The organism is Stenotrophomonas sp. ATCM1_4 (assembly GCF_004348115.1).
GTDB classification, from domain to species: Bacteria; Pseudomonadota; Gammaproteobacteria; order Xanthomonadales; family Xanthomonadaceae; genus Stenotrophomonas; species Stenotrophomonas capsici.
In genome coordinates, this window is record NZ_QPFB01000001.1 from 411,678 (window position 1) to 469,348 (window position 57,671).

38 protein-coding genes (2 of these 38 cut by a window edge) are annotated in these 57,671 nt (G+C 68.0%); 19 read left to right on the forward strand and 19 right to left on the reverse strand.

Annotated elements, in window-relative coordinates; translation table 11 throughout:
• The 10 genes from ATCM_RS01975 to ATCM_RS02020 all read left to right on the forward strand — a co-directional run.
• Positions 1-20 carry the end of a hypothetical protein gene (locus tag ATCM_RS01975; RefSeq protein ID WP_132862588.1) on the forward strand. The gene continues 286 nt to the left of window position 1, outside the view, so the window shows 20 of its 306 coding nt (coding positions 287-306); its start codon lies beyond the left edge, outside the window; its stop codon occupies positions 18-20.
• A gap of 1,066 nt (positions 21-1,086) precedes the next feature.
• Positions 1,087-1,602: an RNA polymerase sigma factor gene (locus ATCM_RS01980; protein WP_132862589.1), complete on the forward strand. Its 516-nt coding sequence runs from the start codon at positions 1,087-1,089 to the stop codon at positions 1,600-1,602.
• Positions 1,599-2,606 carry a FecR domain-containing protein gene (locus tag ATCM_RS01985; RefSeq protein WP_132862590.1) on the forward strand — a complete coding sequence of 336 codons (1,008 nt, stop codon included), beginning with the start codon at positions 1,599-1,601 and terminating at the stop codon, positions 2,604-2,606. Before ATCM_RS01980 ends, ATCM_RS01985 begins: the two co-directional genes overlap by 4 nt.
• 128 nt (positions 2,607-2,734) lie before the next feature.
• Complete coding sequence (locus ATCM_RS01990; protein ID WP_132862591.1) at positions 2,735-5,668, forward strand: TonB-dependent receptor; 2,934 nt, start codon at positions 2,735-2,737, stop codon at positions 5,666-5,668.
• 11 nt (positions 5,669-5,679) lie between these two features.
• On the forward strand, positions 5,680-7,275 hold the full coding sequence (locus ATCM_RS01995) for an alkaline phosphatase D family protein (protein WP_132862592.1): 1,596 nt from the start codon (positions 5,680-5,682) through the stop codon (positions 7,273-7,275).
• A gap of 95 nt (positions 7,276-7,370) precedes the next feature.
• Positions 7,371-7,934: a flavin reductase family protein gene (locus ATCM_RS02000; protein WP_132862593.1), complete on the forward strand. Its 564-nt coding sequence runs from the start codon at positions 7,371-7,373 to the stop codon at positions 7,932-7,934.
• A 647-nt stretch (positions 7,935-8,581) separates the two neighbouring features.
• Positions 8,582-14,878 carry an Ig-like domain-containing protein gene (locus tag ATCM_RS02005; RefSeq protein WP_165931100.1) on the forward strand — a complete coding sequence of 2,099 codons (6,297 nt, stop codon included), beginning with the start codon at positions 8,582-8,584 and terminating at the stop codon, positions 14,876-14,878.
• A complete protein-coding gene (locus ATCM_RS02010; protein ID WP_207911766.1) occupies positions 14,875-18,600 on the forward strand; it encodes a hypothetical protein in 3,726 nt (1,241 codons plus the stop codon). The genes ATCM_RS02005 and ATCM_RS02010 overlap by 4 nt, the downstream gene beginning before the upstream one ends.
• Before the next feature lie 143 nt (positions 18,601-18,743).
• Positions 18,744-21,491 carry a DUF11 domain-containing protein gene (locus ATCM_RS02015; protein WP_132862595.1) on the forward strand — a complete coding sequence of 916 codons (2,748 nt, stop codon included), beginning with the start codon at positions 18,744-18,746 and terminating at the stop codon, positions 21,489-21,491.
• A gap of 549 nt (positions 21,492-22,040) precedes the next feature.
• The gene (locus tag ATCM_RS02020; protein WP_132862596.1) at positions 22,041-23,504 is read left to right on the forward strand and encodes a PLP-dependent aminotransferase family protein; all 1,464 of its coding nucleotides are present in this window, start codon (positions 22,041-22,043) and stop codon (positions 23,502-23,504) included.
• A 9-nt stretch (positions 23,505-23,513) separates the two neighbouring features.
• Here ATCM_RS02020 and ATCM_RS02025 read toward each other — a convergent pair whose 3' ends face one another.
• From ATCM_RS02025 to ATCM_RS02035, 3 genes are all read right to left on the reverse strand, one after another.
• Positions 23,514-25,040: a hypothetical protein gene (locus ATCM_RS02025; protein WP_132862597.1), complete on the reverse strand. Its 1,527-nt coding sequence runs from the start codon at positions 25,038-25,040 to the stop codon at positions 23,514-23,516.
• Positions 25,041-25,261: 221 nt separating this feature from the next.
• On the reverse strand, positions 25,262-26,779 hold the full coding sequence (locus ATCM_RS02030; RefSeq protein ID WP_132862598.1) for a YifB family Mg chelatase-like AAA ATPase: 1,518 nt from the start codon (positions 26,777-26,779) through the stop codon (positions 25,262-25,264).
• A gap of 10 nt (positions 26,780-26,789) precedes the next feature.
• Entirely contained in the window at positions 26,790-27,047 is a 258-nt protein-coding gene (locus ATCM_RS02035; protein WP_132862599.1) for an accessory factor UbiK family protein, read from the reverse strand.
• A gap of 179 nt (positions 27,048-27,226) precedes the next feature.
• Here ATCM_RS02035 and ATCM_RS02040 point away from each other — a divergent pair, with 179 nt between their 5' ends.
• Positions 27,227-27,565 carry a P-II family nitrogen regulator gene (locus ATCM_RS02040; protein WP_057635941.1) on the forward strand — a complete coding sequence of 113 codons (339 nt, stop codon included), beginning with the start codon at positions 27,227-27,229 and terminating at the stop codon, positions 27,563-27,565.
• A 123-nt stretch (positions 27,566-27,688) separates the two neighbouring features.
• On the opposite strand, the gene ATCM_RS02045 is transcribed toward ATCM_RS02040, so the two are convergent.
• Both ATCM_RS02045 and speE read right to left on the reverse strand, forming a co-directional pair.
• Entirely contained in the window at positions 27,689-28,351 is a 663-nt protein-coding gene (locus tag ATCM_RS02045; RefSeq protein ID WP_132862600.1) for an RIO1 family regulatory kinase/ATPase, read from the reverse strand.
• 266 nt (positions 28,352-28,617) lie between these two features.
• The gene (gene speE, locus ATCM_RS02050; RefSeq protein ID WP_132862601.1) at positions 28,618-29,475 is read right to left on the reverse strand and encodes a polyamine aminopropyltransferase; all 858 of its coding nucleotides are present in this window, start codon (positions 29,473-29,475) and stop codon (positions 28,618-28,620) included.
• A 234-nt stretch (positions 29,476-29,709) separates the two neighbouring features.
• On the opposite strand from speE, the gene speA reads away from it, so the two are divergent.
• Positions 29,710-31,599: an arginine decarboxylase gene (speA, locus tag ATCM_RS02055; RefSeq protein WP_132862602.1), complete on the forward strand. Its 1,890-nt coding sequence runs from the start codon at positions 29,710-29,712 to the stop codon at positions 31,597-31,599.
• 128 nt (positions 31,600-31,727) lie between these two features.
• Here the strand turns inward: speA and ATCM_RS02060 are convergent, their stop codons facing one another.
• Positions 31,728-32,888, reverse strand: a complete 1,161-nt coding sequence (locus ATCM_RS02060) for an OsmC family protein (protein ID WP_132862603.1) — start codon at positions 32,886-32,888, stop codon at positions 31,728-31,730.
• Positions 32,889-33,109: 221 nt separating this feature from the next.
• Here ATCM_RS02060 and ATCM_RS02065 point away from each other — a divergent pair, with 221 nt between their 5' ends.
• Positions 33,110-35,956 carry a TonB-dependent receptor gene (locus ATCM_RS02065; RefSeq protein ID WP_132862604.1) on the forward strand — a complete coding sequence of 949 codons (2,847 nt, stop codon included), beginning with the start codon at positions 33,110-33,112 and terminating at the stop codon, positions 35,954-35,956.
• Positions 35,957-35,998: 42 nt separating this feature from the next.
• On the opposite strand, the gene ATCM_RS02070 is transcribed toward ATCM_RS02065, so the two are convergent.
• From ATCM_RS02070 to radC, 5 genes are all read right to left on the reverse strand, one after another.
• Positions 35,999-36,460 carry a hypothetical protein gene (locus ATCM_RS02070; protein ID WP_132862605.1) on the reverse strand — a complete coding sequence of 154 codons (462 nt, stop codon included), beginning with the start codon at positions 36,458-36,460 and terminating at the stop codon, positions 35,999-36,001.
• Between the two features lie 56 nt (positions 36,461-36,516).
• A complete protein-coding gene (locus ATCM_RS02075) occupies positions 36,517-37,269 on the reverse strand; it encodes an SDR family NAD(P)-dependent oxidoreductase (protein ID WP_132862606.1) in 753 nt (250 codons plus the stop codon).
• 509 nt (positions 37,270-37,778) lie between these two features.
• Positions 37,779-38,645 (reverse strand): SPOR domain-containing protein, encoded by an 867-nt coding sequence (locus ATCM_RS02080; RefSeq protein ID WP_132862607.1) that lies wholly within the window; start codon positions 38,643-38,645, stop codon positions 37,779-37,781.
• Between the two features lie 20 nt (positions 38,646-38,665).
• A complete protein-coding gene (argS, locus tag ATCM_RS02085; protein WP_132862608.1) occupies positions 38,666-40,354 on the reverse strand; it encodes an arginine--tRNA ligase in 1,689 nt (562 codons plus the stop codon).
• Positions 40,355-40,466: 112 nt separating this feature from the next.
• Complete coding sequence (gene radC, locus ATCM_RS02090; protein ID WP_132862609.1) at positions 40,467-41,141, reverse strand: DNA repair protein RadC; 675 nt, start codon at positions 41,139-41,141, stop codon at positions 40,467-40,469.
• A gap of 96 nt (positions 41,142-41,237) precedes the next feature.
• On the opposite strand from radC, the gene coaBC reads away from it, so the two are divergent.
• Genes coaBC through ATCM_RS02105 form a run of 3 tightly spaced genes read left to right on the forward strand, consistent with a single transcriptional unit; the run spans position 41,238 to position 45,324 of the window.
• Positions 41,238-42,491, forward strand: coding sequence for a bifunctional phosphopantothenoylcysteine decarboxylase/phosphopantothenate--cysteine ligase CoaBC (gene coaBC / locus ATCM_RS02095; RefSeq protein WP_132862610.1), 1,254 nt, complete (start codon positions 41,238-41,240; stop codon positions 42,489-42,491).
• On the forward strand, positions 42,488-42,961 hold the full coding sequence (gene dut / locus ATCM_RS02100) for a dUTP diphosphatase (RefSeq protein ID WP_132862611.1): 474 nt from the start codon (positions 42,488-42,490) through the stop codon (positions 42,959-42,961). The genes coaBC and dut overlap by 4 nt, the downstream gene beginning before the upstream one ends.
• Positions 42,962-42,975: 14 nt before the next feature.
• Complete coding sequence (locus ATCM_RS02105; RefSeq protein ID WP_132862612.1) at positions 42,976-45,324, forward strand: phosphomannomutase/phosphoglucomutase; 2,349 nt, start codon at positions 42,976-42,978, stop codon at positions 45,322-45,324.
• Between the two features lie 95 nt (positions 45,325-45,419).
• On the opposite strand, the gene ATCM_RS02110 is transcribed toward ATCM_RS02105, so the two are convergent.
• From ATCM_RS02110 to pyrE, 8 genes are all read right to left on the reverse strand, one after another.
• Positions 45,420-46,127 carry a response regulator transcription factor gene (locus ATCM_RS02110; protein ID WP_132862613.1) on the reverse strand — a complete coding sequence of 236 codons (708 nt, stop codon included), beginning with the start codon at positions 46,125-46,127 and terminating at the stop codon, positions 45,420-45,422.
• Positions 46,120-48,780: a sensor histidine kinase KdpD gene (locus tag ATCM_RS02115; protein WP_132862614.1), complete on the reverse strand. Its 2,661-nt coding sequence runs from the start codon at positions 48,778-48,780 to the stop codon at positions 46,120-46,122. Before ATCM_RS02115 ends, ATCM_RS02110 begins: the two co-directional genes overlap by 8 nt.
• A gap of 36 nt (positions 48,781-48,816) precedes the next feature.
• A complete protein-coding gene (kdpC, locus tag ATCM_RS02120) occupies positions 48,817-49,407 on the reverse strand; it encodes a potassium-transporting ATPase subunit KdpC (protein WP_132862615.1) in 591 nt (196 codons plus the stop codon).
• Positions 49,404-51,452, reverse strand: a complete 2,049-nt coding sequence (gene kdpB / locus ATCM_RS02125) for a potassium-transporting ATPase subunit KdpB (protein WP_132862616.1) — start codon at positions 51,450-51,452, stop codon at positions 49,404-49,406. Before kdpB ends, kdpC begins: the two co-directional genes overlap by 4 nt.
• 5 nt (positions 51,453-51,457) lie before the next feature.
• Positions 51,458-53,170 carry a potassium-transporting ATPase subunit KdpA gene (gene kdpA / locus ATCM_RS02130; protein ID WP_132862617.1) on the reverse strand — a complete coding sequence of 571 codons (1,713 nt, stop codon included), beginning with the start codon at positions 53,168-53,170 and terminating at the stop codon, positions 51,458-51,460.
• 10 nt (positions 53,171-53,180) lie between these two features.
• Positions 53,181-53,273: a potassium-transporting ATPase subunit F gene (locus ATCM_RS02135; protein ID WP_057635969.1), complete on the reverse strand. Its 93-nt coding sequence runs from the start codon at positions 53,271-53,273 to the stop codon at positions 53,181-53,183.
• A gap of 329 nt (positions 53,274-53,602) precedes the next feature.
• Positions 53,603-54,307: a hypothetical protein gene (locus ATCM_RS02140; RefSeq protein ID WP_132862618.1), complete on the reverse strand. Its 705-nt coding sequence runs from the start codon at positions 54,305-54,307 to the stop codon at positions 53,603-53,605.
• 15 nt (positions 54,308-54,322) lie between these two features.
• Positions 54,323-54,982 (reverse strand): orotate phosphoribosyltransferase, encoded by a 660-nt coding sequence (gene pyrE, locus ATCM_RS02145; protein ID WP_132862619.1) that lies wholly within the window; start codon positions 54,980-54,982, stop codon positions 54,323-54,325.
• Between the two features lie 112 nt (positions 54,983-55,094).
• Between pyrE and ATCM_RS02150 the strand changes: the two genes are divergently transcribed.
• The 3 genes from ATCM_RS02150 to ATCM_RS02160 form a co-directional block, all read left to right on the forward strand.
• Positions 55,095-55,895 (forward strand): exodeoxyribonuclease III, encoded by an 801-nt coding sequence (locus ATCM_RS02150; protein ID WP_132862620.1) that lies wholly within the window; start codon positions 55,095-55,097, stop codon positions 55,893-55,895.
• The gene (locus ATCM_RS02155; protein ID WP_132862621.1) at positions 55,892-57,421 is read left to right on the forward strand and encodes an MFS transporter; all 1,530 of its coding nucleotides are present in this window, start codon (positions 55,892-55,894) and stop codon (positions 57,419-57,421) included. The genes ATCM_RS02150 and ATCM_RS02155 overlap by 4 nt, the downstream gene beginning before the upstream one ends.
• 85 nt (positions 57,422-57,506) lie before the next feature.
• On the forward strand, positions 57,507-57,671 hold the 5' portion of the coding sequence (locus ATCM_RS02160; RefSeq protein WP_132862622.1) for a hypothetical protein. It continues 63 nt past the right edge of the window; the window shows 165 of its 228 coding nt (coding positions 1-165); its start codon is at positions 57,507-57,509; its stop codon lies off the right edge, out of view.

Sequence of the window (57,671 nt, forward strand, 5' to 3'; positions counted from 1 at the left end):
ACCTTGCCTGGAGCAGTTGATGGAATTTCCCGGGTCAACACCTAACAGTTCATTCAAGCCGACGCAGCTTCGCGGGTCGGCTTAATTCCGGAGTTAGGCTTTAGAGAACGCACATGGCAGGCCAAGTCACGCAGCTACGCGAACTGATCGAAACCCGCCTTCTAGAGGCACCAAGTGTGTCTCTTGTTGATGTCCTTGCAGCTTTCGATCACCAAATCCATTGCCTGCCCACCACGTGGCGCTGGAATCAAGCGATCGCGGAGGTAGCAGAGCCTTTGGTCTTGTCCGCTGACAGGACCCATGTGGAGCTCTCTACCGGGCCCAAGCTTGCCAAACTATCGGACTCAGACGTTTCCCGTGTTGTTGCACTGTACCTGAGGGCTATTCGGCATAAACAGCCAGGGTACGAGGCCTAACAGTTCATTCAAGCCGGCGCCGCTCCGCGGCGCGGTTTAACTCGAGCATTGCGAACGTCCGCTCCTGGCCGGTCGTTGCCGGTCAGGTTAGGCACAGCACGGTGGTTGGCTTCGATGATGGTCCGGGTGCAGATTCTTTCGGCAACAGGGTTTCGAGCTACACGAAAGTCTGCGCATTCTCCTAGGTTGGGTCGCCCGAGTTGGTGCGGACACGTAGAAGGAGCTACCAGGGTGACGCGCAAGTCAAAGAGGCGCGCAAATCGGCGCTGCGCGTTGCATTGATCGGCTAACTGAATCTAGGGAATGGGGGTTGCTTATGATCAGTTCAGCGAAAATTATGCGTTGCGGATTGCAATCCTTGTCACGAGATCGATTGGGGGCATGTGCGGGGGCATTAAGGTTGTTCTAATTTTTGAAAATTGATGTTAATCAGATAGATGTAGAACTTATTCGAATCCCTCCGGGGCGCCAGATTCACTTCCGGAAACCTCCCGGAATGCCCAGGAACCCGGGAGCGATCCGGGGTTTCTGCTTTTCCGCGCCGTGCCGGTGCAGCCGGTCCGGCCGATGCAGGCCAGCGATGGGCAGGGCAGGCGCGCCCGATGGCGTGCAATGCCGCTGTCATCATCGGCCGCGATGATGCGCCGCCTCTGTGCCTCGGTGGGCGGTCGTGAGCAGCGTACGGATCTGGGAGAAGAGCTATGCGCTGCGCCGCAGGCTGCTGCGTGGCTTCTTCCTCCGCCGGGGCTCGCACGCCGCCGATGCCGAGGACCTGGCCCAGGAGGTCTACCTGCGGCTGCTGCGCAGCACCGGCGACAACGCCGAGGCCATCGCCAACCCCGAAGCCTACCTGTACACCGTCGCGGCCAACCTGGCGCGCGAGCAGGCGCGTTCGCGCAGCCTGCAGCCGGCCCTGGAGGACGTGGACCTGTTGGCCGAGGTACTGAAGAGCGAAGAGGACCTGGAAGGCGACTTCGAGCGTATGCAGCGCTGGAGCGACGTACGCAGCACCATCGCGCAGTTGCCCGAGGTCACCCGCCAGGTCATGGAGCTGCATTACCGCGAAGGCCTGGAATGTAGCCGGATCGGCACCGAGCTGGGCGTGTCCGTGCACATGGTGCGCAAACACATCGGCAAGGGCCTGGAGGCCTGCAGGAAAGCCTTGTGCATCACGGAGGAAGCATGAGCCAGGCGTCATCGCGGGCCGATGCCGAAGATCCCGGCCAGCAGGCGCTGGACTGGTTCCTGCGCCATCGCCAGGGGGAGCTGGATGCCGCCCAGGAAGCCGCCTTCCTGGCCTGGCTGCAGCATTCGCCCGAACACGTGCGCGCCTACCTGCGCGCGCTGAACCTGCACCGCCAGGTGGGCGCGGCGATGGCGCCGACACCGGCACGTGCGGGAACTGGCCGCGCGCAGGGCAATGTCGTGCCCTTCTTCACCGTCGCGCCGCGGCATCGCCAGCCGCAGCGCGCACCGTGGCGTTGGCGCGCGCTGGCCGTCGCGGCCTGCCTGCTGCTGGCAGTGGGCGGGCTGGCCCCGCACCTCTGGCCGCAGCCGACGCGCTTCAGTGCCGGGCACGGCCAGTTGCGCGACATCGTGCTGGCCGATGGCAGCAAGCTGCGGCTCAACGCGGACAGCACCGTGCAGGTGCGCATGGGTTGGTTCGGGCGGCAGGTCGAACTGCTGCACGGCGAAGCCAGTTTCGATGTCGCCGCCGACCGCCGGCCGTTCGAGGTGAACGTGGCGGGGCTGCGCATCCGCGACATCGGCACGGTGTTCGACGTGGCGCGCCGCCTGCAGGGCACCCGTGTCGGCGTGGTGTCGGGTGAAGTGGAGATATGGAGCGGGCGCGGGGACACACGGCGGCTGGCGCAGCTGGATGCCGGGCGCGTGGTGCTGATCGAGCACGCCAGCCAGGCGGTGCAGCCGCTCGACATGCCGGCGTCGATGCTGCTGGATTGGCAGCAGCGCAAGGTCTCCTTCCTGGACGAGCGCCTGGACGAGGTGGCCGCCGCCTTCAACCGGCACAACCAGGTGCAGGTGCAGGTCATCGACGCGCGCGCCGCGGCGATGCGCCTGTCCGGCAGCCTGGAAGCCCACCGCATCGATGCGCTGCAGGCGTTCCTGGCGCGTGACCCGCGCTTCGTGGTCGAACGTGACGGTGACACGGTGCGCGTATCCAGCCGCTGAGCGATGGCTGTCAAAAAAATTTCATCGAATCCGCGTTCTCCATTCCCGCGCTTTCCCGCTCATTCCTGGAATAGGCCGTCTTCGCTTTCGACGGCGGCGCAACTGCCTACCTCCTCCCAGGAATCGTGATGCGCAACAAGCTCTACCTCTCGGTTGTCCTCGCACTCTCCCCCTGCTTTGCCGGCCATGCCGCCGCGCCCGCTGCACAGGGGCTGGAGGCGCGCCTGGCCGCACCGATCGCGGCACAGCCACTGAACCGCGCGCTGGAGCAGCTCTCGCGCAGCTCCGGGGTGCAGTTCCTGTACGCGGCCGCCGGCACGCCACGCATGGCCGGTGCGGTGGCACCGGGCGCGACGGTCAGGCAGGCGCTGGACACGCTGCTGCAGGGCACCGGACTGGGCTACACGGTGATGGAAGGCAACGTCATCGCCATCGACCCGGCACCGGCACCGCGCGCGCCGGCCGCGCCGCCGCCCAGGCCGCGCGAGAGCGTCCCGGCCGCCGCCGCGACGCTGGGCACGGTCAAGGTGATCGCCGCCCACGAGGTCATCGACCAGAAGAAGCACTCACCGGTGATCAAGGACTCGGTGATCTACGACGAGATGGACAGCTACGGCGACGAGACGCTCGCCGAAAGCCTGATGGCGGCGCCGGGGCTGAGTGCGGTGGAGGACGCCGGCGAGCCGCGCTACGTCACCGTGCGCGGCGTGCAGGCCAACCTCAACTACACCACCATCGACGGCATCGCCATTGCCAGCGTCGGCGGCAGCGGCTCGGGCGAGCGCATGAACAACCTGCAGCTGATCCCCAGCGACATCGGCACCCGCACCGACATCTACAAGAGCTTCAGCGCCGAGCAGGCGCCGGACGCGATTGGCGGCGTCATCGACATCATCAGCCGCAGTGCGTTCGATCGCTCCGGCAAGTATGTGTTCGCCGACGTTGCCGGCATCTACTCCACCGCCCAGACCAATGTCGACCGCAGTGCCGGCGGTGACCACAAGACGCTCGGCCACTTCGGCAAGAGCGCCAAGCTGGTGTTCTCCGACCAGTTCGGCGCCGATGACCAGTTCGGCATCGTCGCGGTGGCACGCTACGAGCAGCGCTCGCGCAACAGCACCAAGCGCTGGGTGGAGTCGAACTACTACTTCAACGACGCGGGCAAGTACCTGACCGACGGCAGCACCGACCCGACCGAACTCAAGGGCTGGAACGGGCTGCGCGCGCCCGGCAACTTCAGCACCGGCACCTACACCAACTTCATCACCAACTTCGGTGGCTCGGCCAAGCTGGAGTGGAAGCCCTCGCAGGACCCGTTCTACGGCTCGTTGCTGCTGTACTCGTACCGGTTCTACGAGAACTCGACGATGAACAAGACCGACCTGTACTCCAACGCCAAGTTCCCGATCCGGGACCAGACCGCCGAGGGCGGCACCACGCAGATCAACAGCATCTACATCAAGAACCGGCACGACCGCTGGGACCGCAGCAACCGTGGTGCGATCGCCAACTTCAGCTGGGACCTGGGCCAGGACACCCGGCTGACCCTGCGCGGCGGCCACACCGAGGAAACCTTCAACAACACCCAGACCTACTGGGGCGTGCGTGCCTATCCCAGCAACCTGTTCGTGGACTATGCCAACGACAAGCATGGCTTCCCCAATGCAGTGGGCGTGTCCGACCCCAGCCTGCTGACCAGCTCGGCGCTCAAGCTCAACCCGGCACAGGCGTACATCTCGCCGCGCGATGCCAAGGAGACGATCGACAACCTGCGCGTCGACTTCACCCACAACATCGGTGCCGATGCGCGTGGCTTCGGGCTGGCCGCCGGCGCCGAGTACCGGCACCTGAACATCTGGCAGGACATCGACTTCGATTACTACAAGACCGGCGCCACGCTCAACGACTACCTGTACCCGGGCGCGACGCTGCTGGGCACGGTGCCGGGCTTCCCGTTGATCGACAACCCCAAGTGGACCGAGGAACTGCTGCCGACGCTGGGCAACAACGACGCGGCCTACCCGAACGCCGATTTCACCAGTGACTACAAGTACGTGGAGGACATCGCCAATGCCTATGTCTCGGCGCATTACGCCTGGGACCGGCTGCTGCTGATCGGCGGCCTGCGCTACGACGACACCTTGTTCGACGCCTACAGCCCGTACAGCGCCAACGGCGGCACCACGTACACCGCGGATTTCCGCAGGAGCAGCGGCGGCTACAGCAACCTGCTGCCGTCGCTCAACGCCACCTTCAGCCTGGGCGAGGACCAGCGGCTGCGATTCTCGGCCAGCCAGACGCTGGGCCGGCCGACGCCGAGCAACATCGCCCAGGCCACCAGCAGCAGCTGCAGCGACGACCAGGACGGGCGTGGCTTCTGCACCATCAAGCAGGGCAATGCCGGCCTGGACCCACGCCGGGCCACCAACATCGACCTGGCCTGGGACATGTACTTCAACGGCAACAACGGCATCGTCTCGGTGGCGTTGTTCGACAAGGTGATCAAGGACGACATCTACACCCTGACCACCTTCCAGGACATCGGTGACACCACCTACCGGGTGACCCAGCCGATGAACACCGACGAATCGAAGCTGCGCGGCGTGGAGTTCGCCGTGGCCAACCGCAACCTGCGCTGGGGCCGCCAGCGCTTGGACATGTTCTTCAATGCCACCCGCCTGGACGGGCAGACCGACTACAAGATCAGCGACGGCACCGAACGCCGCCTGGACCGCCTGCTGTACCAGCCGGACTGGTCGCTCAATGGTTCGGTGATCTGGCGCATGCCCTGGCAGAAGGCGCAGCTGCGCGTCTCCGGCACCTACCGCACGCGCATGCTGGTGGACTTCGGTGACACGCAGTGGCTGGACTCGTACTACGACCCGTACATGACCTTCAACCTGGCCTTCAGCCACAAGGTCAGCAAGCACTTCACGCTCAAGTACGAAGCCAAGAACCTGTTCAACACGCAGCCGACCTACAGCACTGGGCCGGACGGGCGCTTCCGTACCGAGATCGACGACTACGGCCGCTTCTACTACTTCCACATCATCTACAACTGAGCAGGTGCGCCATGGACAAGATCAACCGCAGGCGCTTCCTGGTGCTGTCCGGGCTGGCCACGGCCGGCGCATGGATGGGTACCGCCGCCGCCCTGGCCGCCGAGCTGGATGCCAAGGCCTTGAACCCGCGCAACCTGCTGGCCACGCCACGCTTTGCCGGCACGCCGTTCACCCTGGGCGTGGCTTCGGGCGACCCCGCGCCGGATGGCATGGTGCTGTGGACGCGGCTGGCCACCGAGCCGCTGCAATACGGCGGGGGCATGCCGGCGCGGCCGTTGATCGTGGACTGGCAGCTGGCCGATGACGCGGGCATGCGCCGGGTGCTGCGCAGCGGGTCGGCGCTGGCGCATCCGGAACTGGGCCACTCGGTGCACGTGGAGCTGGAAGGGCTCGCGCCGGGACGGCCGTACTGGTACCGCTTCAGTATTGCGGGCCACGCCAGTGCGACCGGCTGCACCCGCACGCTGCCGTCACCCACGGCCGAGGTGGACCGGGTCCGCTTCGCGGTGGCCGGTTGCCAGCACTACGAAGAGGGCCACTACACCGCCTGGCGCTGCATCGCCGAGGAGCCGCTGGACTTCGTCTTCCACTACGGCGACTACATCTACGAAGGCGAGAGCCAGCCCGGCGTGCGCCGCATGAACGGGCAGCCATTCACCAACCTGCGCAACCACGTGGGCCCGCAGACCTACACGCTGGATGATTACCGGCGCCGCTACGCGCAATACCACAGCGATGCCGACCTGCAGGCGGCGCATGCGGCCGCGCCGTGGTTCGTCACCTTCGATGACCACGAGGTGGACAACAACTGGGCCGGCGCGGAGGATCAGGACGGGACGCCAGGCGAACTGTTCCTGCTGCGCCGTGCACAGGCCTTCCAGGCCTATTACGAGAACATGCCGCTGCGACGCAGTGCCTTCCCGCGGGATGGCCACATGCAGATGTACCGGCGCGCACGCTACGGCACGCTGATGGACCTGCACCTGCTCGATACCCGCCAGTACCGCAGCCGCCAGGTCGACATGACGCAGCGTGCCCTGGTGGAATCATCGGAACGCAGCATCGTGGGCGCGGCGCAGGAACGCTGGCTGTTCGATGGCCTGTCCGACGCCACGCCGCGTTGGCACACGATTGCCCACCAGGTGTCGCTGGGCAACTACCTGCGCGAGAAGGACGGGGTGCTGGTGTCTTCCGACGACCAGTGGTCCGGCTACCTGGACAGCCGCCGGCGCCTGCTTGATCACATCCAGCGGGTGGGGTTCGGCAATGTCGTCACCGCCTGTGGCGATGCGCACCGCCACTACGCCAGCGACCTGGTGCAGGACAACGCCGACAGCGGGGTGATCTCTAGCGAGTTCCTGGCCACCTCGATCACCTCCGGTGGCGACGGCCAGGGCGAGGATGCACTGGCGCGCAACCTGCTGCAGCACAGCCCACACCTGAAGGCGACCACCGACAAACGCGGCTACGTGCTGTGTGATGTCACCCGTGACCATTGGATCGGCGACATGAAGACGCTGGACCAGGTGATGCAGCCCGGCGGCAAGCTGGAAAGCTGGCGACGCTATGCCATCGCCCACGGCCGTCCGGGCCTGCAGCCCGCCTGATCGTTCGCGCCCGGCCGTCGCGTGTCGACGGCGGTCGGTGCGTTGGCAGGGCGGCGTGCGTGGCGGCATGATGGGGTCACCACAGGAGCGCGCTGATGCCATCGCCTCGCCAGAAGCAGGATTTCCCGGTCCAGAACGTGCGCCGCTACCTGGAGCCCGGCCCCATCGTGCTGGTCTCCTCGCACTGGCAGGGGCGTTCCAACGTCATGACGCTGGGTTGGCATACGGTACTGGAGTTCTCGCCTTCACTGGTCGGGTTGATGATCTCCCGCGGCAACCACAGTTTCGAGATGATCCGCCGCAGCCGCGAGTGCGTGATCAATGTGCCGACCGAGGCGTTGGTGGACAGCGTGGTACGCGTGGGCAACAGCAGCGGCGCGCAGGTCGACAAGTTCGCCGCGTATGGCCTGGCGACGGCGCAGGCCAGCATCGTTCGCGCTCCGCTGGTCGCGGCATGCCACGCGCACTTCGAGTGCCGGCTGCGCGATGACGCGCTGGTGGAGCGCTACAACTTCTTCATCTTCGAAGTCGTCAAGGCGCATGTGGCGCCTTCCCCGCGCCATCCGCGGACGCTGCATTACACCGGCGACGGCGCATTCATGGTGGCCGGCAAGGTCATCAGCCGGCGCGCGATGTTCAGGCCTGACATGCTGCCGTGATGCGCGCCCGGGTAGTCCCTGTCCCGGTAACTTCATGTTTCGAATCAATGACTTGGATGGGCGGCCCGGCCGTGCTGCACAGGGTTGCTGCGCATCCGGCCGGTCCCGGGCAACCGCGGCCGGCTGCATCCAGGCGTTCGACTGTCCGCCGCGACATCCGGTGCAGCGCCGGCGCCGGGCGCCGGCTGATCACGGCGCGACCACACCGCTGACGGCAGCATGCGCCTCCGCTGGGCGCCAAGACACTCGAAACAGCGCCAGCACAAGGAAAAAGCTGCCGGTGTGGGCATCGCCACCGCAGCGCACAGGGCGCTCCAGCCCGGAAAAAGCCGCGTTCCCGCTACGTCGTGAAATTTCCTTCATCTGGCGATGAGGGGGCTTCGCTAATATTTCGTTCGAAACTGTGACGTAGGTTCGTCATAAATTGTGACGTGTAGCGTTTCAAGACATTGCATCTGATATTCGGATGTGATTGCGGCGCAAAGGCTTGCGCCGCCCCGGATCCGTGCCAGGGGAGCCGTCAGGCATGGGTCGGGCAACGCCGCGTCGGGGGAAGTGGGGCTTTTTCTGCTTTCGGATCGCCGCTCCAGCGTGCACGGGGGGAGCGCGTTTAATGCATGGGCCTGGCGGGCCCATTGGAGCTGCGTGTGTTTGCCAAGCCAGTTGTTTCCAGCATCGGTCGCGTCATGCGTCCGGGGGTGTTCGCACTCGTCGGGCTGTTGCTCGCTCCCCTGGGAGTGCACGCGCAGAACGTCCGCAATGAAGCCACGGTGGCCCCGCCCAGTGGCGTGACCAACGTCGGCACCACCTGCACCACGCTCGCCGGCCAATCGACGCCGGCCAACTCCGTGGCCTTCAGCAACGGCGTGTGCACGGCCGCCGATACCGATCCGCTCACGCGCGAGTCGGACCTGTCCATCATCAAGACCCAGAGCACCGATGGCGGTGCGACGTTCGTTTCCAGCACGGCGACGGTGAACCAGGGCGCGGTGGTCCGCTTCCGCCTGGAAATCCGCAACATCGGGCCGAGCGCGGTGACGTCGGCGAGTTTCGCCGACGTGGTGCCGGGCAACTTCACCTCGGTGAGCGTGCTGAGTGCCGTCCCGGCGGCTGCGTGTTCGGCCGGCGCATCGGCCAACACGGTCAGCGGCACCTTCACCGGTGCCAAGGATGCGACCTGCACGGTGATCCTGCAGGCCACCGCGACGACCGGGACGTCCGGCGTGGGCGTGGTCAACACCGGCACGGTCACCGCGCCGGCCGGCACCTCCGACCCGACCCCGGGCAACAACAGCAGCGCGGTGACGACGATCATCACCTCGCCGCAACTGAGCCTGCAAAAGTCCGCCAGTTCCACCACCTTCACGATTGGAACACCGGCCAGCTACACGTTGACGTTGACCAACGTCGGCAGCGGCGCGACCACGGCGCCGGCGGTCATCACCGATTCGGTGCCTGCGGGCCTCAGTATCGGCACCCTGCCGCCGGGCTGCGTTGCCAGCGGGCAGACGGTGACGTGTACGGTTGCCGCAGGCATGGCGATCGGCGCCGGCAATGCGGTGAGCTTCGTCATCCCGGTGACGCCCACCGCTGCGGCGGCCTCCCGTGTGACCAACGTGGCGAATGTGACCGGCGGCGGTGATGCGAGTTGTCCGTCGGACGAGCGTTGCCAAGGCACTGCCATCGTCGACATTCCGAATCCGAAGCTGACCTCGACCAAGAGGGTCACCTCGACCGGTCCGTATGGCGTGGGCGATGTGATCAGCTATTCGGTGGTCGCGACCAACAGCGGCAACGCCACGCTGACCAACGTGGTGGTCACCGACACCCGGCTGACGCCGTCGAGCACCTCCTGCGCGACGCTGGCACCGGGCGCGAGCTGCACCCTGACCGGTTCGTACACCGTGCTGCAGGCCGATGCCGATGCGGGCAAGGTGATCAACACCGCCGCGATCACGACCGATACGCCCGGTGCCTGCGCCGTGGCGGCGGATTGTGCGCCGACAGTAACCACGCCGATCACCCAGACCCCGAAGCTGACCTCGACCAAGACGGTGACCTCGACCGGCCCGTATGGCGTGGGCGATGCGATCAACTACTCGGTGGTGGCCACCAACAGCGGCAACATGACGCTGACCAACGTCGTGGTCACCGATACCAAGCTGTCACCGTCGAGCACCACCTGCGCAACGCTGGCACCGGGCGCGAGTTGCACCCTGACCGGCGCGTACACGGTGCTCCAGTCCGACATCAATGCCGGCCAGGTCATCAACACCGCCGCGATCACCACCGATACGCCTGGCGCCTGCGCCAACGCAGGCGACTGCGCGCCAACGGTGACCACGCCGATCACGCAGACGCCGAAGCTGACCTCGACCAAGACCGTGACCTCGACCGGCCCGTATGGCGTGGGTGATGTGATCAGCTATTCGGTGGTGGCCACCAACAGCGGCAACATGACGCTGGCCAACGTCGTGGTCACCGATACCAAGCTGTCACCGTCGAGCACCACCTGCGCGACGCTGGCACCGGGCGCGAGCTGCACCCTGACTGGTTCGTACACGGTGCTCCAGTCCGATATCAATGCCGGCCAGGTGGTCAACACCGCCGCGATCACGACCGATACCCCGGGTGCCTGCGCCACCGCCGGCGACTGTGCGCCGACGGTGACCACGCCGATCACCCAGACCCCGAAGCTGACCTCGACTAAGACGGTGACCTCGACCGGCCCGTATGGCGTGGGCGATGCGATCAGTTACTCGGTGGTCGCCACCAACAGCGGCAACACGACGCTGACCAACGTGGTGGTCACCGACACCAAGCTGTCGCCGTCGAGCACCACCTGTGCGACGCTGGCACCGGGCGCGAGCTGCACCCTGACCGGTTCGTACACCGTGCTGCAGGCCGATGCCGATGCGGGCAAGGTCATCAACACCGCCGCGATCACGACCGATACGCCCGATGCCTGCGCCGTGGCGGCGGATTGTGCGCCGACAGTAACCACGCCGATCACTCAGACCCCGAAGCTGACCTCGACCAAGACCGTGACCTCGACCGGTCCGTATGGCGTGGGCGATGCGATCAGCTATTCGGTGGTCGCCACCAATAGCGGCAACATGACGCTGGCCAACGTCGTGGTCACCGACACCAAGCTGTCGCCGTCGAGCACCACCTGCGCGACGCTGGCACCGGGCGCGAGCTGCACGTTGAGCGGTTCCTATACCGTGCTTCAGGCCGATGCCGATACAGGCAAGGTGATCAACACCGCCGCGATCACCACCGATACGCCCGGTGCCTGTGCCGTGGCGGGGGATTGTGCGCCGACGGTGACCACGCCGATCACGCAGACGCCGAAGCTGACCTCGACCAAGACCGTGACCTCGACCGGTCCGTATGGCGTGGGCGATGCGATCAGCTATTCGGTGGTGGCCACCAACAGCGGCAACATGACGCTGACCAACGTCGTGGTCACCGATACCAAGCTGTCGCCGTCGAGCACCACCTGCGCGACGCTGGCACCGGGCGCGAGCTGCACGTTGAGCGGTTCTTACATCGTGCTCCAGGCCGACGTGGACGCCGGCCAGGTGATCAACACCGCCACCATCGGCACTGACACCCCGGGCGCCTGCGCCACCGCCGGAGACTGCGCGCCGACGGTGACCACACCGATCACCCAGACCCCGAAGCTGACCTCGACCAAGACCGTCACTTCGCCGGGCCCGTATGGCGTGGGCGATGCGATCAGCTATTCGGTGGTGGCCACCAACGCCGGCAACATGACCCTGGTCAACGTGCTCGTGGCCGACAGCAAGCTCACCCCGTCCAGCATCGGCTGCACGACGCTGGCGCCGGGTGCGACCTGCACCCTGTCCGGTACGTACACCGTGACCCAGGCCGATGTGGATGCCGGCAAGGTGATCAACACCGCGCTGGTCACCACCGGTACGCGCGATGCCTGTGCCACCGCGGCGGACTGCGCGCCGACGGTGACCACGCCGGTCGTGCAGAACGCATCGCTGAGCATCGAAAAGACCGCCCAGCAGGCCACCTATGCGGTGGTGGGCGAGGTCATCACCTACCAGTACGCGGTGACCAATACCGGCAACGTGACCATCAACGGCCTGCGCGTGGCCGATGACCGGATCGCCACGGTCAGCTGCCCGGTGACGTCGCTGGCACCCGCTGCAAGTACGGTCTGCACGGCCAGCTACACCGTGACCCAGGCCGACGTGACTGCAGGCACGGTGACCAACATCGCCACCGCCAACGGCACGCCGACCGGCGGTACGTTGGTGCCGCCGACCGACACGGTGACCATCACCCTGAAGGCGCACCCGATCACCGCCAGCGACGATGCGGCGACCACGCCGCAGAACACGCCGGTGACGGTGTCGGTGCTGGGCAATGACCGCCTCGACGGCCAACCGGTGGATCCGACGACGGTCACGGTGACCCAGGTCAGCACGCCGGCCAATGGCAATGCGGTGATCAACGCCGACGGCACGGTGACCTACACGCCGGCACCGGGTTTCGCCGGGACCGATACGTTCACCTACCGGATCTGCGAGAACGGCAATCCGGCCAACTGCGCGACGGCGACGGTGACCATCACCGTGCTGCCGAACGAAATCGAGGCCAAGGACGACGCCGATACCACCGAGCCCAACACCCCGGTCACCACGCCGGTGACCGGCAACGACACCACCACCGGCATCCCGCTGGACCCGGGCAGCGTCACCGTGGTCACGCCGCCGGCCAATGGCAGCGTCGTGGTCCACCCGGACGGCTCGGTGACCTACACGCCGAACCCGAACTTCACCGGCACGGATACCTACGTCTACCGGGTGTGCGACACCTCCAGGCCGACCGCGTCCTGCGACACGGCCACCGTCGTCATCGTGGTGAAGCCCAACCGAATCGAGGCTATCGACGACACGGGCAGGACCGAGGTCGACACGCCCGTGAGCGTCAACGTGATCGGCAACGACACCACCACCCGGGTGCCGCTGGATCCGGCGTCGGTGACGGTGCTGACCCCGCCGGGCAATGGCACGGTGAGCTGCGCCGTCGGCAGCTGCGTGTACACGCCGAACCCGGGCTTCGTGGGCCAGGACAGCTTCGTGTACCGGATCTGCGACCTGTCGGTGCCAACCCCGGTCTGCGACACCGCCACGGTGAACCTGACCGTCGAAGGCAGCACCCAGGTGCGTGTCACCAAGCAGGCCAACCCGCGCGACGTGAAGGTCGGTGACCTGGTCCGCTACACCGTGACGCTGGAAAACATCGGCAGCGTCGACGTCGTGGACGGCACGCTGGTCGATACCCCGCCAGCCGGCTTCACCCTGGTGGAAGGCTCGCTGGAAGTGGCGGACCGTGACGGCGTCGGCCGCCAGGTCGGCAGCCATCCGATCCGCGTGGACCAGATCGACATCGCCAGTGGTGGCCGTGCCACGGTCAGCTACCTGCTGCGCGTGGGCGCCGGCGTGCGCGCCGGCCTGCACACCAACACGGCGGAAATGCGTGACAACGGCAGCCGCGTCTCCAACGTGGCCACCGCCACGGTGCAGATGGTGGCCGACCCGATGACCGACGAATCCACCCTGATCGGTACCGTGTTCGACGACCGCGACGGTGATGGCTGGCAGGACAGCGCCGAAATGACCGACGTGCGCGTGCAGGGCGGCTTCGCCGCCGGCGCATACATCGCCAGTTCCACCACGGTCGATCACGGCAAGGGGCCGCAACCCGAGCCCGACGCCAGTGCGCCGCTGCTGCATGGCATCGCCATCGGCCGCATCGGTGGGCGCCAGTCCGACGCCGATCCGGCGCAGGCACGCGAGGTGGTGGTCAGCCAGCTGCTGCGTGCGCCCGAGTTCACCGGCGACTTCGTGCTGACCACCGGCCAGGGCGCGACGCTGCGCATGGACGCGACCGGCACCACCGTGGTCAGCGCCGACGGCGGCGACGCCGCCCGCGGCCTGACCGCGGCCGTGCCGAGCGTGGAACGGCGCATCAGCCAGGTCGAGGGCGGCTACCGCGTGGACTACGTCATCCGCAACGAAGGCGTGGACGAGCGCGGCATCCCGGGCGTGCGCATCGCCTCGGTCGAAGGGCTGCTGGTGGAGACCGACCAGTTCGGTCGCTACAACCTGATCGGCATCGACGGCGGACGCGACGAGCGCGGTCGCAACTTCATCCTGAAGGTGGACCCGGCCACCCTGCCGCCGGGCAGCGTGTTCACCACGGCCAACCCGCTGGTACGCCGCATCACCCCGGGGCTGCCGGTGCGCTTCGACTTCGGCGTGAAGCTGCCGCCGGGCCTGGTCAAGGGGCAGGGTATGCAGCAGGTGGAGATGGAGCTGGGCCAGGTGATGTTCGCTCCGGCCAGCGCGCAGATCCGCAGCCAGTACCAGCCGATGATCGGCCGCATGGCCGAGCAGGTCCGCGCCCACGACGGTGGGGAGGTGGTGATCGGTGCGCAGGGCGAGGACGAGCTGCTGGCCTTCGAGCGCGCCGTGGCGGTGCGCAAGGCGCTGGTGGCCGAACTGCCCGCCGAGGTCGCCGCGCGTACCCGGGTCAGCCTGCGCACGGTGACCACCGATGCGGTCAGCACGGTGGTGGGGCTGTCGTCCTGGCCGGTGCTGGGCAACGTGCTGTTCGACACCGACACGGCCAACATCAAGCCGGAGTACGGCGCGCTGCTGCGTCGCATCGGTGCGTACCTGGTGGAGATGGACGGCCGGGTGGTGAAGATCACCGGCCATGCCGACCGCCGGGCTTCCGATGCCCACAACGACGCACTGGGGATGCGTCGTGCGAGGGCGGTGCTGGATGCCATCACCGCCGCCATGCCCGAAGCGCAGCGGAAGGATGTTCGAGTCGAAATCGTCCCTGGCGAGCTCAACGCCCCATCTGAGCGTGCTGTCCAGGAGGCCAAGCCATGAAGATGAAACTGTTGGATTACGCACTGCTGTGCGCGCTGTCGGGCATGGCCCCGGCGGTCTACGCCCAGGCCGCGCAGGCGCCGGCCATTGCCCGTGGCCCGGCAACCGATGCGGTCGAGCCAGCCTGTGATGCCGCAGGCTGCAATGGGCAGGAAGGCATGCTGTTCCGCATCAACAGCCGCGGCAAGCGCGAGACCGTGGTGCCGCAGGCAGCCAGCGGCTCGGCTGCACTGGCCCCGGACCGCCGCGTGTCGGTGGAAGCGGAGAAGCCGGGCAATGAGGCGGCGATGCCGTTGCAGCCGGGCCAGGCCGTGGCCATTGGCAAGTGGTCGCTGCAGCTGCCCAATGGCGGCGTGATCTGGGCCACGGAAGACCCCAACCTGGGCAAGCCGTCCTTCAGCCTGTCGGCACCGTCGCTGGTGCCGTTCGATGGCAGCCGCATCACCAAGCCTGTGCAGTTCTACGCCTTCAACAACTATTCGGCCTTCATCCAGCGTGCCGAGGTGCGGGTGTTCCGTGCCTCCGACACCGACCTGGTCGATCCGGTCGCCACCGTCGCCTTGCCGGTGGCCGCTTCGACCACGCTGGAATGGGATGGCGGCCTGCCGTCCGGTTACCGGCCCAAGGTGGGTGACGAACTGGTCTACATCGTGCGTGCCTACGGCGCCGATGGCAGCGTCGACGAAACCTACCCGAGCCGGCTGCAGCTGGTGCGCCCGGAAGAAGCCGAGCGCGGCACGCAGATGCTGCGCAACGCGGTGGAGCGCAGCAAGGGTGCTGCGTTCAGCACCGACGATGCGCAGCTGCAGAGCCTGGTCGACCAGAGCTTCGGCCGCGACAGCCTGCGCCAGCAGAACATCCCGATCTACGGCTCGCGCATCCGCATCCAGGGCCGCAACCTGCCCGAGCAGGCCAGCGTCCGCATCAACGGCCAGATGCAGCCGGTGGACATGGAGAGCAAGCTGGTCGCCGAGTACCTGGTGCCGGTGGGCCAGCACCGCTTCGACATCGACATCAGTGCCGGCACCCACGGCATGACGGTGCGCGACCAGCTGGACATCGACGTCACCGGCCGCTACATGTTCGCCGTGGCACTGGCCGACTTCACCCTGTCTGGCAACAGCGTGTCCGGCTCGCTGGAACCGCTGGGCCAGGATGATCGCTACGAGAAGGACCTGGTGGTCGACGGCCGCCTGGCGTTCTATCTGAAGGGAAAGGTCAAGGGCAAGTACCTGGTCACCGCGCAGGCCGATACCCAGGAGCGCGAAGTCAACGAGATGTTCCGTGGCTTCTGGGATGCCGATCCGCAGGACGTGTTCCGCCGCCTGGACCCAGACCAGTACTACCCGGTTTATGGCGACGACTCCACCACCTACCGCGACGTGGACACGCAGGGGCGGCTGTACGTCCGGGTGGACTGGGACAAGAGCCAGGCCCTGTGGGGCAACTTCAACACCGGCTTCACCGGCACCGAGTACGGCCAGTATTCGCGTTCGCTGTACGGCGGCGCGCTGAACTGGCGCAGCCGCGCGACCAACCCGTGGGGCGATGCCCGCAGCGAAGTGCGCGCGTTCGGCTCGGAGGCGCAGACCGCGCCGGGCCACAGCGAATTCCTCGGCACCGGCGGCAGCCTGTACTACCTGCGCCACAACGACATCCTGCCGGGCTCGGAGAAGGTCGCCATCGAGATCCGCGATGCCACCACCGGCCGCGTGGAGAAGCGCATCGACCTGCAGCCCGGTGCCGACTACCAGGTCGACAACTTCCAGGGCCGGTTGATCCTGTCCGACGCGCTGTCCATCGTCACACGGGATGGGCTGCCGCGCCTGTCGCGCGACACCCCGCTGGACGGCTACACCCAGGTGCTGCTGGTCGACTACGAATACCTGCCGACCGGCTTCAACCCCGATGAGGTCACCGCGGGCGTGCGCGCCAAGCACTGGTTCGGCGACCACGTTGGCGTGGGGGCTACCTACGTCGATGAGAACCGGGCCGGCGACGACTACACGCTGGCGTCGGCCGACCTCACCCTGCAGGCCGGGCGCGGCACCTACGTGAAGGTGGAACGTGCCCGCACCGAGGCCACCAGCGCCCCGGTGTTCTATTCGGAAAACGGTGGCCTGACCTTCGCCGAGCTCAACTCCGGCCTGGGCGCACGCCGCCAGGGCGATGCCACCTCGGTGGAGGCGCGCGTCAATTTCAAGGAAATGGGCTGGACCGCGCTGGACTGGTCGGCCGGCGCGTGGATGCGCCGTGTCGACGCCGGCTACTCGATCGCCCGCTACGACACCGGCGAGGAGGTGCGTGAGCACGGCGCCGAGTTCCGTGGCCAGCTCAGCCCGGATATCGACCTCTACGGCCGCTACAGCCGCGCCGAGCGCGGCGCGGAGTACCTGGAGCAGAGCCAGCTGACCGGCGAATGGCGCATCACCGACGTCGACACCCTGAGTGCCGAGCTGCGCCGCGTCGACGAGAACCGCTACACCGGGCAGGGCATCGGCACGCTGGGCGCACTGCAGTACAAGCGTCGCTTCGGCAACATGCTCGACCTGTACGGCACCGCGCAGGTCACCTTGGACGATGATGGTGGCAAGTACGAAAGCAATGATGCGGTCACGCTGGGCGGCAACTACCAGTTCGGCAACCTCTCCAGCGTCGGTGCGGAAGTCACCCAGGGTGATCGCGGCGATGCGGCGCAGGTCAATGCCGAGTACCGGCTGACCCCGGACCATTCGATCTACGGCAACTACACCTTCACCAACGCCACCAGCAGCAGCTACGACTCGTTGTTCAGCCCGACCCAGCGTGATGGCTGGACGCTGGGCCAGCGTTGGCGCCTGTCCAACCAGGTCAACGTGTTCAACGAGAGCCAGTACCTGAAGGCACCGAACGAAACCGGGCTGGCCCACACCTTCGGCATGGACTTCTATCCCGGCGTGGGCTGGAACCTGGGCTTCCAGCTGCAGGATGCGGAACTGGACCGTGGCACCGGCAACATCAACCGGCGCGCGGTCAGCCTCAGCGGTGGCCGCACCTCGTCGGCCACGCAGTGGAGCAGCAAGCTGGAGTGGCGCAAGGACAGCGGCGCCGAGCGCCGCGTGCAGTGGGTGACCACCAATGCACTGACCCACAAGTTCAGCGAGAGCCTGCGCATCGCCGCGCGCTTCAACTACTCCGACACCGACGACGCGCTGGATCCGCTGGCCGGGGCGAAGTTTATCGAAGGCAACCTCGGCTTCGCCTACCGCCCGTTCAACAGCACCCGCTGGGGACTGCTGGGCCGCTACACGTACCTGTACGACGTCTCCACGCTGGCGCAGGATACCAGCAGCGCCTACTACGACCAGCGCAGCCAGGTGCTGTCGTTCGAGGGCGTGTACCGCCCGCTCAACCACTGGGAGTTCGCGCTCAAGGCGGCTCGCCGCGAGGGCGAAGTGCGGATGGGCCGCATGACCGGGGCCTGGGCCGATTCGGCGGCGACGTTCCTGGCCGGGCAGGTGCGCTATGGCGTCACCACCAACTGGCACGCACTGGCCGAGTACCGCTCGCTGGCGGTCAAGGACGGTGGCCGCCGGCAGGGTGCCCTGGTGGGGCTGGACCGCGACATCGGCCGTAACTTCCGTGTCGGCGTCGGCTACAACTTCACCGACTTCAGCGACAAGCTCACCGATTTCGACTACGACCACCGGGGGTGGTTCCTCAACGTGGTGGGCAGCTACTGATGCGCGGACCGCTGGCGCGGCTGGCCCGCGCCATCCCTTCGGGAAGCACCCGCGGGCTTCCCGTCATTGAACCAAACCAAGCGGCGTGCGCCTGGCCCGGTGGCCGGGTGCGACGCCAGAGAGTCATGGGGGACAGGATCTTGATGAGTTGGAAGAAAGCCATCGTGGTGGTGGCGGCCGGTGCACTGGCTGGCCACGTCGTGCAGGCCAAGGCGCAGTTTGTGGTCAATGCCAGCTTCCGGAACACCACGGCGCCAGGCTGGTCGATCCCGAAGGTGGACAACGCCGGCACCGTGGATGACAGCAACATCCTCACCGGCGGCTACGGCGCAATCTCCGATACCAACACCAACGATGCCAACGGCAGTGGCTGGCTGCGCCTGACCACCAAGCGGCAGAACCAGGCCGGCGTCAGCCTGTACACCGGCTCGGGCTTCCCGTCCTCCAGCGGCGTGCTGCTGGAGTTCGACTACGTCAGCTGGGGCGGCGTGGCATCCAATGGCGCCGATGGCATCAGTGCGTTCCTGTACGACGCCAACGGCAGCATGGCCGGCGCCAAGCCGGGCGCGAGCCTGGGCTTCTGCCACGGCAACGGCGGCTACCTCGCGGTGGCGCTGGACGAGTTCGGCAACTTCTCCAGCGACGCACGGACGGTGACCGATGCCTGCACCGGCATCACGCCGCACGGCGCCACCCGCCAGCCGCAGAGCATCGCCATCCGTGGCCCGGTCGGCAGCGGCAACCCCTACGTGGCCGGCCTGACCCTGCCCGGTGGGCAGACCCTGGACGTGACCGGCGTGACCTCGCGCCCGACGACCAACCGGCGCGTGCGCCTGGTGCTGGTCCCCAAGGGCAGCGGCACCGGCTACCGGGTGAACGTGTTCTACGGCGCAACGCCGGAGACCATGACCCAGTTGATCAGCAACCAGGACTTCGCCTACGCGGCCCCGGCCAACCTGCGGTTGGGCTTTGGCGGTTCCACCGGCGGCTACGTCAACGTGCATGAGGTGCGCGAGGTGTTCGTGCGTGCCCCGGCCGACCTGGTGGTGACCAAGCAGGTGTCCACGCCGCAGGCCGCCAAGGGCGACCGGCTCAGCTACACCGTCACCCTGACCAACAAGGACATCAACGCCGTCGACGCGGGCAACCAGGCCCCGACGATCACCCCGGCCAACGCGGCGCTGTTCAGTGACAGCCTGCCCAGCCAGCTGCGCGACGCCACCTGGGCCTGCAGCGCTTCGAGCGGCTCGACCTGCCCGGCCGCCAGCGGCACCGGCAGCATCAGCACCAGCAACTACACGCTGGCCCCGGGCGGCGTGCTGACCTTCAGCATCACCGGCTACGTCACCGACAGCGCGCAGTGCAACGCCACCGTCAGCAACACCGCCGCAGCCGTGTTCCCGGCAAGCTCCGGTTTCTCGGACATGAACCCGGACGACAACAGCGCCACCGCCAACTTCACCGTGCTGTGCCCGGCGCCGTTTGCCACGTGCCCCACCGATGCCTTCGTCACCCGTGACAGCAACCTCTACACCATGGACCTGAGCACCGGTGCCATGAGCCTGCTCGGCACCAGTGGCCCGCTGGCCAACAGCGGCGTCAACGGCATCGGCTTCCGCCAGCAGGACGGCTACCTGTGGGGCTACTACAAGGGCACCGGTGCCGGCGACGTACCGCGGCTGGTGCGCATCGGCCAGAACGGCGTGGCCGACCTGCCGTTCGCCGCAGCGCCGAGCGGGCTGGGCTTCAGCGGACAGTTCGTCGTCGCCGACGTCCAGCCGGGGACCGGCTACTACGCCGCCGCCAACGCCGGCAGCCTCTATTACATCAACGTGGCCACCAACGCCGTGGTCGGCTCGCCGGTGGCCACGACCGCCTTCGCGCAGTCCTCGGACATGGCCTTCCACCCGACCGATGGCAACATCTACGGCGTCAACAACACCACGGGGGTGGTGTTCCGGGTCAACTCCGCCACGGGTGCCAAGGTGGACCTGCCGCTGGCGCTGCCGCTGTCACCGGGCAGTGGTGGCTGGGGCGGCATCTTCTTCGACAGCGCGGGCACGATGTACGCCTACCGCTCGGGTGCGACCACGCCGCCGGGGCTGGTCTATCGGATCTTCAACGTCAGTGGCAGCGGCGGTGCGATGTTCTATGACGTGCTGGCACCCAATGCGCCCACCTCCAGCAACCTGGACGGCGCTCGGTGCCCGGCCGCGCCGCCGCCGGCCCTGCCGCCGGTGATCGCGCTGAGCAAGACCACCACCGGCGCGACCGGTGGGCCGTTCTCCTTCGCGCTGACCAATACCCGCACCCATGCCAGCGGCCAGGTGACCACCACCACCGCCGGCACGCCGACGCAGGTGGACGCGGACGGCAACGCCGCCAACGGCGTGCAGCCCTACACGGTGGACGTGACCGCGCAGGCGGTGACCATCAGCGAGACGGTCGCCCCGGGCTGGCGGTTGGCGTCGGCGACCTGCCGGAACAGCCAGGGCACGGTGCTGGGCGCTCTCAACGGCAGCACCTACACGCTGCCGGCCGGCACGCTGGCCACCTCGCAGGTCTACCAGTGCGAGTTCGTCAACGAGCGCAGTGATGTCGACCTGTACATCACCAAGACCAACAACGCTGCCGCGGTGGTGCCGGGCATGCCGTTCGACTACACGCTGGTGATCGGCAACAAGGGGCCGCAGCCGGCGGACGGCGCGGTCGTGCGCGACCCGGCGGTGGCTGGCCTGGCGTGCAGTGCGTTGACCTGCACCAGCACTGGCGGCGCCAGCTGCCCGACACCGCTTACCGTGGCCGCGCTGCAGTCGACCACCGGCCTGACGATTCCCGGCCTGCCGAAGGACAGCAGCGTGGAGCTGAAGCTGCGTTGCAGCGCCGACTGAGCGCCACCGGCACCTGCGCATCGTGCGCATGTGCCGACGTCCCGTTGCAAGGATGCGATGGGACGAAGCGATCCATTGCTGGATCTGTGCGCGGAAGCGCGGCTATCGCCGGCATCCGGCGTGCTTTGTTGATGCCGCTGGCGTGAAAGCCAGATGAAATCCTTATCGGGCCTTGCCGCGCTTTGTGGCAGGGCTGACACGCGACGACATCGTGCGTGGAGCGAGCGCGGTGCCGAAGGACGTTCAATGCGATGGCTGGATCGGTCCATGCAGATCCATGTCAGCACCGACATGTTCTGCAAGGTTTTCCACTGCGCCCGGCGTCGCATCTGGTACACATAAGAAGTCGCCTGTGCTGTCGCCCAACCGGGATGGAGCGTTGCGTTGCACGCTTCGCCCGGAGGTACAGTTTGCGACGACAGTAGCGGCGCGCTGCGATGCGGGCCCCGATGCTTCAGGCATCCATGGACAGTCCGCTCGCCGACGGGCACACGCATTGGGTCCGTCATCCCTGTGGCGCGATTGGACGCATCTGCCGTATGGACAACCATGACTGTCGACTACCCCCCTCTCTCCCTGGCTGAAAAAGTCGCCACCGATATCGGCCGGCAGATACTGGCCGGCGCGCTCAAGCCCGGTGACAAGCTTCCCTCCCTGCGCGAGTACGCCCGATTGAACGGCTACTCCAAGAACACCGTGATCGCCGCCTTCGATCTGCTCAGCGAGCGGGCCCTGGTCGAACCACACCATGGCAAAGGCTTCTACGTGCGCGAGATGGCCGGACTGGGCGAGCGCGATACCGACGAGGATCCACCGGCCTACAACCAGGCCATCGACACCATCTGGCTGATGCGCCAGCAGGCGGTGCGCGAACCCGGCCGCGCGCATCTGGGCGAGGGCTTCCCGCCGGTGGAGTGGCTGATGGACATGCGCGTGGACCGCTTCCACCGGCATATCGTCCGCTCCGGCGTGGCCAACCTGTTCCGCTACGGCAACCGCTACGGTCACCTGCCGCTGCGCCAGCACCTGGTCCGCCGGCTGGCCGGCTACGGCATCGAGGTCGGCCCCCGACAGGTGGTGGCCACCTTCGGTGCCAACCACGCCCTGGACATCATCATCCGCTGCCACGTGCGTCCCGGCGACACGGTGCTGGTCGAGGAGCCGGGCTACCACCCGCTGTACGGCAAGCTGCGCCTGCAGGGGGCCAACCTGGTGGCGGTGCCGCGGCGCGCCGATGGCCCGGACCTGGCCGTGCTGGAGTCCATCCTGCAGCGGAACAAGGTGCGCCTGTTCTTCATGCAGTCGGTGGCCCACAACCCCACCGGCACCGATATCTCGGCCGACGTCGCGCAGCGCCTGGCCAAGCTCGCGGCCGCGCATGACCTGCTGGTCGTCGACAACGATGCGATGGCCGACTTCAAGGCCAACGCCACGCCGCGCGTATCGGCGATGGCACAGCTGAAGAACGTCATCTACGTCGGCAGTTTCTCCAAATCGGTGTCCGCCTCGCTGCGGGTGGGCTTCATCGCCGGCGACAAGGCCCACGTCGAGGAGCTGGCCGACATCAAGCTGCTGCTGCACCTGGGAGGCAGCGAGTACGCCGAGCGGGTGCTGGAGGCGATGCTGCGCGGGGGCAACTTCCTGCGCCACGTCAAACGCCTGCAGGATCGCGCCCGCGCGGCCACCACCCGGGGCCTGGAGGTGCTGCACGGCATGGGCGCCACCGTGTTCGCCGAACCGGCGCAGAGCCTGTACCTGTGGGCGCGCTTTGCCAACATCACCGACACCCACCAGTTGACCACGCGGTTGTTGTCGCGCGGCGTGGTGCTGGCCCCGGGCGCATTGTTCCAGCTGGATCCGGAACGGGTCTCGCCGTGGACGCGGTTGAACGTGGCCTACCTCAACGAGCCGGTGTTCGTGGACAGCCTCAACCAGGAGCTGGACCGGGCCGCGGGAACCGCGTCGCCGCTGGCACGCCCGGGGCTGTTCACGCCGCCGGAATGGGGCCGCTGAGCGCGGCCCTCACTGCCAGGCCGACAGGGACAGCTTCAGCTCGGCGGCGAAGCCCTTGGCCGAGCGCAGCGGCACCGAGAACACATCCGGTGCCTGCTGCACGATGCCGATCGCCTTGGTGCGCGCGGCGTCGAGCTCGGCCTCGTTCTTCGGCCCGCCGGCCCACTGGTCGTCGCTCCAGACATAGCGCAGGCGCCAGCCGCCGCCATCGGCCGGCTTGGCGAACAGCACCAGCGTGTTGCGGAACAGGTGCTCGCCGGGGATGTGGTTCTTCAGGAACAGCGCGCCATCGACCTCGTAGCCGGCATTGCATACCGCCAGGTCGATGGAGAAGGCGATCTCGCTGCCGGCCATGATCCTGCCGCTGTCCAGGAACACCGAGAACAGCACCGGCGAGCGTGCCTCGCGGCGCACGCTGCCGTCGGCATTGAACATCTCATCGTAGCTGCGCCGGATGGCGCACTGGTTGGCCTGCGTGCGCGAGGTCAGCTCGTAGGTATACGCACCGCGCGGGGCGACCGTGGACTCGATGTAGTAGGAGGACTGGATCTTCTTGCCCTTGCGGCGCGCGGCCTCGATCTCGGGCGGGAAGGGCAGGGCGGTGATGTCCAGCTGCGCCGTGGCGCAGGTATCGCCGAACAGGAAGCGCACCAGGTTCTGGTAGCCCTCCTCGGAATTGACGATGCCGAAGTAGCCACTGTGGCTGCGGTTGACGAAGGCGCGTGGCGCGCCTTCCACGTAGGCGTTGGCGATGCGCACCAGGCCATCGCTCAGCGCGCCCACCGCGAACGAGGACAGGCCATGCGCGGCGGCGTAGTCGCGGCTGTTGGTGCCGATCAGGCAGAACATGCGTTGCGGCGGGAACTCCGCCTTGCCCAGCGTGTTGACCTTGTCCTTGGGTACCTTTAGGTACTTGCCCATATTGGTGCGGTTGAAGTTGTTCAGGTCATTGATCGACAGCAGGTTGGGCAGGTTGATCCCGCCGACCTCGATGCCGTTGTGCGGGGTGGCGTAGGTGAACACCTTGTCGACCATCGCACGGGTCTGTGCACTGGCCACCTCCGGGTTCTGCAGCAGGCAGCGGCAGATCAGCCCGCCCATCGAATGGGCGACCAGGTAGACGCGGAAGTCGCGGCGCATGGCGGCGTTGTTGCCGCAGACGCTGTCACGCAATTCCTCGATGCGACGCCCCAGGCTGGTGGCGGCATCGATGATGGACGGCGTCCGGCCATCGCCGAAGGCCGGGTCGGCCGGGTCGTAGTAGCGGTGGATGACGATGCAGCGCGGCGAGATGCGGTCGCGCCGCTCGGCCCCGAACTCGTACACGTCGCGGTAGTTGTGGTCCTTCATCAGCCGCACCAGCGGCGATTCGAACACGAACTTCACCACCGAGCCGTCCTGCGCCTGGCGCATCTTGGTCGAGCCCGCCTCGAAACCCATGAACGGCGTGGACGTGGTTTCCACGATCTCGTCGCGGGTCATCGCATAGCCGCGCACGTAGATGATCGGGTAGTAGGGGCGTTCGATGCGTTCCATGGGACGGCTCCGTCGCTGCACGCGGGAATGGTGGGCGGATTGTTGGTCAGTTGCATGAATCGGGGAAGCGTCGCGTCTCACATGATCGCGTCTTCCCTGGCCCTTCCTGCCCCGGGCCGCCGTTGCGCAGGCCATTGCCGACCGTCATCGGCCCGCTTCCGCCCCTCCCGCAAGGGGCGGGGCCGTTGATCGCCCCTGACGCCCCAACGCCACACGCAGGACTACCGCGGGTCCCCCGCCGCGCTCCCGCGATCCAGCTGCCGGTACCCGATCGCCTCGGTCAGGTGCGCCCGTTCAATCGCCGCGGCCCCCGCCAGATCAGCGATGGTCCGTGCCACCCGCAGGATGCGATGCATCGAGCGCGCCGACAGCTGCAGCCGTTCCATCGCCTGTTCGAGCAGGTCGTGGTCGGCCGCCTGCAACGTGCAATCGCGCAGGGTTTCCGATTGCCCCAGGTGCGCGTTGGCCTTGCCGGCCCGCGCCAGCTGCCGGTGACGTGCCTGCATCACCCGCGCACGCACGGTCGCGCTGTCCTCGCCCGGTGGTGCATCACCGCGCAGTTCCGCCGGCGGCAGGCGCGGCACCTGCAGGTGCAGGTCGATGCGGTCCAGCAGCGGTCCGGAGATACGCGCCCGGTAGCGGCGGATGGCTTCCAGCGGGCACCGGCAGCGGCCACTGGCATCCCCCACCCAGCCGCATGGACACGGGTTCATCGCGGCGACGAGCTGGAACCGCGCCGGAAATTCCAGGCTGCGCGCCGCCCGCGACACGGTGACCGTGCCCGACTCCAGTGGTTCGCGCAGTACCTCCAGCGCCTGGCGGTTCCATTCCGGCAATTCGTCCAGGAACAGGACGCCGTTGTGCGCGAGCGAGATCTCGCCCGGGCGCGGGTGCGACCCACCACCCACCAGCGCCACCGCGCTGGCGGTGTGGTGTGGGGCTCGAAACGGGCGCTGGCGCCAGTGCGCCGGATCGAAGCCACGCCCGCTCAACGAAGCGACCGCCGCGGTCTCCAGGGCCTCGGCTTCGCTGGAATCGGGCAGGATGCCGGGCAGGCGCGAGGCCAGCAGCGTCTTGCCGCAGCCTGGCGAACCCAGCATCAGCAGGTGGTGGCTGCCGGCGGCGGCGATCTCCAGGGCACGTCGCGCCTGCTGCTGGCCGCGCACATCGGCCAGGTCCGGCTGTGGCGAAGGCGTGGCCATCGGCACGCTTGCCTCCGGCAACGCCTTGGCGCCGCTCACGCCGGCGCAGACCTCCAGCAGGGTGCGGGCCACCTTGACCTGCGCATGCCGCGCCAGCCCCGCTTCGGCGGCATTGCCTTCGGCGACCACCAGCGTGCGCTGCGCCTGCGCGGCGGCAATGGCCGCGGGCAACGCGCCGTCGACCGCGCGCAGCTCGCCGGTCAGCGCCAACTCGCCGATGAACTCATGTCCGGCCAGCGCGTTGCGGTCGATCTGGCCGCTGGCGGCGAGGATGCCCAGGGCGATCGGCAGGTCGAAGCGGCCGCCGTCCTTGGGCAGGTCGGCCGGTGCCAGGTTGATGGTGATGCGCCGCGCGGGATACTCGAACTGCGCGCAGAGCAGGGCGGCGCGCACGCGGTCACGCGATTCGCGCACGGCGGCCTCGGGCAGGCCGACGATCTGGCTCGAAGGCAGGCCACCGGACAGGTGTACCTCCACCCGTACCGGGGGCGCGTGCACACCCGCGCGGGCGCGGCTGTGCACCAGCGCCAGGCTCATCGGGCCCGGCTCAGGCGGACGGGGTGTCGGTGCGGCTTTCCAACGCGGAGACGGCCTGTTCCAGCGCCTCGAGCTTCTCGCGGGTGCGCAGCAGCACGGCGCGCTGCACCTCGAACTCCTCGCGGGTCACCAGGTCCAGTTTGCCCAGGCCGGCCTGCAGGGCGCTCTTGAAGGTGGCCTGCAGCTCCTCGCGCGATTGACGCAGGCCCGGCGGTACCAGGTCGCTCAGGCGACGGGCGAGTTCGTCGATGTGGTTCAGGTCGATCATGGTGGGTCTCCGCAGGAATTGGCCGAGCCTAGTGGGTCGGCGGCGTGCGGCGCATCGGGGTCCGTTATGACAGGCGGTAAGGATAGTCCGTAATGCCCATGCCGGCACCTTGGCCGGGGTGGCCAAGCGCACCGGCGTAGAGGGTATCCTTCGGACAGATAACCCGAGGGAAGCGACCGATGAAGATGATCATGGCCATCGTCAAGCCGTTCAAACTGGACGATGTGCGTGAAGCGCTGGCCGAGCGTGGCGTGGCCGGCATCACCGTCACCGAGGTGAAGGGGTTTGGCCGGCAGAAGGGCCACACCGAGCTCTATCGCGGTGCCGAGTACGTGGTCGACTTCCTGCCCAAGGTGAAGATCGAGGTGGCGGTCACCGACGCCCAGGCCGACGAAGTGGTCGAAGCCATCGTCAAGGCGGCCGGTACCGGCAAGATCGGCGACGGCAAGGTGTTCGTCTACGACCTGGGCAGCGTGGTGCGCATCCGCACCGGCGAAGTGGACGCCGACGCGCTCTGAGCCGCCGCGCAGGCCGGGACGCCATCCCGGCAGCGCATCGCCGGGGAGGGGGCTCCGGCTCCCGGTTCCGCCCGGAACCAACGCATCAGGCCCCATCACGCCAGGGCTGCGCGCCCCGCGTGGTCACTCCTGGCCCTTGATCCGCCGGTACAGGCGCTTCCACGTACCGCGAATGGCCTGCACCCAGCCCGGCTCGGCCAGCAGTGCCACCTGTTCGGCGCTCGGCCGCTGGCCGGTCAGGCGCTGGCGCATCTTCACCAGGTTCTTCATGTCGCTGCGGCGCAGCTGGCGGCTGATCGGCCCGTTGCGCAACCAGCGCGGCGAGCGCCACGCCGAGGTGAAATCCAGCAGCACCGGCACGCCGGCGCTGACCACCACGTTGGTGCCATGCAGGTCGTTGTGGGTGATGCCGGCGGCATGCAGGCGGCCGAGCGCGTTCTGCAGCTGGTCGAAGACTTCCTGGGTGACGCCCTGCACGCCGGCGCTGAGGGTATCGCCGGGGATGAACTCCATGCCCAGCGCCAGGCCGCCCAGGGTGCCCAGCAGCGCCGGCGCATGTTTCCAGCCTTTCAGGCGTTCCAGCACCCGGGCCTCGCGGCGGACCAGCAGGCGCGCGACCGGCGCCAGCGGCGTGCCACGGTAGCGGCGGTAGTCCTTGACCACGGCCGGCCGGCCATCGAGCTCGGTGCGGTAGACGTCGGGCTCGAGCAGGCGTTCGCCGCGCTTGAGCAGGTTGGGGGTGGGGACGACGGCATGTTCACCGTCAAAGGCGGGCAGGGAATTCATGGCAGACCTTCCTGACGCGGCGTGGGCGCGGAAAGCGTCGTGAACTGCCGGTCTTCGGGGTGATTCGTGTTGAGTGGCCGAATTATAAAACTGAACAGTCCACGAATTGCTGAATGTAAAAAAAATGTAGGAATCGCGTGACGGAAAGGATCGTTGCGCTGGTTGGCTTGCACCACTGCCGGGCCTTTGCGCTCGCCATCACCACAAACGAAAAACCCCGCGCCTTGCGGGCGCGGGGTTGGGTCACCACGGCGGGCCTGGGTGGCTTACTCGCCCAGTGCCTTGGCCACGAACGGCGGGCTGACCAGCACGCCGGTATGCAGCGGGGCGGTGTAGTACAGCGTGTCGAACGGCTTGGCGGCCGCATCGGCCTCACGGAAGCCGAAACCGAAGCCGGCCTGCTTGCTGGCCACGGTCACCGACCACCAGCCGGTCGGGTAGCACGGCTGCGGGAACGGCAGGGTCTTGAACGACTGGAAGCCGGCCTTGCCCATCTCCGCGCGCATGTCCTTGATCAGGTCCAGCAGCGCCAGCGGCGACTCGCTCTGCTGCACCAGCAGGCCGTCGTCCTTCAGGGCGCGGAAGCAGCTCTCGAAGAACGCCTTGTTGAACAGGCCTTCGGCCGGGCCGACCGGGTCGGTGGAGTCCACGATCACCACGTCCACGCTGCCCGGGGCGCAGTTGGCCATGTAGGCCACGCCGTCGTCGAACAGCAGCTCGGCGCGCGCGTCACCGTTGGATTCGCACAGTTCCGGGAAGTACTTCTCGGCCATGCGGGTGACCTGCTCGTCGATGTCGCACTGGGTGGCGCTCTCCACGCCTGGGTGCTTGAGCACCTCGCGCAGGGTGCCGCAGTCGCCGCCGCCGATGATCACCACGCGCTTGGGTGCGGTGTGGGTGAACAGCACCGGGTGGCTGATCATCTCGTGGTAGAAGAAGTTGTCCTTGGTGGTCAGCATCATGGCGCCGTCGATGACCATCAACTTGCCCCAGTCGGTGCTGTCGTAGATCTCGATCTTCTGGAACAGCGACTGCACTTCGTCCAGCTTGCCGGTGATGCGGAAACCAATGGCCGAGCCGGTCGGCTGGAAGTGTTCGATGAACCAGTTTTCGTTGGAGGTCATGATGATTCCTGAATGCTGGGGCTGTCCTCCTCCCACCGGGAGAAGGTGCCCCGAAGGGGCGGATGAGGGTAAGGGCGAAGCCTGTCATAGTCAGGTTTCACGCTTACTCTCACCCCCGATCCCTCTCCCGGTCCGAGAGAGGAAGTGGCGCGGGCGCGGATTGTAACGGACCGGTGCCCCGCTGGCGTTAGAATGCGCGTCCTTATTTATCCACAGCCGAGAGTTGCTACGCCGATGAGCGATTGGTCCCTCGAACAGGCCCGCAAGACCTATTCGATCCCGCACTGGTCCGATGGTTATTTTGACGTCGATGCCGCAGGGCATGTCGTGGTCCGCCCCGCCGGTAGCGCGGGCGTCACCGTTTCCCTGCCGCAGATCGTCGATTCGGCCCGTGCCGCAGGCGCCAAGTTGCCGCTGCTGGTGCGCTTCCCGGACATCCTGGGAGAGCGCCTGGGCAAGCTGCAGGCGGCCTTCGCCCAGGCCCAGGCGGACTGGGACTACGCCGGCGGCTATACCGCGGTGTACCCGATCAAGGTCAACCAGCACCGTGGCGTGGCCGGCACCCTGGCCAGCCACCACGGCGAGGGCTTCGGCCTGGAAGCCGGCTCCAAGCCGGAACTGATGGCGGTGCTGGCGCTGAGCCGGCCGGGCGGGCTGATCGTCTGCAACGGCTACAAGGACCGCGAATACATCCGCCTGGCGCTGATCGGCCGCAAGCTCGGCCTGCAGACCTACATCGTCATCGAGAAGCCCTCCGAGCTGAAGCTGGTGCTGGAGGAGTCCAAGGCGCTGGACGTGAAGCCGGGCCTGGGCGTGCGCATGCGCCTGGCCTCGCTGGGCGCCGGCAAGTGGCAGAACAGCGGCGGCGACAAGGCCAAGTTCGGGCTGTCGCCGCGGCAGCTGCTGGACCTGTGGAAGTCGCTGCGTGACACCGAGTACGCCGATTGCCTGAACCTGCTGCACTTCCACATGGGCAGCCAGATCAGCAACGTGCGCGACATCGCCAACGGCATGCGCGAGGCCACCCGCTACTTCGTCGAGCTCTCGCGCCTGGGCGCGAAGATCAGCCACGTCGACGTCGGCGGCGGCCTGGGCATCGACTACGAAGGCACCCGCTCGCGCAGCTACTGCTCGATCAACTACGGCCTGAACGCCTATGCCAGCAACATCGTGCAGCCGCTGGCCGAGGCCTGCGAGGAACACGGGCTGACCCCGCCGCGCATCGTCACCGAGTGCGGCCGCGCGATGACCGCCCACCACGCGGTGCTGATCGCCAACGTGTCCGAAGTGGAGCAGGCCGCCGAAGGCCGCATCCCCGAGGCGCACGACGATGAGCCGGCCGCAGTCCGCCACCTGCGCGAGATCCACGACGAGCTGGACCAGCGTCCGGCGGTGGAGCTGTTCCAGGAGGCGCAGCACTTCCATGCCGAAGGCCTGAGCGCCTATGCGTTGGGCCAGATCGACCTGCCGCAGCGGGCGCGCATCGACGACCTGTTCTACGCGATCGCCCACGGCGTGCGTGCGCGCCTGAGCTACGACGAGAAGAGCCACCGCCCGGCGCTGGATGAGTTGAACGAGCGCCTGGTCGACAAGTATTTCGTCAACTTCAGCGTGTTCGAGTCGATCCCCGATGCGTGGGCCATCGACCAGGTGTTCCCGATCGTGCCGATCGAACGCCTGAACGAGCGCCCGGACCGCCGCGGCGTGATCGCCGACATGACCTGCGACTCCGACGGCATGGTCAAGACCTACGTCGAGAACGAGAGCCTGGACAGCTCGCTGCCGCTGCACGCGGTGCGCCACGGCGAGAGCTACCGCATCGGCTTCTTCCTGGTCGGCGCCTACCAGGAAATCCTCGGCGACATCCACAACCTGTTCGGCGACACCGACGCGGTGGAAGTGGTGGCCGACGCCGATGGTTACTCGATCACCCAGCAGCGTCGCGGTGACACCACCGACGTGATGCTGGACTACGTGGGCTACAAGCTCGACGACCTGCGCGCGGCCTACAAGCAGCGCGTGGCCGCGGCCAACCTGTCGGCCGAGCGTGCCGCCGAGCTGGATGCCGCGCTGGAAGCGGGCCTGACCGGCTACACCTACCTGTCGGACGAACCGCTGGGCTGAGCCCGGTGGTGGATGCGCCCCTCTCCCGCGTGCGGGAGGGGGGCTTTTTCGTTTGCGGCATCCGACCCAAAGAAAACGGCGGCTTGCGCCGCCGTTCGCATTGCATCGCGATGTCGGCGCGATGCAGTTCAGCTGCCCTTGTAAGCGCCGTGGACGATGCTGCCTTCCAGCGTCTGCTCATCCTTGACCAGGTTGTACAGCGGGCAGGTTTCCTCTACCGCGTCGCGCAGTGCCAGGATCTCCTGTTCCGACGCCGGCGACTCGATCCGTGCGGTGTAGCGGATGTTGTGGAAGCGCGCCGGGCCGCTCACGTTCCTGCCGAAGCGCGGGCTGAGATCGGCGTCGGCGGTGACTTCCAGCGAATCCAGCAGCACGTTGCGCGCACCGGCCTGCACTTCAAAGATATGCGTGGGGCAGGTGGTGGTGACGCCGATCAGGTGTTCCTCGGCGGTCGGCGCCAGTCCGTAGCCGAGCAGGCCGGGCGCGCTGTCATGCAGCTGCAGGTGGTAGCCGTCCTTGCCGATGAACACCTGGCGCAGGCCGGTGTGCGGCTCGACATGCGCGCGCGCGACCAGCGTTTCGGGGTTGGCCGGCGTGCCCGACGCGGCTTCGCGCTGCTTGGCGAGCACGGCCGGGCGCTTCTCCTGGGTGATGAAATCGCGCAGGCCCGGCGGCAGGTTCGGGTCACGCGTGGCCGGGGTCTGGATGTACTCCACTTCGATGCGGCTGATCGGCTGCGCCTGCGTCACCAGGTTGATCGCCGAGGATTGCTCGTGGACGCTGCGCTTGAGCGCCTGCAGCTGCGCATCGGTGGCCGGCGAGTCGATGTAGGCCACGTAGGAAAGGTTGTTCGGGTAGCTCAGGTTGGCGCTCTTGCGCTTGGGGATGCTGGTGAACACCACGTCCAGCCCATCGATCGGGATGTTCGCCGCCGCGGCCTGCACCAGGTACTCGTCGGCGATGGCGCTGGACAGCACGCCCACCAGCGAATCCCACGAGCCCGCGCCCAGGTTGTAGCCGGCGTAGTCGCGGCCACTGTCACTGAGGTACTGGAAGGTGCCGGTCGGCCCGATGCGCAGGCGGCGCACGCCCGAGCGGCTTTCGGCGGTGACCTTGGTGTGGATGGCGGTCGGCACGCCATCCTGCGCCGATTGCGCTTGGATGGCGGCCTTCTTCTCGACCAGGTAGTCGCGCAACGGCGTGCTCGACGGCGCCGCCGATGCCGGTGGCAGCAGCAACGTCGTGGACAGCACGGTGAGGGCAAGGAACAACGGACGTGCGATGGACATGACAGGCAGGACTCCGCAGCGGGCCGGATGGCCGGATGACTGCCGACTTTCCACGTTGCACTGAATACGCGGAAATAGCCGATGGCGATGCTGTTATTACCGCCGGCATCTCCTGCTGGCTGATACCGCCGAGCGCAGGATCTCATGCGATGCGGTCATTATTCAGCGTGTGAACGAGTTCCTAGCATCCGTCGCTCAGCCCGATCAGAGGAAGTGTACGGATGCAGTCCCAGCACGAGCGTCATCGCAAGACCATCAGTCCCGCTATCGCGGGGCACAGCCGTCATCTGCCTGCACGCTCCGTGCTTGCCTGCGTGATCGTCGCTGCGCTGGCCGGTATGTTGTCGCCGTCGCAGGCCCATGCGCAATCGGCCGAACAGCTGCAGCGTGAGAACGCGCAGTTGAAGGCCGAGATCGCGCGCCTGCGCCAGGCGGCCGGCCTCCCGCCGGAAGCCGGCACCGCAGCGCCGCCGAATACCGCGGCGCAGGCATCGGTCGAGCCGATACCCGCATCGGACGTCGGGGATGCAGCGCTGCTGGATGCGGTGATCGTCAAGAGCGAGCAGATCAAGCAGCAGGCCGCGTCGATCTCGGCGGTCACCGGCGAGGAGCTGGAGAAGTTCCACGTCAACAACTTCCGCGACATCGTCAATCGCATCGGCAACGTGCGCACCTCGTGGCAGAACCCGAACACCGCCTCGATCTTCGTGCGTGGCGTGGGTTGGGCCGCCGGCGCCGGCGTGCTGGAACCCAGCGTCGGCGTCAGCGTGGACGGTGTCGGCCACGGCATCAATGCGATCTCCGCGTTGAGCAACTACCTGGACATCGAGTCGGTGCAGGTGGTGCGTGGGCCCAACGGCACCGAAGGCGGTCGCGCGGCCAACGTGGGGCGCGTGGAGATCACCACCCGCAAACCGAGCTTCACCCCGGAAGCGCGCGCGGCGATCACGCTGGGCGAACGCAACACCACCATCGCCACCGCGGTGGTGGGTGGTGCCATCATCGACCAGAAGCTGGCCTACCGCCTGAGCGTGAACCGCGAGGCGGCCGATGGTCCGTTCGACAATGCCAACGACACGCACTACAGCTGGCGCAATACCGACCGCACCAACGTGCGCGCGCAACTGCTGTTCACGCCGAACGACAGGCTGGAAGCCAATCTGTCGGTGGATGTCACCCCGAAGGGCCGCGAGATCTGCGAGAACTGCTTCTGGTTCAACACCAGGACGCCGGCCACCTACGACTGGACCAATCCGGTCACCGGCCAACCGGGGCAGGTGAACTACGCCGAGGATGTGTTCGGCAAGCTGCAGCGGCGCTGGTTCGCGCAGAACCCGAACTACACCATCGATGACTACTACCGTCCGCGCGTCAACACCATCGGCGAGTACCCGAATACCTACAAGACCGCCGGCGTTACCGCCAACGTCGCCTATAAGCTCAGTGACGCCACCACGCTGACCTCGATCACCGGCTGGCGCGATTATGATTTCTCGCAGGGGGCGGGTTCGCATACCGGCTTTGAGTGGTTGCGTGCCCCGCGCGGCACCCAGACCAGTTTCGAGCAGCTCAGCCAGGAGCTGCGCCTGGACAGCCAGTTGAGCGACGGCCTGAGCCTGCGTGCCGGCGGTTTCTACTTCCACGGCAAGTTCCCCAACTACAGCCAGACCGAGCGCTACGGCACCGATGCCGGCGCCTACTACGCCAACGCCGCACAGTACGCCCTGCTCGACCCGATCAACCCGGCATTGCCCAACGCGGTGGATGCCGCCGGCCGGCTGCTGCTGTTCAACTCCACCTACGGGCTGATCACCCAGCGCAAGGAGCGTTACGACAACAAGACGCTGGCGGCGTACTCCAACATCAAGTGGGAGGTCAGCGACGATTTCAGCGTCAACGCGGGCCTGCGTGTCAGCCGCGAGACCCGCAACAACCGCGCCGGCAGCGCGATCCTGGCCGACGGCTTCGCCGGGGAACTGAACCCGGCCAAGGTCAACAACGTCGTCTACAACGGCTTTGTCAACGATGCATCCGGCAACCTCGCCGCCGGCAACAACGCCGCGCAGCTGGCACTGGCCGACCTGGTCGCACAGAAGTACTTCGGTGCGACCACCTACGGCGCGCTGAGCACCAGGCAACGCCAGCAGGTGGCCGCGGCCAAGGCGATCCGCGCCGGCCGCATCGGCAGCTCCTACCTGGAGGTTGCCGCGCCGGAGTACCAGGAGACGCTGTTCAGTGGCGTGCTCGGCGCGAACTACCGCATCAACGACGCGTTGACCATGTACGGCTCGTACCGCTACGGCGAAAAGCCGGGCATCACCCAGATCGTCGGCGCCACCGCGCTGGGCGGAAAGTCGGTGCCGGCCAAGGCCGAGTCCACCCAGGCCTGGGAGCTGGGCTTCAAGTCGCTGCTGCTCGATGACAAGCTCTCGCTGGCCGGCACCGTGTTCCTGCAGGACATCAACGACTACATCCAGAACACCTTCGTCTACGACGAAGTGCAGACCGCGTTGAACAACGACGGCAAGCCGGCCTACGTGGCCGCGCTCGGCAATGTGCCCAAGGTACGCACCCGCGGCCTGGAACTGGACGTGGCCTACTTCGGCATCCCGTACACCACGCTGCGCTTCTCCGGTGCGTACACGGACGCGACCTACCGCAAGTTCCCGCGCGCGCCGAACCCGGCCGAGCTGGGCGGCGGCAATCCGGCCGGCCCGTACTACGACGCCAGCGGCAAGACCCTGCCGGGTGCGCCGAAGGTCAGTGGCAACCTGTTCGCCGATTTCTCGTACCCGCTGGGGCAGGTGTGGGCGTTGCAGTCCAACCTGAACTACAACTACCAGAGCAGCTATTACACCGACACGCTGCTGTCGCGGTACGCCAGGACCGATCCACTGGGCACCACCGATTTCTCGATCGGCCTGGGCCGCCAGGACGGCCGCTTCGCGATCAGCCTGGTGGCCAGGAACCTGTTCGACCAGGACACCGGCGTGCCGCTGACCTGGAACTCGTACAAGCCGGGCATTCCGCGCTGGCTGGGCGTGACGGTGCAGGCGTCGCTGTACTGAGGCGCAGGAAGGCATCGCCGGCCAGGCTGGCCCGTTGAGGGGTCAGCTGGCCGGCTTGAGGTCCACGCCTTCCATCGCCTGTTCAACGCTGTCCGCGTTGCAGCGCACGGTGGCGACGTGGCGACCATTGACCTCCACGTTTACGCCGGCCTGCACTTCGTGCTCGTCGGTCATGCGGTCCACGCTCCAGAACACGTCATAGACCGTGTTGCCGTTGGGCACGTTGATCGAATAGGAGATCGCCCGCCCGATGCCTTCCCATTGCCAGGTGGAGGCCTCTTCGCGGCGCACCTTCAGCTGCATTTCCGGGGGCCGTCCAGGCTTGCCGAAGGTGTAGTGCAGCGTATCGCCCGCATCGCACAGCAGCACCTGCTTGCCGTTGGTGGTGTTGCAGGTGAACAGCTGTGTTTCGGCCGCGGCGCAGGTGTTGCTGGCCGCGGCCGGCATGGCGGTGAATGCGGCCGTCAGGGCCAGTGCCGCGATGGCATGTCCGGGGCGTTCCATCTCGCTGCGTCTCCTTGTCTGTGGATGCGTGGTCCGCACGACCGCCGCTGTGGTGGTCAGGCCTGTCGCGCGACCTGGAAGCCGGCGAAGGACTGGCTGACCGGCATCAGTTCCAGGCGGTTGATGTTCAGGTGCGGCGGCAGCGTGGCCACCCAGAAAACCTGCTCGGCGATGTCGGCAGCCGTCATCGGGTCGGCCCCCTTGTACAACTGGTCCGACGCGGCCTGGTTGCCGTGCGTGCGCACCAGGGTGAATTCGGTTTCGGCCATGCCCGGTTCGATCGCAGTCACGCGCACGCCGGTGCCGTGCAGGTCCGAGCGCAGGCCCAGCGAGAACTGGCTCACGAAGGCCTTGGTGCCGCCGTAGGCATTGCCGCCCGGGTACGGGTAGATGGCGGCGGTGGAACTGATGTTGATGATCGCGCCGCGGCGTTCGATCAGCTTCGGCAGCAGCGCATGGGTCAGCGTGACCAGCGCGGTGATGTTGGTGTCGATCATGGTGCGCCAATCGTCCAGGCTGGCGTGCTGGGCCGCGGCGGTGCCCTGGGCGAGGCCGGCGTTGTTGACCAGCAGGTCGATGTCACGGAAGCCGGCCGGCAATGCCGCCAGCGCCGCCTGCATGGCCGCGCTGTCGCGGATGTCGAACACCGCCGCATGCACGGTGCCGGAACCGAATTCGTCGACCAGCGGCTGCAGGCGCTCGGCACGGCGACCGGTGACGATCACCTTCCAGCCGGCCGATGCGAAGCGACGGGCGGTGGCGGCGCCGAAGCCGGAAGTGGCACCGGTGATCAATGCAGTCTTGGACATTGCGGAATCCTTGGGGCAGGGATTTCGATTTTCGCACTTTGCGGTGGTGCGGGTGTGGGGAGGTCGCCGCCTCAAGCAAAGGGCCAAAGCCAAAGCGCCCCCTCATCCCAACCCTTCTCCCGCAGGCGGGAGAAGGGCTAAAGCCAAGAGCCAAGAGCCAAAGCACCCCTCCTCAACCCTCCCCAGCACCTGCGGCGCTGGGGAGGGTTGAGGAGGGGTGCTCTTTGCAGGTAAATCAACGTCGCAAAAAGATTGAATTTCGAGCAGGCGCGCACTCAAAGCCCCGGGTGCGCTCCGCTTACCCGGGCTACAACGGCACAAACAAAAAGCCCCAACACCAAAGCGATGTCAGGGCCTGAATGTTCGAAGGGCTCTTCAAGTGATCTGTCAGTCGCAGCAGCCCCCTTGAGTAAAGGGGGCGCGCCGACAGGCGCGGGGATTTGGAGAAGAGGGGCACGGGGCCCAAAGTTTGTTTCACAAACTTTGGGGTGAAGCCGCCGTAGGCGACTTCACTGCGCCTTGATCGCCATCGCCTGCAGTCCGCTGCCGTCGAGCTTGGACTTGGCCTCGGCCAGTTCGCTGGCGGTGCCGTACGGCCCCATGCGCACGCGGTACACGGTGTTGCCGTTGATCTGCGCCGATTCCACGCGCGCGGCCAGGCCCATCATCGCCAGCTTGGCCTTGGTGGCTTCGGCCTCGCCGGAAGCGCCGAACGCGCCGGCCTGCAGGATGTAGCGCACGTTCTCGCTGGCTGCCGCAGGTGTGGCGGCGGCCGGTGCCGGGGTTGCCGCGGCCGGCCGGGTAGCGGGCTGGGCGGAGGCGACCTGGGCCGGGCGGGCCGGCGGGGCTTCGGCTACCGGCGTCGGCTGGCGCGGTGCTTCGCTGACCGGTGCCGGCAGGGCGGCGGTGGCCGGCAGCGGGCGACCTTCCAGCGCGGCCTGCGCACGCTGCGCCTCGGTCGGCGGGGTGGCGCTGGCCGCTGCGGCGGCACGCGCAGCCGCGGCACGGCGCTGTTCCTCGGCCTTGGCACTGGCCGCCAGCTCGGCGTCGGACATCTGCACTTCGGTGCCTGGCAGCAGGTTGTAGAACTCGTACTGCGTGGCAGGCTTGTCTTCCGGCTTGGTGGCCGCCTGCGCGGCCGGCCGTGGCACATCCACGCCCGCATCGACGTCGGCATCGACGACCGGCGCCGGCTGCGCGTCCGGGTTGGGTTGCGGGCCTACCCGCAGGAAACCGTCGCCGTCCTTCTTGAACAGGTTCGGGGCCGCCAGGAACACCACGGCAGCGATCGCCGCGCCGGCGACCAGCCACACCCACCCGGGCGTGCCGTTGCCGCTGTTGCGTCGTGCCTGTGTCTTGCCGCGTCGTGCTGCCATTTCTACTGCGTCTCCTTGACTTACATCTTTTCGGGGGCGCTCACGCCCAAGATGCCCAGGCCATTGGCCAGCACCTGACGGGCCGCGCAGGCCAGCGTCAGCTTGGCGTTGCGCGAGGCCCCGTCGTCCACCAGCACCGGCGTCCCGTGATACCACGTGTGGAAAGCGTGCGCCAATTCACGCAGGTACTGCGCGACCTGGTGCGGTTCCAGCGCGGCGCCGGCGGCTTCCACCACTTCCGGGTAACGCGAGATTTCGTTCATCAGTTCCAGCGACAGCTCGTCGCCGAGCAGCGACAGCGCGGCCAGGCCGTCGGCCTGCTTGTAGTCCAGGCCCTTCTCCTGGGCCTGGCGCAGCAGCGAGCAGACGCGGGCATGCGCGTACTGCACGTAGAACACCGGGTTGTCGTTGCTCTGCTGGCGGGCCAGGTCGATGTCGAAGGTCAGCTGCGAGTCCGGCTTGCGCGCGATCAGGAACCAGCGCACCGCGTCGCTGCCCACTTCCTCGATCAGGTCGCGCAGCGTCAGGTAGCTGCCGGCACGCTTAGACAGCTTCACTTCCTCGCCGCCGCGCATCACCGTGACCATCTGGTGCAGCACGTACTCCGGCCAGCCCTGGGGGATGCCCAGGTCCAGCGCCTGCAGGCCGGCGCGCACGCGCGCCAGCGAGCCGTGGTGGTCGGCGCCCAACTCGGTGATGGCGCGCTCGTAGCCGCGCTGCCACTTGCTCAGGTGGTAGGCCACGTCCGGCAGGAAGTAGGTGAAGGTGCCGTCGGACTTGCGCATCACGCGGTCCTTGTCGTCACCGAAATCGGTGGAGCGCAGCCACAGCGCGCCGCCTTCCTCGTAGGTGTGGCCCGAGCTGATCAGCTGGTTGACGGTCTCGGCGACCTTGCCGTCCTTGTACAGCGAGCTTTCCAGGAAGTAGATGTCGAAATCCACCCCGAACGCGGCCAGGTCCAGATTCTGCTCGTTGCGCAGGTAGGCCACGGCGAAGCGGCGGATCGCCTCGATGTCCTCGGCGTCCTTGGCACCGACCACCTGGCTGCCTTCCAGCTCGACCGTCTGGCCGAGCAGGTAGGCCTTGGCCACGTCACCGATGTAGTCGCCGTTGTAGGCGTCGGCCGGCCACTGTGCGTCGCCCGGCTTGAAGCCGCGCGCGCGCGCCTGCACCGATTTGGCGAGGTTCTCGATCTGAACGCCGGCGTCGTTGTAGTAGAACTCGCGCTTGGCGTTCCAGCCGTTGGCTTCCAGCACGCGGGCGATGCAGTCGCCGATCGCGCCGGCGCGGCCGTGGCCGACGTGCAGCGGGCCGGTCGGGTTGGCCGAGACGTATTCCACGCCGACCGAGCGGCCGTTGCCGCTCAGGTTGCGGCCGTAGTCGGCGCCTTCCTTGAGCACGCTGACCACTTCGCGCTGGTAGGCCACCGGCGCGAGCTTGAAGTTGATGAAGCCCGGGCCGGCGATCTCGACCTTGGCGATGTCATCGCTGGCGGGCATGGCCTCGACCAGCGCCTGGGCCAGTGCGCGCGGGTTGCTGCGCGCGGCCTTGGCCAGCAGCATCGCGGCATTGGTGGCGAAGTCGCCGTGTTCGCGGGTCTTGGGTCGCTCGACCACGAATTCCGGCGGCAGGGTGTCGGCAGGCAAGGTGCCGTTGGCGCGCAAGGCTTCGATGCCTTGGCCGATGAGGGCGCGGAGTTGGGGTTTCACGTGGACTATCTGCTTGAAGCGCGGAACTGACCATTTTACCCGACCTGTGGGTCAACCGCCCCCGGATCGCCGCAGGTGGGGGTCAGGATTGTCAAAACCGCGTTGACGGGCTTCACATCCAGCCACGCGCGGCCAATGACACCGGCGGGCCGTCACCGACCACGAAATGGTCCAGCAGGCGCACCTCCACCAGCGCCAGCGCCTGTCGCAGGCACCGGGTGAGGGCGCGGTCGGCCGCCGAGGGCTCGGGGTCGCCGGAGGGGTGGTTGTGGCCGACGATCACCGCCGCGGCGTTGTGGGCCAGGGCCCGCCGGACCAGCTCGCGCGGATGGACCTGGGCGCTGTCGAGGGTGCCGCTGAACAGCTCCTCGAAGGCCAGCGCCCGGTGCCGGGTGTCCAGGAACAATGCGGCAAACACCTCCTGCGTATGGTGGCGCAGGCGCTGGGCGAAGTAGCGGCCGGCCGCGTCGGGGTCGCTGAGCAGCGTGCCGCGCTCCAGCGCCGTGGCCAGGTGGCGGCGGCCCAGTTCCAGCGCGGCATTCAGCTTGCAGGCGCGGGCCGGGCCAAGCCCGCGCAGGCGTGCCAGCGCGGCCGGTTCACGGTCCAGCAGGGCCCGCAGCGAGCCCTGCGCCTGCAGCAGTTCGCGCGCGGTCTGCACCGCATCACGGCCAGGCAACCCGGAGCCCAGGAAAATGGCCAGCAGTTCGGCATCGGACAGCGCGCCGGCACCGCGTGCCAGCAGCTTCTCGCGGGGGCGTTCGGTGCGTGGCCAGTCACGAATGTGCATGCCGGCAGGTTGGGTGTTGATGAGCAAAAGGTGGATCGGCCCGGAGATACCCTTCGGTTAAGCTAATCGTTCTTGTGCAGCTAGGAATTTCCACTCGTGACCAGCGTTTCCCCGAGTACCCCGGCGTCCTTGCGGCCGCTGGAAGGACAGAAGCTGCTGTTGTGCGTCGGTGGCGGCATCGCCGCCTACAAATCATTGGAACTGGTGCGCCGCCTGCGTGACGCCGGGGCCACCGTGCAGGTGGCCATGACCGCCGGGGCGCAGCAGTTCGTCACCCCGCTGAGTTTCCAGGCGTTGTCCGGCCATCCCACCCGCACCACGCTGTGGGACAGCGCGGCCGAGCAGGCCATGGGCCATATCGAACTGGCGCGCTGGGCCGACCGCATCGTGATCGCGCCGGCCACCGCCGACCTGCTGGCGCGGCTGGCGCATGGCAACGCCGATGACCTGGTGACCACGCTGTGCCTGGCCACCACCGCGCCGCTGACGGTCTGCCCGGCGATGAACCACCGCATGTGGCTGCACCCGGCCACGCAGGCCAACATCAGCCTGCTGCGCGCGCGCGGCGTGCAGGTGATCGGTCCGGAAGACGGCCCGCTCGCCGAGGGCGAATCCGGACCGGGCCGCCTGAGCGAGGCGCAGGCCATCGTCAGCGCGCTGGCGGCCAACCTGGCCGCACCGGCGGCGGCCGTGCCCGGCCGCCTGAACGGGACCCGGGTGCTGATCAGCGCCGGCCCGACCTATGAAGACCTGGACCCGGTGCGCTATGTCGGCAACCGCTCCAGCGGCAAGATGGGCTATGCGCTGGCCGCCGCGGCCGCCCGCCAGGGCGCGCAGGTGGTGCTGGTCAGTGGCCCGGTGCAGTTGCCCACGCCGGCCGGCGTGGAGCGCATCGACGTGCGTTCGGCCGCGCAGATGCGCGAGGAGGTGCTGTCGGCGTTGCCGGCGGATATCTACATCGGCGCCGCCGCGGTGGCCGACTACACCCCGCGCCAGGTGTCGCCGCAGAAACTGAAGAAGACCGCCGGCAGCCAGACCCTGGTGCTGGAGCTGGTCCGCACCGCCGACATCCTGGCCGAAGTGGCCGCGCAGGAGCAGGCGCTGAAGCTGGTGGTCGGGTTTGCCGCCGAAACCCACGACGTGGAGAAGTACGCCCGTGGCAAGCTGGCCGACAAGCACCTGGACCTGATCATCGCCAACCAGGTCGGCGTCGCCGGCGGTGGCTTCGAGAGTGACCAGAACGCGGCCACCGCCTACTGGAACGGTGGCCAGCGCGAGTTCCCCGGCACCGCCAAGACCCAACTGGCAGAACAACTGCTGGACCTGATCGCGGAGAGACTGGACGCATGAGCAACCCCAACGCATTGCAGCCCCTGCAGGTAAAGCTGCTGGACCCCCGTTTCGGCGATGCATGGCCGTTGCCGGCCTACGCCACCGAAGCCAGCGCCGGCATGGACCTGCGCGCGGCCATCGAGGCGCCGCTGGCGCTGGCACCGGGTGACGCGGCGCTGCTGCCCAGCGGCATCGCCATCCACATCGCCGACCCGGGCCTGTGCGCGGTGGTGCTGCCGCGCTCCGGGCTGGGCCACCGCCACGGCATCGTGCTGGGCAACGGTACCGGGCTGATTGATGCCGACTACCAGGGCCCGCTGCTGATCAGCGTGTGGAACCGCGGCCGCGAAGCCTTCACCATCGAGCCCGGCGACCGCATCGCGCAGCTGGTGGTGATGCCGATTGCACGCGTGAGCCTGCAGGTAGTGGATACTTTCATCGACAGCGCACGTGGAGCGGGTGGATTCGGCCACACCGGGGTGCGCTGACAGGGGAAAACACGATGAGCCAAGGGAAAGAAGGGCGCCCGCGCATCGCGCTGGGCCGTTCAACACCGCTGCTTGCGGTGCTGGTGCTGCTGTTGGCCGGCCTGTTCGGCTGGAGCGCGGTGAACCAGTGGCTGCAATCCGATACCGGCACGGCGCTGGAGCAGTCGCGTGACCAGGCGGTGGCGGGCGTACAGAAGGCGCTGGACGGGCAGACACGGCAGTTCGCCAGCCAGCTGCAGCTGGAACCGGTGAAGGCTGCCCTGGCCGGCGGCGACGCCCAGGCCAGCGCGCTGGCCATCCGCGACAAGTGGAACGGCGTCGAAGACGCCGTGGTGCTGGATTCGACCCTGATGGAGGCCTACGCCGATCCGGCCGCCTTCGGCTATGCACGGCTGTCGCTGCTGGAACTGGCCCTGGCCGAAGGCAAGCCGGTGGCGCGCGTGGTGCGCGACGGCGGTGCGCCGCGGTTGGGCCTGGCCGCACCGGTGCGGCTGGGCGAGCGCGAGGCGGTGGTGTACATCCGCCAGCCGTTGAACCGCCTGACCTCGGTCTTCGACACGATCGACGCGCCGGGCAGTGCCTTCCTCGGCCTGCGCCAGGGCGGCTTCACCATCGTCGCCAAGGGCAACACCGGGCTGGGTGGTGGTGCCGATGCACTGGCCCGCCCGGTGGGCGAGACCGGCCTGCGCGTGGTGGCCGAACTGCCGGACATCGGTGAAGGCCCGATGGGGCTGGGCATGGTCGCCTGCGCGGTGGTGGCGGTGCTGCTGCTGGCGCTGGCCGTGCTGATGCTGGTGGGGCGCAAGCGCCTGAAGCTGCCGGCCCTGCGCCGCACCACCGAAGTGGTCGACGACAACACGATGACCCTGCAGCAGGCGCTGGAGCAGGAACCCCTGCCGGTGGCCGCAGCCACCTCCGCGCGCGCCGCCGGCGAGGACGCGCCGGCGCGTCCGGAACCGGGCGCCGAGGCGGTGGTGCCGGGCATCTTCCGTGCCTACGACATCCGTGGCGTGGTCGGCACCGAGCTGACCGGCAACGTCGCCACCCTGATCGGCCAGGCCATCGGCAGCGAGATGCAGGCCCAGGGCCTGCGTGAGGTGGTGGTGGGCCGCGATGGCCGCCTGTCCGGGCCGGAGCTGGCCGATGGCCTGATCGAGGGCCTGCGCCGCGCCGGCTGCGATGTCATCGACATCGGCATGGCACCGACGCCGGTGGTCTACTTCGCCAGCTACCACCTGCGCGCGGGCAGCTGCGTGGCGGTGACCGGCAGCCACAACCCGCCGGACTACAACGGCTTCAAGATCGTCATCGGCGGGGAAACCCTGTCCGGTGACGCGATCACCGCGCTGTACACGCGCATCCAGGAAGGCCAGCTCAAGCGTGCCGATGTGCCGGGCAACCTATCCGAGCGCGAGGTCATCAACGATTACGTGCAGCGCATCGCCGATGACGTGCAGCTGGACCGCCCGCTCAAGGTGGTGGCCGACGCCGGCAACGGCGTGGCCGGCGCGGTCGCCCCGCAGCTGCTGGAGGCCATTGGTGCCGAGGTCATCCCGTTGTACTGCGACGTGGATAGCACCTTCCCCAACCACCACCCCGATCCGAGCGACCCGCACAACCTCGAGGACCTGGTGCAGATGGTCAAGCGTTTCGACGCGGACCTCGGCGTAGCCTTCGACGGCGACGGCGACCGCCTGGGCGTGGTCACCCGCGAAGGCAAGGTGATCTTCGCCGACCGCCTGCTGATGCTGTTCGCCGCCGACGTGCTGATGCGCAACCCCGGCGCGATGGTGCTGTACGACGTCAAGTGCACCGGCAAGCTGGCCGACTGCATCCTGCGCAACGGCGGCAGCCCGATGATGTGGAAGACCGGGCATTCGCTGATGAAGGCGAAGATGCGGCAGACCGATGCCGAGCTGGCCGGCGAGATGAGCGGCCACTTCTTCTTCAAGGAGCGCTGGTACGGTTTTGATGACGGCCTGTACTCGGCCGCGCGCCTGCTGGAGATCCTGGCCCAGCGCGAGGAATCGCCGGAGGAGGTGTTCGCCGAGCTGCCGGATGCGATCTCCACCCCGGAGCTGAAGGTGCCGGTGGAAGAGGGCACCCAGCATGCGCAGGTGGCGCTGTTCGTCGCTGCCGCGCAGTTGGAGGAATCCCCGTTCGCCGGTGCGCGGTTGTCCACCATCGACGGCCTGCGTGCCGACTTCAACGATGGCTGGGGCCTGGTGCGTGCTTCCAACACCACGCCGGTGCTGGTGCTGCGCTTCGAAGGCGACAGCGAGGCGGCGCTGGAGCGGATCAAGGGCGTGTTCCGCACGCAGTTGCAGCAGATCCTGCCGGAAGGCACCGAACTGGGCTTCTGACCGGACTGGTGTGTCGCCACGAAGGCCGTCCGCGCGCTGTGCGGGCGGCCTTCGCGTTTGCAGGAGCGCCCGAGGGCGCTCCTGCCGGCGGCGGCTCACGCGCCGCCGAAGCGCAGGCCCACGCCCGGTTCGGTGAACAGGTAACGCGACTGCAACGCCGAGTCGCCCAGCTTGTGGCGCAGGCGGCCGACCAGAATGCGCAGGTAATGCGTGTCGTGCTTGTGAGTCGGGCCCCAGATTTCCTGCAGGATCTGCGGCTGCGTCACCACCCGCCCGCTGTTGCGCAACAGCAGCGCCAGCAGCGCGTACTCCTTGCGCGTCAACGCCACCGCTTCGCCGTCGATGCGCACCTCGCGGCGCGCCAGGTCGATGTGCAGGTGGCCATCGTCGAACACCGGCACCTGGCCTTCGCTGTCGGTGCTGCGGCTGCGCAGCAGGGCGCGCACGCGCGCCATCAGCTCCTGCGTGCCGAACGGCTTGGTGACGTAGTCGTTGGCACCGTTGTCCAGCGCCCGTACCTTCTCGGCCTCGCCGGCGCGCACGCTGAGCATGATCACCGGCACCTGGCTCCACTGCCGCAGTTCGGCCAGCACGTCGTGGCCCTCCATGTCGGGCAGGCCGATGTCCAGCACCACCAGGTCGGCGCCTTCGTTGGTCAGTTGCTGCAGGCCCTCGCTGCCGGTGGCGGCCTGGCTGACCGCGTAGCCCTGGGCGCGCAGCGAGATGTCGAGGAAGCGGCGGATCTGCACTTCATCGTCGATCACCAGCACGCGTGCCGGCGGAATGGCGGGAGCTTCAGCCATTGTCGGGCGCGGGGTCCGGTTGCGGGGTGAGCAGGGGCAGGGTCATGCGCACCAGCGTACCGCGTCCGTCGCGCCCCGGCAGCGCCTCGACCTGGCCGCCATGCGCGCCGATCATGCCCTGGCAGATGGTCAGGCCCAGGCCGGTGCCCTGGCGGCCGCGGTCACCGCGTTCCACGCTGTAGAACATGTCGAAGATGCGCGTGCGCTCGGCATCGGGGATGCCCGGGCCTTCGTCGATCACCTCGATGCGCAGCGTGCTGTCCTGCTGGCGTGCACGCACCTGCACGGGAACGCCGGGCGGGGAGAACTTGGCGGCGTTCTCCATCACGTTGAACACCGCCTGCTCGACCAGCGCCGGATGCACCCAGATCGGTGCAAGGTCGGCCGGGATATCCAGGCTGAGCCGCACCTCGGGCTGGTAGCGCTGCAGGCGCCGCGCCGCCGAGCCGATCAGTTCGTCCACGCCGATCCAGTCGCGGTTGAGCTTCAGCCCGTCGTGGCCGAGCCGGGTCATGTCCAGCAGGTTCTGGATGTAGCGGTCCAGGCGCTCGCCCTCGACCACGATGGTGTCGAGCAACGCACGGCGATCGACCGCATCCATGGCCTCGGCGTAGTTGGACAGGCTGTCGGCCGAACCGATCATGGCCGCCAGCGGCGAGCGCAGGTCGTGCGACACCGAGGACAGCAGCGCCGAGCGCAGGCGTTCGGTCTCGTTGTGCAGGTGGGCGGTTTCCAGCTCGGTGACCAGTTGGGTGCGCAGCGCGGCCTGGGCGATGTCGTCGGCCATGGCCTCGGCCAGCTGCCGTTGTTCCGGTGCCAGGCGTGGGTGCTGCCGGCCGAACTGCAGGCCGGCCACGCCGATGGCCCGGCCTTCGCCGTCGAGCAGCGGCAGGAACCACCAGTCGGCGCCGGCCAGCGTGTCGGTGCAGCGGCCGGCCGGCTGGCCATGCCGCAGCGCCCAGTCGGCCGCGGCCAGGTCGGTGTCGCCGGGCGCGGCGCTGCCGCTGGTGCTGGTATCGCCAGCCAACCGCACCCAGGCCGGCGCATCCAGCGCCTGTTCCAGCGCAGCGCGCCCGGCGTGCGCGACCTGCGCGTTGTCGGCGGCACCGGCCAGCTGCCGGCCCAGCGCCTGGCGCAGCGTGGCGTGGCGGTTGGCCGCGCGCAGCGCCACCACCTGCATGCGCAGCCGCGAGGCCAGGCGGCCGGCGACCAGCGCCGCGGCCAGGAACAGGAACACGGTGATCACGCCCTGGCGTGCACTGATGGCGAAGGTGAAGCGCGGGGCGATGAAGAAGAAGTTGTAGGCTAGGAAGCACAGCGTCGCGGCCAGTACCGCCGCGCTCATGCGCGTGCGTGCGGCGACCAGCACCACCGCGACGATGAACACCATCGCCAGGTCGCTCAGGCCGATCCAGCGTTCGCCCAGCCACGCCGCGATGCAGGCCACGGCAGTGGCCAGCACCGCCAGCCCGGCGTCCTTGGCCCAGCTTCCGGTATCCAGCGACAGCCCCACCCGGCGTGCGCGGGCGCGGGCCTGCGGGGTGCTGATGATGGTGATCTCGTAATGCGCGCCGCGTTGGATCAGCTGTTGGGTCAGGGTCTGGTTGAACAGCCGCGCCAGCGGTCGTTCGCGGGTGCGGCCCAGCACCAGCGAGGACACCGCGTTGTGCGCGGCGTAGTCAAGCAGCGCGTCGGCGATGCCGGGCCCGTGCAGCAGTTCGGCTTCACCGCCAAGGCGGCGCGCCAGCGCGAAGGCGGCATCGATCTCGCGGCCGGTGGCTTCGTCCTGGCGCCGGTGCTGCACGGTCACCACCGTCCACGGCGCATCGCGGCGCTCGGCGATGCGCCGCGCGACGCGCACCAGGTATTCGCTCTGGCCGCCGCCGTCGATGGCCACCAGCACCCGTCGCCGCAGCGGCAGGTTGCCTTCGCCACGCGCGGCGCGGGTCTCGCGCAGGCTGCTGTCCACGCGGTCGGCGGCCTCCTGCATCGCCAGTTCGCGCAGCGCGGTGAGGTTGGCCGGCGAGAAGAACGCCTGCAGTGCCTGCGCGGCCTGTTCGGGCACGTAGACCTTGCCCTGCTGCAGGCGCTCGATCAGCTCGCGCGGCGGCAGGTCGACCAGCACGATGTCGTGCAGGCGGTCGAACACCCCGTCGGGCACGGTTTCGCTGACGCGCACGCCGGTGATGCGCATCACCACGTCGTTGAGGCTTTCCAGGTGCTGGATGTTGAGGGTGGTCCAGACGTCGATGCCGGCGTCGAGCAGCTCCATCACATCCTGCCAGCGCCGCTCGTGGCGGCTGCCGGGGGCGTTGCGGTGGGCCAGCTCGTCGACCAGCACCAGCGCCGGGTGCCGGGCGAGCACCGCGTCCAGGTCCATCTCCTGCAACCGATGGCCGTGGTAGTCCACCTGTTGCAGCGGAATGATCGGCAGGCCGTCCAGCAGCGCGGCGGTATCGCCGCGGCCGTGCGTCTCGACCAGCCCCACGGCCACGTCGACGCCGCGCCGCAGTTGTTCCTGGGCGCGGGTGAGCATGCGGAAGGTCTTGCCGACGCCGGGGGCGGCGCCGAGGAAGACCGTCAGCTTGCCGCCGGCATCGCGTTGCAGGCCTTCCACCAGTGCGTCGGCCTGGCGGCTGCGGGTGTCGTTCATGGCCGCGATTGTGCGCCGTTGCCGGTCGCGCATGCATCACGGGGCATGCATGGCCTCGTCCAGCCTGCGGTTGAGCGCGACCACGTTGATCCGTGGTTGGCCAAACACGCCCCATTGACGGCCCTGCACCTGCGCCTCCACCACTGCCTGCACGCGTTCGACCGGCCAGCCGCGTGCCCGTGCGACGCGGGCCACCTGCACCTGCACGGCGGCCGGCGACAGCTCCGGGTCCAGGCCGCTGCCGGACTGGGTGGCCAGTTCACCCGGCACCTTCGCCGGGTCGATGTTCTCGCGGGTCGCGATGGCGGCGGTGGCATCCGCCACGCGTTTGGCCAGGTCCGGGTTGCTGCGCGCCAGGTTGCTGCCGGCAGCGGCCATCGGATCGTAGTTGGCCGCCGATGGACGTGCCTGGAAGTAGCCATCGCCCTTGAACGGCTGCGCGACCAGCAACGAAGCGCGCACCGTGCCATCGCCATCACGCAGCAGGCTGCCATCGGCCTGGGCGGGGAACAGCACGCCGGCGATGCCGGTGGCGACGATGGCATAGACCAGCCCGGTGCCGATCAGGCCGAACAGCGACAGGCCGATGGCCGGGCGCCAGAGGAGAGTGGAAGTCGTGGGTTTCATGCGCCGAACACCATGGCAAGAAGAAGGTCGATGGCCTTGATGGCCGCAAAGGGAAGCAGCACGCCGCCCAGCCCGTATACCAGCATGTTCCGGCGCAGCAGCGCGGTGGCGGTGGCCGGGCGGAAGCGCACCCCGCGCAGCGCCAGCGGGATCAACGCCGGGATCACCAGCGCGTTGAAGATCAGCGCGGCCAGCACCGCGTTGCGCGGGCTGGACAGCTGCATCACGTCCAGCGCGTGCATCGAGGGAATGGCGGCCACGAACAGCGCCGGCAGGATCGCGAAGTACTTGGACACGTCGTTGGCCAGCGAGAAGGTGGTCAGCGCGCCGCGCGTGATCAGCTGCTGCTTGCCCACTTCCACCACCGCCAGCAGCTTGGCCGGGTCCGAGTCCAGGTCGACCATGTTGCCGGCCTCCTTGGCCGCCTGCGTGCCGGAGTTCATCGCCAGGCCGATGTCGGCCTGCGCCAGTGCCGGCGCATCGTTGGTGCCGTCGCCGACCATCGCCACCAGCCGGCCGCCGGCCTGCTCGCTGCGGATGCGCGCCAGCTTGTCCTCGGGCCGGGCCTGGGCGATGTAGTCGTCCACGCCGGCCTCGGCGGCGATGGCCGCGGCGGTCAGCGGGTTGTCGCCGGTGATCATCACCGTGCGGATGCCCATCGCGCGCAGCTGCGCGAACTTCTCGCGCATGCCGTGCTTGACCACGTCGGCCAGCTCCACCACGCCGAGCACATGCCGGCCTTCGCTGACCACCAGCGGCGTGGCGCCGCCGCGCGCGACCTGGTCCACGCGCGCCTGCAGCTCGTTGGGCACGTTGCCGCCCAACGCGAGGACATGCGCGGTGATCGCGTCAGCCGCGCCCTTGCGGATGCTGCGGCCGCCGGCCAGGTCCACGCCGGACATGCGGGTCTGCGCGGAGAAGGCCAGGTAGTCGGCCGTCTCCGGTTCAGCGGTGGCGCAGCCCTGCTCGCGCGCCAACCGCACGATGGACTTGCCTTCCGGGGTCGGGTCGGCCAGCGAGGACAGCAGCGCCGCCTCGCGCAGCTGGTCGCCGTTGATGCCGGCCAGCGCGTGGAAGGCCGATGCCTGGCGGTCGCCGTAGGTGATGGTGCCGGTTTTGTCGAGCAGCAGCACGTCCACGTCGCCGGCCACCTCCACCGCCTTGCCGGACTTGGCCAGCACGTTGGCCTGCAACGCGCGGTTCATGCCGGCGATGCCGATGGCCGGCAGCAGGCCGCCGATGGTGGTCGGGATCAGGCACACCAGCAATGCAATCAGCAGCAGCGGGTCCAGCGTCACGCCAACGAAACCGGCGATGGCCGGCAACGTCGCCACCACCACCAGGAAGGTCAGCGACATCGCCGCCAGCAGCAGCGTCAGGGCGATCTCGTTGGGCGTCTTCTGGCGGTTGGCGCCTTCCACCAGCGCGATCATGCGGTCCAGGAAGCTGTGGCCGGGCTCGGCGGTGACGCGCACCACGATCTCGTCGGACAGCACCTTGGTGCCACCGATCACGCCGGAACGGTCGGTGTTGGCCTCGCGCAGCACCGGGGCCGATTCGCCGGTGACGGCGGCCTCGTTGATGGTGGCCAGGCCGCGCACGATCTCGCCATCGGCCGGCACGAACTCGCCGGCGCTGATGATCACCAGGTCACCCGGGCGCAGTTCGGCGGCAGCGACCTTGTCCTCGCCTGCACCGGCCAGCGCGGTGGCCAGGCGGCGCGCGACCAGGTCCTGGCGTGCGCGCCGCAGCGACGCGGCCTGGCCCCGGCCACGCGCCTCGGCGACGGCTTCGGCGAAATTGCCGAACAGCACCGTCACCAGCAGGATCGCGGTGACGGCCAGGCCAAAGCCCAGCGGTGCATTGCCGCTGAGGGTGAGCAGCAAGGCCAGCAGCGTGCCGGCCATGACGATGGCCATCACCGGGTTGTGCAGCAGGTGGGCCGGGGCGAGCTTGCGCACCGATTCCAGCAGTGCCCGCCGCCAGCCGGCGGCATCGAGCAGGGCGGGGCGGCGTACGCCGGCATGTGGAACAGAAGCATTCATGGGGATCAGGCTCCCTGCAGTGCCAGGCTCAGGTGGTCGGCCACCGGGCCGAGGACCAATGCCGGCATGAACTGCAGCACGGTGAGGATGACGATCACGCAGACCAGGGTCAGCGCGAAGGTCGGGGTTTCGATCTGCAGGCTGCCCGCGCTCTGCGGGGCCTGCCGCTTGGCCGCCAGTTGGCAGGCGATGACCAGCGGAATGATCAGCACGGGGAAACGGCCCAGGGCCAGCACCAGCGCGCAGCTCAGGTTCCACCACAGGGTGTTGTCGGCCAGCCCCTCAAACCCCGAGCCGTTGTTGGCATAGGCGGAGGTGAACTCATAGAACACCTGGCTGATGCCGTGGAAGCCGGGGTTGGAGGTGCCGGCCAGGCCGGGCAGGGCCAGCGTCAGTGCGGTCAGGCCGAGCAGGGTGATCGGCTGCAACAGCACAAGCACCGCCAGCAGTCGCACCTGCGGGGTTTCCAGCTTGCGGCCGAACAGTTCCGGCGTACGCCCGGTCATCAGCCCGGCCAGGAACACCGCCATCAGGATGTAGACCAGGAACTGCTGCAACCCGCAGCCAATGCCGCCCCAGATCGCGCTGACCAGCATGTTGACCAGCGATACCAGGCCGGTCAGGGGGCTCATCGAGTCCTGCATGCCGTTGACCGAGCCGTTCTGCACCTGGGTGGTGAGCGTGGCCCACAGCGCGGTGCCATCCGCGCCGAAGCGGGTTTCCTTGCCCTCCATCAGCAGTGCGCTGGCGGCGGTGGCGCTGTGGCCCTCGGACCACAGGCTGGCGAAGGTGGACAGCAGCGACATGCCGAGCATGCAGCCGAACACCAGTGCCGCGAACTTCCAGCGCCCGGTGAAACGGCCGATCATGAAGATGATCGCGATCGGGATCAGCACAATGCCGACCAGTTCCAGTGCATTGGACAGCGGCGTCGGGTTCTCCAGCGGCACGCTGCTGTTGGGGCCGTACCAGCCGCCCCCGTTGGCACCCAACTGCTTGGCCGCCACCATCGCGGCCACCGGGCCCAGCGGGATCTTCTGCGTCGCCATGCCGGCGCTGGCATCGATCGGCGTGGCCTGCGGGCCCGCGGCCAGGGTGGACGGCACGCCCTGCCAGGTCAGCAGCAGCGCCCACAGCAGGCACAGCGGCAACAGGAAGCGCAGGCACAGGCGCACCACGTCGGCGTAGTAATTGCCGACGGTGACGCGTACCGGCGTATGGGTGTCGGCGGTGGTGGCCGCCGGTGCCTTGGCGAACAACGCACGCAGCGTGGCCACCGCCAGCGCCAGGCCCATCATCGGCGTGATCACCTGCAGGCCGGTGATGCCGGTCATCTGCGACAGGTAGGACAGCTGTGCCTGGCCGCTGTAGTGCTGCTGGTTGGTGTTGGTCAGGAACGACACCATCGTGTGCAGCGCGGTGTCCCAGCGCAGGTTGGGGATGTTGTCCGGGTTGAACGGCAGCCAGGCCTGGGTCATGAACACCGCCTGGGTCAGCACGGCCAGCACCAGGTTGCTGATCAGGAAGGCGAGCACGTAGCCACGCCAGGACATGGAATGGGCCGGGTCCACGCCGAGCACGCGGTACAGCGGCTTCTCGATCCAGTGGAACAGGATGTCGATGCGCATGGGCGTGCCGCGCATCAGCCGCGCCAGGTACAGCCCCAACGGCCAGGCCAGCGCGATGCCGGCCAACAGGATGACAAGGGTTTCGGTCATGGCGCGGTCCTCAGAACGACTCGGGTCGCAGGACCGCGTACAGCAGGTAGGCGGCGGCGATCAGCACCACCACGCCGCACAACAGGGAAAGCCAGCCGGGCATGGAACACCTCGGTAGGGGCACCGGATGGCCGATGCCCGTTGATGGAAGGGCAGGGCACCGGCCTTGGATACGCCGATCACCCCGTTCAAGGCCGGCATCGTCCTCCCGCAGGGCGTAAACGTTCGACGCCGACGGGCAGGGATTGGCGTAAAAAGCACATAAAAAGTGGGGGAACGCCGCATGGTCCGGCACGGCGCGCGATGCGGTCACCGCGCCCCGCGCTCCGGCCGGGTGCGATGCACCCCATCGAGGGGAGCGGGGGGCTTCAACCGGGCAAAAGAAAAGCGGCCCGAAGGCCGCTTGGGTTCACATGACTCAGGACGCGTCGGTCATCCCTGCGCCGGTGCCGGGGCGGCGGCCGGTGCCGGCGGCGCGTCGGCCGGCGCGGTGATGCCCTTGAGCTCACGGTAGCGGGCCAGGGTCTGGGCAATCTCCACGTCCAGCGCCCTGCGCTGGGCCTCGAAGGCCCCCTGCAGGCGCAACTGGGCCAGCAGTTCGCCATGGCGCTGGCGGATGTCCTGGGCCTGCTTGTCGGCCACCTTCTGCCCGGCCAGTTCCTTGTTGCCGGCCGATGCCAGCTGCGCCGCCAGCGCTTCGCGCAGGCTGGTCACGTTGTAGGCCGCGGTCTTGATGTTGTTGTCGACGATGGCGACGCGCTCGTTGAATACGCGGCGCAACGCATCCTCGCTGCCATAGGTGGACAGCATCGCCTGCTCGGTGCGCTTGCGCGTTTCCACCGCGGCGGCGTCCACCTCCGCCTGGGCCCGCGCCAGTGCCGCATCGGCGCGTTCCTCGGCGGTGAGCGCACGCTGGACCTCGGCACTGCGGGTGCCGCTGCGTGCGTTGAATTCCTCGCGCGCGCTGTTGACCGCCTCGCTCGGCAGCGTGTCCGAGCAGATGCGTTCGCCCCCCTGGTTCCAGCAATACAGCTTCTTGCCGGCGTCGGCCGGCTTGTTCTGCGCGGACACCGGCAGCGCCAGCGCTGCCAGCAGCGCCAGTGCGGTGGTACCTGTCCGGGAAGGAATCAGCGTCATGGCAGCCCCCTGCGATCAGCCTGTCGGATTGCTCCCGTAGCGGGCACGGTAGGCCAGCAACGGTTCGCGATAGCCGACAAGTTCCGGGTTCCCGGAGGCGAATGCAAGCAGGTCGGCCAGGTTGGCCACCGCGATCACCGGAATGCCGGTTTCAGCGGCCACGGCCTGGGCGGCCGAGCGGCGGTCTTCTTCCGAGGCGATCTCCTGGCGGTCCAGGGCCACCACGATGCCGGCCGGGATGCCGTTGGCCTCGCGGATGATGGCCAGCGCCTCGCGGATGGCGGTGCCGGCGGTGATCACGTCATCGACGATCAGGATGCGGCGGCCGGCCATGTCGGCGCCGATCAGGCTGCCGCCCTCGCCGTGGTCCTTGGCCTCCTTGCGGTTGAAGGTCAGCGGCAGGTCGCGGCCGCGGTGGGAGAACTCGCAGGCGATGGCGGTGGCCAGCGGGATACCCTTGTAGGCTGGCCCGAACAACTGGTCGTAGGCCACCCCGGACGCCTCGATGGCATCGGCATAGCAGTTGCCCAGCTGGGCCAGGGCCAGTCCGGTGTCGAAACGGCCGGCGTTGAAGAAGTACGGGCTGGAGCGGCCGGACTTGAGGGTGAACTGGCCAAAACGCAGGGCGTCGGCATTCAGCGCCAGCTGCAGGAAGCGGGAACGGTGGTTACTCATGAAAATCCACTTTCTAGTCGTCGTTTGAAGGGCACTAGGTTAATGCATGGCTACGGCGAATGCTGTTCCCGGCGGTATGCTGTGCCCATTCCCGGCCCATCAGTGGTTTTTCATGCGTATCACCAGCTTCAACGCCAACGGCATCCGCTCGGCCACCACCAAGGGCTTCAGCGAGTGGTTCCTGGGGCAGCAGTCCGACGTGCTCTGCATCCAAGAGACCAAGGCGCAGGAGTCGCAGCTGACCGACGCGCTGTTCCGCCCGGACGGCCACCACTGCTTCTACCGCGACGCCATCACCAAGAAGGGCTACAGCGGCGTGGCGATCTGGAGCCGGCGCGAACCGGACGAGGTGCGCACCGGGCTGGGCTGGGCGCCGTTCGATGACGAGGGCCGCTACATCGAGGCCCGCTTCGGCAACCTCAGCGTGGTTTCCTTCTATATCCCGTCCGGTTCGTCCGGCGAACTGCGCCAGGGCTTCAAGTTCGAGGTCATGGAGTGGCTGCGCCCGGTGCTGGACCAGTGGCTGGCCAGCGGCCGGGACTACGTGCTGTGCGGGGACTGGAACATCGTGCGCAGCGCGCTGGACATCAAGAACTGGAAGTCCAACCAGAAGAACTCCGGCTGCCTGCCCGAGGAGCGCGACTGGCTGAACGGCCTGTGCGCCGACCTGCCCGAGCACGCCGACCCGGCCACCGGCCGCGGCTGGGTGGACGCCTACCGCGCGCTGAACCCCACCGGCGAGGACTACACCTGGTGGAGCAACCGCGGCGCGGCCCGGGCCAACAATGTCGGTTGGCGCATCGACTACCAGTTCGTCACCCCGGGGCTGCGTGATCGCCTGCGCGGCTGCTCGATCTACACCGGTCAGCGATTCTCCGACCACGCCCCGTTCAGCGTGGACTACGAGCTGTGACCGAAGCGCTGGTGGAGGCCCCGCATCGCGGCCTGCCGCGGCTGCGCCGCCTGTTCGTGATCCTGCTGCTGGGCTTCGCCTCCGGCCTGCCACTGGCGCTGACCGGCGGCGCCATGCAGGCGTGGCTTACGGTGGAAGGCCTGGACCTGGTCACCCTGGGCTTCCTGTCCCTGATCGGCATCCCGTACACGTTCAAGTTCCTGTGGGCGCCGCTGATCGACCGCTTCGACCTGCCATTGCTCGGCCGCCGGCGCGGCTGGATCGTGCTGATGCTGTTCGCTCTGGCCGCGGCGCTGCTGGTGATGAGTTCACTCTCTCCCTCGCGGAACCTGGGCCTGTTCGCTTCCGTGGCGGTGGTGGTGGCCTGCCTGTCGGCCACCCTGGACGTGGTGATCGATGCCTACCGCACCGACCTGCTGCAGCCGGCCGAACGCGGCCTGGGCGGCTCGCTGACCGTCCTTGGCTATCGACTGGCCATGGTCCTGTCCGGTGGCATCACCCTGATCTGGGCCGAGCAGTGGCAGAGCTGGCCGCAGGTGTACCGGGTCATGGCGAGCCTGGCGGCCGTGGTCGGCGTGCTGGCGCTGGTGCTGATGCCGCCGCTGCCGGCGCGCTTCAAGGCTCCGGTCTCCAAGGCCAGCAGTGAAGTGTGGGGGTTCCTGGCGCTGGTGCTTGGCGTGGCGGCGGGGGCCTGGCTGGCACACCAGCTGCTGGTGCTGGTCGGGCTGGACCCGGACAGCAGCGACCGCTGGGTGCGGCTGGTGTTCGTCATCACCCAGATCGCCGCGGCGATGGTGCTGGGCCTGGGGGTCACCCGCTGGGTGCGCTTCGAAACCCTCAACGCCTCGCTGCGCAGCTATTTCGGCATGCGCGGTGCCGGCGCCTTCCTCGCGCTGGTGGTGCTGTACAAGGTCGGCGACGCCTTCGCGCTGAGTCTGTCCACGCCGTTCCTGCTCAAGGGCATGCACTTCAGCCAGGCCGAGGTGGGGCTGGCCAACAAGACCATCGGCCTGCTGATGACCATCGTCGGCGCCATCGTCGGCGGCTTCTTCCTGCTGCGCCTGCGCCTGTCCACGGCGGTGATCGCCTTCGGGGTGCTGCAGCTGGTCTCCAACCTGGGGTTCTACCTGCTGGCCCGCGAGGGCGCCGGCGCCTGGGGTACGGTGGAAGTGCCCGCTTTCAACCTGCTGATCGTGCACCTGGACACGCCCACGCCGATGGACGGCCTGCTGCTGTTCGCGCTGAGCCTGGACAACTTCGCCGGCGGCATGGGCACGGCGGCGTTCGTGGCGCTGCTCAGTGGCCTGTGCGGCACCCGCTTCTCGGCGACCCATTACGCGCTGTTGTCGGCCTTCGCCACGCTGGGGCGGGTGTTCGTCGGGCCGTTTGCCGGTGTCCTGGCCGATGCCTATGGCTGGCAGGTGTTCTTCCTGGTCTCGGTGGTGGTCGGCATGCCGGGCCTGCTGATGGCCTGGTGGCTGCGCCGCGAGGTGGATGCCACCACCCGGGTTGTCGAGGCCGGCTGAACCGCCGGCCGGTTCGTATTGAATCCCCCGGCCGCCTCGCTGATGATGCCGCCGGGGGATCCACCGGACCGTTGACGTGGTGGACATGGCCGAAGTGACCTTGCGGGATATCGACCCGCTGTTGTTTGAGCGCATCCGCCGCCTGGCGGTGGCGCGCGGCTGGACCCATGAGCAGACCTGCCTGATCCTGCTCGAACAGGGGCTGTTCTCCAGCGAGCACGAAGTCCGCAGCGGCTTCGAGAACCGCGAA

What these genes read in the sequence shown, in the direction of transcription:
- ATCM_RS01985 (WP_132862590.1), top strand. Translation starts at nt 1,599, where the DNA reads ATGAGCCAGGCGTCATCGCGGGCCGATGCCGAAGATCCCGGCCAGCAG.
- ATCM_RS01990 (WP_132862591.1), top strand. Translation starts at nt 2,735, where the DNA reads ATGCGCAACAAGCTCTACCTCTCGGTTGTCCTCGCACTCTCCCCCTGC.
- ATCM_RS01995 (WP_132862592.1), top strand. Translation starts at nt 5,680, where the DNA reads ATGGACAAGATCAACCGCAGGCGCTTCCTGGTGCTGTCCGGGCTGGCC.
- ATCM_RS02000 (WP_132862593.1), top strand. Translation starts at nt 7,371, where the DNA reads ATGCCATCGCCTCGCCAGAAGCAGGATTTCCCGGTCCAGAACGTGCGC.
- ATCM_RS02010 (WP_207911766.1), top strand. Translation starts at nt 14,875, where the DNA reads ATGAAGATGAAACTGTTGGATTACGCACTGCTGTGCGCGCTGTCGGGC.
- ATCM_RS02015 (WP_132862595.1), top strand. Translation starts at nt 18,744, where the DNA reads ATGAGTTGGAAGAAAGCCATCGTGGTGGTGGCGGCCGGTGCACTGGCT.
- ATCM_RS02020 (WP_132862596.1), top strand. Translation starts at nt 22,041, where the DNA reads ATGACTGTCGACTACCCCCCTCTCTCCCTGGCTGAAAAAGTCGCCACC.
- ATCM_RS02025 (WP_132862597.1), bottom strand. Translation starts at nt 25,040, where the DNA reads ATGGAACGCATCGAACGCCCCTACTACCCGATCATCTACGTGCGCGGC.
- ATCM_RS02030 (WP_132862598.1), bottom strand. Translation starts at nt 26,779, where the DNA reads ATGAGCCTGGCGCTGGTGCACAGCCGCGCCCGCGCGGGTGTGCACGCG.
- ATCM_RS02035 (WP_132862599.1), bottom strand. Translation starts at nt 27,047, where the DNA reads ATGATCGACCTGAACCACATCGACGAACTCGCCCGTCGCCTGAGCGAC.
- ATCM_RS02040 (WP_057635941.1), top strand. Translation starts at nt 27,227, where the DNA reads ATGAAGATGATCATGGCCATCGTCAAGCCGTTCAAACTGGACGATGTG.
- ATCM_RS02045 (WP_132862600.1), bottom strand. Translation starts at nt 28,351, where the DNA reads ATGAATTCCCTGCCCGCCTTTGACGGTGAACATGCCGTCGTCCCCACC.
- speE (WP_132862601.1), bottom strand. Translation starts at nt 29,475, where the DNA reads ATGACCTCCAACGAAAACTGGTTCATCGAACACTTCCAGCCGACCGGC.
- speA (WP_132862602.1), top strand. Translation starts at nt 29,710, where the DNA reads ATGAGCGATTGGTCCCTCGAACAGGCCCGCAAGACCTATTCGATCCCG.
- ATCM_RS02060 (WP_132862603.1), bottom strand. Translation starts at nt 32,888, where the DNA reads ATGTCCATCGCACGTCCGTTGTTCCTTGCCCTCACCGTGCTGTCCACG.
- ATCM_RS02065 (WP_132862604.1), top strand. Translation starts at nt 33,110, where the DNA reads ATGCAGTCCCAGCACGAGCGTCATCGCAAGACCATCAGTCCCGCTATC.
- ATCM_RS02070 (WP_132862605.1), bottom strand. Translation starts at nt 36,460, where the DNA reads ATGGAACGCCCCGGACATGCCATCGCGGCACTGGCCCTGACGGCCGCA.
- ATCM_RS02075 (WP_132862606.1), bottom strand. Translation starts at nt 37,269, where the DNA reads ATGTCCAAGACTGCATTGATCACCGGTGCCACTTCCGGCTTCGGCGCC.
- ATCM_RS02080 (WP_132862607.1), bottom strand. Translation starts at nt 38,645, where the DNA reads ATGGCAGCACGACGCGGCAAGACACAGGCACGACGCAACAGCGGCAAC.
- radC (WP_132862609.1), bottom strand. Translation starts at nt 41,141, where the DNA reads ATGCACATTCGTGACTGGCCACGCACCGAACGCCCCCGCGAGAAGCTG.
- dut (WP_132862611.1), top strand. Translation starts at nt 42,488, where the DNA reads ATGAGCAACCCCAACGCATTGCAGCCCCTGCAGGTAAAGCTGCTGGAC.
- ATCM_RS02105 (WP_132862612.1), top strand. Translation starts at nt 42,976, where the DNA reads ATGAGCCAAGGGAAAGAAGGGCGCCCGCGCATCGCGCTGGGCCGTTCA.
- ATCM_RS02110 (WP_132862613.1), bottom strand. Translation starts at nt 46,127, where the DNA reads ATGGCTGAAGCTCCCGCCATTCCGCCGGCACGCGTGCTGGTGATCGAC.
- ATCM_RS02115 (WP_132862614.1), bottom strand. Translation starts at nt 48,780, where the DNA reads ATGAACGACACCCGCAGCCGCCAGGCCGACGCACTGGTGGAAGGCCTG.
- kdpC (WP_132862615.1), bottom strand. Translation starts at nt 49,407, where the DNA reads ATGAAACCCACGACTTCCACTCTCCTCTGGCGCCCGGCCATCGGCCTG.
- kdpB (WP_132862616.1), bottom strand. Translation starts at nt 51,452, where the DNA reads ATGAATGCTTCTGTTCCACATGCCGGCGTACGCCGCCCCGCCCTGCTC.
- kdpA (WP_132862617.1), bottom strand. Translation starts at nt 53,170, where the DNA reads ATGACCGAAACCCTTGTCATCCTGTTGGCCGGCATCGCGCTGGCCTGG.
- ATCM_RS02135 (WP_057635969.1), bottom strand. Translation starts at nt 53,273, where the DNA reads ATGCCCGGCTGGCTTTCCCTGTTGTGCGGCGTGGTGGTGCTGATCGCC.
- ATCM_RS02140 (WP_132862618.1), bottom strand. Translation starts at nt 54,307, where the DNA reads ATGACGCTGATTCCTTCCCGGACAGGTACCACCGCACTGGCGCTGCTG.
- pyrE (WP_132862619.1), bottom strand. Translation starts at nt 54,982, where the DNA reads ATGAGTAACCACCGTTCCCGCTTCCTGCAGCTGGCGCTGAATGCCGAC.
- ATCM_RS02150 (WP_132862620.1), top strand. Translation starts at nt 55,095, where the DNA reads ATGCGTATCACCAGCTTCAACGCCAACGGCATCCGCTCGGCCACCACC.